Origin of the sequence: Bradyrhizobium campsiandrae (genome assembly GCF_014529705.1) — a bacterium.
Taxonomy (GTDB): domain Bacteria; phylum Pseudomonadota; class Alphaproteobacteria; order Rhizobiales; family Xanthobacteraceae; genus Bradyrhizobium; species Bradyrhizobium campsiandrae.
This window is the reverse complement of the sequence record NZ_JAANIH010000007.1, coordinates 57073-113977: the sequence shown is the minus strand read 5'-3', so window position 1 is coordinate 113977 and position 56905 is coordinate 57073. Positions and strand designations below refer to the sequence as shown.

52 protein-coding genes (2 of these 52 running past the window's edge) are annotated in these 56905 nt (G+C 64.2%); 33 read left to right on the top strand and 19 right to left on the bottom strand.

Annotation, left to right across the window (positions count from 1 at the left end; genetic code table 11):
- From rocD to G8O24_RS07285, 3 genes are all read right to left on the bottom strand, one after another.
- Positions 1-950 carry the 5' portion of an ornithine--oxo-acid transaminase gene (gene rocD / locus G8O24_RS07295; protein ID WP_188097889.1) on the bottom strand. It extends 265 nt beyond the left edge of the window, so the window shows 950 of its 1215 coding nt (coding positions 1-950); its start codon is at positions 948-950; its stop codon lies beyond the left edge, outside the window.
- Between the two features lie 214 nt (positions 951-1164).
- Complete coding sequence (locus G8O24_RS07290; RefSeq protein WP_188097888.1) at positions 1165-1842, bottom strand: potassium channel family protein; 678 nt, start codon at positions 1840-1842, stop codon at positions 1165-1167.
- Positions 1843-1848: 6 nt separating this feature from the next.
- Positions 1849-3069, bottom strand: a complete 1221-nt coding sequence (locus G8O24_RS07285; protein ID WP_188097886.1) for a cytochrome P450 — start codon at positions 3067-3069, stop codon at positions 1849-1851.
- A gap of 105 nt (positions 3070-3174) precedes the next feature.
- Between G8O24_RS07285 and G8O24_RS07280 the strand changes: the two genes are divergently transcribed.
- The 10 genes from G8O24_RS07280 (at position 3175) to cnbZ (ending at position 15633) form a co-directional block, all read left to right on the top strand.
- On the top strand, positions 3175-3717 hold the full coding sequence (locus G8O24_RS07280; RefSeq protein ID WP_188097884.1) for a phosphonopyruvate decarboxylase: 543 nt from the start codon (positions 3175-3177) through the stop codon (positions 3715-3717).
- Positions 3714-4301 (top strand): thiamine pyrophosphate-dependent enzyme, encoded by a 588-nt coding sequence (locus G8O24_RS07275; RefSeq protein WP_188097882.1) that lies wholly within the window; start codon positions 3714-3716, stop codon positions 4299-4301. Before G8O24_RS07280 ends, G8O24_RS07275 begins: the two co-directional genes overlap by 4 nt.
- 142 nt (positions 4302-4443) lie before the next feature.
- Complete coding sequence (locus G8O24_RS07270) at positions 4444-5145, top strand: TetR/AcrR family transcriptional regulator (protein ID WP_188098023.1); 702 nt, start codon at positions 4444-4446, stop codon at positions 5143-5145.
- A 2-nt stretch (positions 5146-5147) separates the two neighbouring features.
- Positions 5148-6341 carry an efflux RND transporter periplasmic adaptor subunit gene (locus G8O24_RS07265; RefSeq protein ID WP_188097880.1) on the top strand — a complete coding sequence of 398 codons (1194 nt, stop codon included), beginning with the start codon at positions 5148-5150 and terminating at the stop codon, positions 6339-6341.
- A gap of 70 nt (positions 6342-6411) precedes the next feature.
- Positions 6412-9507, top strand: coding sequence for a MexW/MexI family multidrug efflux RND transporter permease subunit (locus tag G8O24_RS07260; RefSeq protein WP_188097878.1), 3096 nt, complete (start codon positions 6412-6414; stop codon positions 9505-9507).
- A 114-nt stretch (positions 9508-9621) separates the two neighbouring features.
- Positions 9622-10602, top strand: coding sequence for an ABC transporter substrate-binding protein (locus G8O24_RS07255; protein WP_188097876.1), 981 nt, complete (start codon positions 9622-9624; stop codon positions 10600-10602).
- A 54-nt stretch (positions 10603-10656) separates the two neighbouring features.
- Entirely contained in the window at positions 10657-13251 is a 2595-nt protein-coding gene (locus G8O24_RS07250) for a sensor histidine kinase (RefSeq protein WP_188097874.1), read from the top strand.
- A complete protein-coding gene (locus G8O24_RS07245) occupies positions 13248-13637 on the top strand; it encodes a response regulator (RefSeq protein ID WP_188097872.1) in 390 nt (129 codons plus the stop codon). The genes G8O24_RS07250 and G8O24_RS07245 overlap by 4 nt, the downstream gene beginning before the upstream one ends.
- Positions 13634-14881: an adenylate/guanylate cyclase domain-containing protein gene (locus G8O24_RS07240; RefSeq protein WP_188097870.1), complete on the top strand. Its 1248-nt coding sequence runs from the start codon at positions 13634-13636 to the stop codon at positions 14879-14881. The genes G8O24_RS07245 and G8O24_RS07240 overlap by 4 nt, the downstream gene beginning before the upstream one ends.
- Before the next feature lie 8 nt (positions 14882-14889).
- Positions 14890-15633 (top strand): 2-amino-5-chloromuconate deaminase CnbZ, encoded by a 744-nt coding sequence (gene cnbZ / locus G8O24_RS07235; protein ID WP_188097867.1) that lies wholly within the window; start codon positions 14890-14892, stop codon positions 15631-15633.
- Here cnbZ and G8O24_RS07230 read toward each other — a convergent pair.
- The 12 genes from G8O24_RS07230 to G8O24_RS07175 all read right to left on the bottom strand — a co-directional run bounded on the left by G8O24_RS07230 (position 15630) and on the right by G8O24_RS07175 (position 29388).
- Positions 15630-16520: an ABC transporter permease gene (locus G8O24_RS07230; RefSeq protein WP_188097866.1), complete on the bottom strand. Its 891-nt coding sequence runs from the start codon at positions 16518-16520 to the stop codon at positions 15630-15632. The two genes, cnbZ and G8O24_RS07230, sit on opposite strands and share 4 nt — an antisense overlap.
- Positions 16521-16524: 4 nt before the next feature.
- Positions 16525-17466 (bottom strand): ABC transporter permease, encoded by a 942-nt coding sequence (locus G8O24_RS07225; RefSeq protein ID WP_188097863.1) that lies wholly within the window; start codon positions 17464-17466, stop codon positions 16525-16527.
- Between the two features lie 31 nt (positions 17467-17497).
- Positions 17498-19021, bottom strand: a complete 1524-nt coding sequence (locus G8O24_RS07220) for an ABC transporter substrate-binding protein (RefSeq protein WP_188097861.1) — start codon at positions 19019-19021, stop codon at positions 17498-17500.
- A 24-nt stretch (positions 19022-19045) separates the two neighbouring features.
- Positions 19046-20146, bottom strand: coding sequence for an ABC transporter ATP-binding protein (locus G8O24_RS07215; RefSeq protein WP_188097860.1), 1101 nt, complete (start codon positions 20144-20146; stop codon positions 19046-19048).
- The gene (locus G8O24_RS07210; protein ID WP_188097858.1) at positions 20146-21135 is read right to left on the bottom strand and encodes an ABC transporter ATP-binding protein; all 990 of its coding nucleotides are present in this window, start codon (positions 21133-21135) and stop codon (positions 20146-20148) included. The genes G8O24_RS07215 and G8O24_RS07210 overlap by 1 nt, the downstream gene beginning before the upstream one ends.
- On the bottom strand, positions 21132-21842 hold the full coding sequence (locus tag G8O24_RS07205; RefSeq protein WP_188097856.1) for a DUF1028 domain-containing protein: 711 nt from the start codon (positions 21840-21842) through the stop codon (positions 21132-21134). The genes G8O24_RS07210 and G8O24_RS07205 overlap by 4 nt, the downstream gene beginning before the upstream one ends.
- A gap of 9 nt (positions 21843-21851) precedes the next feature.
- Entirely contained in the window at positions 21852-23657 is a 1806-nt protein-coding gene (locus G8O24_RS07200) for a gamma-glutamyltransferase family protein (RefSeq protein ID WP_188097854.1), read from the bottom strand.
- A gap of 82 nt (positions 23658-23739) precedes the next feature.
- Entirely contained in the window at positions 23740-24729 is a 990-nt protein-coding gene (locus G8O24_RS07195) for an ABC transporter ATP-binding protein (protein WP_188097851.1), read from the bottom strand.
- A complete protein-coding gene (locus G8O24_RS07190; RefSeq protein ID WP_188097849.1) occupies positions 24726-25712 on the bottom strand; it encodes an ABC transporter ATP-binding protein in 987 nt (328 codons plus the stop codon). Before G8O24_RS07190 ends, G8O24_RS07195 begins: the two co-directional genes overlap by 4 nt.
- 13 nt (positions 25713-25725) lie before the next feature.
- On the bottom strand, positions 25726-26691 hold the full coding sequence (locus G8O24_RS07185; RefSeq protein WP_188097847.1) for an ABC transporter permease: 966 nt from the start codon (positions 26689-26691) through the stop codon (positions 25726-25728).
- Positions 26692-26693: 2 nt separating this feature from the next.
- Entirely contained in the window at positions 26694-27674 is a 981-nt protein-coding gene (locus G8O24_RS07180; protein ID WP_188097846.1) for an ABC transporter permease, read from the bottom strand.
- Between the two features lie 115 nt (positions 27675-27789).
- Complete coding sequence (locus tag G8O24_RS07175; RefSeq protein WP_188097844.1) at positions 27790-29388, bottom strand: ABC transporter substrate-binding protein; 1599 nt, start codon at positions 29386-29388, stop codon at positions 27790-27792.
- 385 nt (positions 29389-29773) lie between these two features.
- Between G8O24_RS07175 and G8O24_RS07170 the strand changes: the two genes are divergently transcribed.
- From G8O24_RS07170 to G8O24_RS07145, 6 genes are all read left to right on the top strand, one after another.
- Positions 29774-30031 (top strand): DUF6489 family protein, encoded by a 258-nt coding sequence (locus G8O24_RS07170; protein WP_188097842.1) that lies wholly within the window; start codon positions 29774-29776, stop codon positions 30029-30031.
- A complete protein-coding gene (locus G8O24_RS07165) occupies positions 30031-30831 on the top strand; it encodes an esterase/lipase family protein (RefSeq protein ID WP_188097840.1) in 801 nt (266 codons plus the stop codon). The genes G8O24_RS07170 and G8O24_RS07165 overlap by 1 nt, the downstream gene beginning before the upstream one ends.
- A 49-nt stretch (positions 30832-30880) precedes the next feature.
- Positions 30881-32431, top strand: coding sequence for a wax ester/triacylglycerol synthase family O-acyltransferase (locus G8O24_RS07160; RefSeq protein WP_188097838.1), 1551 nt, complete (start codon positions 30881-30883; stop codon positions 32429-32431).
- Between the two features lie 21 nt (positions 32432-32452).
- Entirely contained in the window at positions 32453-33448 is a 996-nt protein-coding gene (locus G8O24_RS07155; RefSeq protein WP_188097836.1) for an alpha/beta fold hydrolase, read from the top strand.
- A gap of 118 nt (positions 33449-33566) precedes the next feature.
- Positions 33567-36803, top strand: coding sequence for a bifunctional cytochrome P450/NADPH--P450 reductase (locus tag G8O24_RS07150; RefSeq protein ID WP_188097834.1), 3237 nt, complete (start codon positions 33567-33569; stop codon positions 36801-36803).
- A 30-nt stretch (positions 36804-36833) separates the two neighbouring features.
- Positions 36834-37508, top strand: coding sequence for a spermidine synthase family protein (locus G8O24_RS07145; protein WP_188097832.1), 675 nt, complete (start codon positions 36834-36836; stop codon positions 37506-37508).
- Here G8O24_RS07145 and G8O24_RS07140 read toward each other — a convergent pair.
- Positions 37505-37969 (bottom strand): nuclear transport factor 2 family protein, encoded by a 465-nt coding sequence (locus G8O24_RS07140; protein WP_188097830.1) that lies wholly within the window; start codon positions 37967-37969, stop codon positions 37505-37507. The two genes, G8O24_RS07145 and G8O24_RS07140, sit on opposite strands and share 4 nt — an antisense overlap.
- Positions 37970-38091: 122 nt before the next feature.
- Complete coding sequence (locus tag G8O24_RS07135) at positions 38092-39006, bottom strand: alpha/beta fold hydrolase (RefSeq protein WP_188097828.1); 915 nt, start codon at positions 39004-39006, stop codon at positions 38092-38094.
- 152 nt (positions 39007-39158) lie between these two features.
- Between G8O24_RS07135 and G8O24_RS07130 the strand changes: the two genes are divergently transcribed.
- From G8O24_RS07130 to G8O24_RS07055, 16 genes are all read left to right on the top strand, one after another.
- Positions 39159-39539 (top strand): hypothetical protein, encoded by a 381-nt coding sequence (locus tag G8O24_RS07130; RefSeq protein ID WP_188097827.1) that lies wholly within the window; start codon positions 39159-39161, stop codon positions 39537-39539.
- Positions 39536-40618, top strand: coding sequence for a PHA/PHB synthase family protein (locus G8O24_RS07125; RefSeq protein WP_188097825.1), 1083 nt, complete (start codon positions 39536-39538; stop codon positions 40616-40618). Before G8O24_RS07130 ends, G8O24_RS07125 begins: the two co-directional genes overlap by 4 nt.
- Positions 40615-41208: a GNAT family N-acetyltransferase gene (locus G8O24_RS07120; protein WP_188097823.1), complete on the top strand. Its 594-nt coding sequence runs from the start codon at positions 40615-40617 to the stop codon at positions 41206-41208. Before G8O24_RS07125 ends, G8O24_RS07120 begins: the two co-directional genes overlap by 4 nt.
- Positions 41209-41433: 225 nt before the next feature.
- Positions 41434-41889 carry a phasin gene (locus G8O24_RS07115; protein ID WP_188097821.1) on the top strand — a complete coding sequence of 152 codons (456 nt, stop codon included), beginning with the start codon at positions 41434-41436 and terminating at the stop codon, positions 41887-41889.
- 181 nt (positions 41890-42070) lie between these two features.
- A complete protein-coding gene (locus tag G8O24_RS07110) occupies positions 42071-43357 on the top strand; it encodes a DUF445 domain-containing protein (protein WP_188097820.1) in 1287 nt (428 codons plus the stop codon).
- Positions 43358-43558: 201 nt separating this feature from the next.
- On the top strand, positions 43559-44329 hold the full coding sequence (locus G8O24_RS07105) for an esterase/lipase family protein (protein ID WP_188097818.1): 771 nt from the start codon (positions 43559-43561) through the stop codon (positions 44327-44329).
- Between the two features lie 200 nt (positions 44330-44529).
- Positions 44530-45396: a phenylacetic acid degradation operon negative regulatory protein PaaX gene (paaX, locus tag G8O24_RS07100; protein WP_188097816.1), complete on the top strand. Its 867-nt coding sequence runs from the start codon at positions 44530-44532 to the stop codon at positions 45394-45396.
- Between the two features lie 77 nt (positions 45397-45473).
- The gene (paaA, locus tag G8O24_RS07095) at positions 45474-46466 is read left to right on the top strand and encodes a 1,2-phenylacetyl-CoA epoxidase subunit PaaA (RefSeq protein ID WP_188097814.1); all 993 of its coding nucleotides are present in this window, start codon (positions 45474-45476) and stop codon (positions 46464-46466) included.
- Between the two features lie 10 nt (positions 46467-46476).
- A complete protein-coding gene (gene paaB, locus G8O24_RS07090) occupies positions 46477-46764 on the top strand; it encodes a 1,2-phenylacetyl-CoA epoxidase subunit PaaB (RefSeq protein WP_188097812.1) in 288 nt (95 codons plus the stop codon).
- Complete coding sequence (paaC, locus tag G8O24_RS07085; RefSeq protein WP_188097810.1) at positions 46764-47540, top strand: 1,2-phenylacetyl-CoA epoxidase subunit PaaC; 777 nt, start codon at positions 46764-46766, stop codon at positions 47538-47540. Before paaB ends, paaC begins: the two co-directional genes overlap by 1 nt.
- Positions 47534-48037, top strand: a complete 504-nt coding sequence (paaD, locus tag G8O24_RS07080) for a 1,2-phenylacetyl-CoA epoxidase subunit PaaD (protein ID WP_188097808.1) — start codon at positions 47534-47536, stop codon at positions 48035-48037. The genes paaC and paaD overlap by 7 nt, the downstream gene beginning before the upstream one ends.
- Before the next feature lie 136 nt (positions 48038-48173).
- Positions 48174-49259, top strand: a complete 1086-nt coding sequence (gene paaE / locus G8O24_RS07075) for a 1,2-phenylacetyl-CoA epoxidase subunit PaaE (RefSeq protein ID WP_188097806.1) — start codon at positions 48174-48176, stop codon at positions 49257-49259.
- Positions 49260-49359: 100 nt separating this feature from the next.
- Positions 49360-49809: a hydroxyphenylacetyl-CoA thioesterase PaaI gene (gene paaI / locus G8O24_RS07070; RefSeq protein ID WP_188097804.1), complete on the top strand. Its 450-nt coding sequence runs from the start codon at positions 49360-49362 to the stop codon at positions 49807-49809.
- A gap of 43 nt (positions 49810-49852) precedes the next feature.
- Complete coding sequence (paaK, locus tag G8O24_RS07065) at positions 49853-51184, top strand: phenylacetate--CoA ligase PaaK (protein ID WP_188097803.1); 1332 nt, start codon at positions 49853-49855, stop codon at positions 51182-51184.
- A gap of 186 nt (positions 51185-51370) precedes the next feature.
- Positions 51371-52375, top strand: coding sequence for a quinone oxidoreductase family protein (locus tag G8O24_RS07060; RefSeq protein ID WP_188097801.1), 1005 nt, complete (start codon positions 51371-51373; stop codon positions 52373-52375).
- 2 nt (positions 52376-52377) lie between these two features.
- Positions 52378-53433 (top strand): YeeE/YedE family protein, encoded by a 1056-nt coding sequence (locus tag G8O24_RS07055; RefSeq protein WP_188097799.1) that lies wholly within the window; start codon positions 52378-52380, stop codon positions 53431-53433.
- On the opposite strand, the gene G8O24_RS07050 is transcribed toward G8O24_RS07055, so the two are convergent.
- Complete coding sequence (locus tag G8O24_RS07050; protein ID WP_188097797.1) at positions 53412-54329, bottom strand: DMT family transporter; 918 nt, start codon at positions 54327-54329, stop codon at positions 53412-53414. The genes G8O24_RS07055 and G8O24_RS07050 overlap by 22 nt on opposite strands.
- 100 nt (positions 54330-54429) lie before the next feature.
- Between G8O24_RS07050 and pdxR the strand changes: the two genes are divergently transcribed.
- Positions 54430-55854 carry a MocR-like pyridoxine biosynthesis transcription factor PdxR gene (pdxR, locus tag G8O24_RS07045; RefSeq protein WP_188098021.1) on the top strand — a complete coding sequence of 475 codons (1425 nt, stop codon included), beginning with the start codon at positions 54430-54432 and terminating at the stop codon, positions 55852-55854.
- 4 nt (positions 55855-55858) lie between these two features.
- On the opposite strand, the gene G8O24_RS07040 is transcribed toward pdxR, so the two are convergent.
- Positions 55859-56905, bottom strand: the 3' portion of a protein-coding gene (locus G8O24_RS07040) for a bifunctional alpha/beta hydrolase/OsmC family protein (RefSeq protein ID WP_188097795.1). Its footprint extends 177 nt past the window's final position; 1047 of the gene's 1224 nt are visible here — the last part of the coding sequence; the start codon falls outside the window, past its right edge — the gene reads right to left on this strand; it ends in the stop codon at positions 55859-55861.

The following is a 56905-nucleotide window of genomic DNA, read 5'->3' as shown; positions in this document are numbered from 1 at the left end:
CCCTGCTTGGCCGCGTTCTCGATCATGCCTTCCTCGACCAGCACGCGCATGGCGGCGCGCGCCACCGCGCAGGCCAGCGGGTTGCCGCCGAAGGTCGAGCCGTGCTGCCCGGGCCTGAAGGTGCCGAGCACTTCATTGTTCGAGAGCACGGCCGACACCGGATAGAAGCCGCCGGACAAGGCCTTGCCGAGCAGCGTCACGTCTGCCTCGATGCCCTCATGCTGCTCGGCCAGCAGCTTGCCGGTGCGGCCGAGCCCGGTCTGGATCTCGTCGAGCACCAGCATCACGTTGTTGGCGGTGCAGAGCTGGCGCACCTCAGTGAAATAGCCTGAAGGGGGAATGATGACGCCGGCCTCGCCCTGGATCGGCTCGACCAGGAAGGCGACGGTGTTTGGCGTGATCGCGGCTGCGAGGGCAGCCGCGTCGCCGAACGGGATGATCTTGAAGCCCGGCGCGAACGGTCCGAAGTGCTTGCGGGTCTCGGGGTCGGTCGAAAAGCCGACGATGCCCAATGTGCGTCCGTGGAAATTGTCGGCGCAGACGATGATCTCGGCCTGGCCATCAGGGACGCCCTTCACCTCATAGCCCCATTTGCGCACCGACTTGATCGCGCTTTCGACCGCCTCGGCGCCGCTGTTCATCGGCAGCACCTTGTGGGAGCCGGTCAGTGCCGCGATCTCTTCGTAGAATGGAGCGAGCTGATCGTTGTGGAAGGCGCGCGAGGTGAGGGTCAGCCGGTGGGCCTGCTCCAGCATCGCCGCCAGGATCTTGGGGTGGCAGTGGCCCTGGCTGACCGCGGAATAGGCGGAGAGGCAATCGAGATAGCGGTTGCCTTCGGTATCCCAGACCCAGACACCTTCGCCGCGCGACAGGACGACCCCGATCGGTTCGTAATTGTGGGTGCCAAGGCGCCGTTCCGTCGCGAGGAAATCAATGACCGAAGAGCCCATCTTCGTCACTCCATGGCTGCGCGCCGGCGTGGACCGACTGCGCCGGCCGCGCTCAACTTGATGTGGATATCAGCCTGTCTGCCCGGAAGTCTTCGGACGGGCGATATTCGTCGACTTGCCAAACGGTTCTGCGGAGCCACAGGGGGGTATCCCCGCCGAGCACCGGCTACTGTGCATGGGGTTGTTTTCGCCTTTTTGGCTCGCAGGGGCGATGTCAGGAGTCCTGCCTGCGATGCTCGATCTCGAGCGTGACCAATCGCGCCAGCAATGTCGCCGGATAGAGCTGGCCGAAGATCGCTTCCATGTTGCACAGGCTGCGCGCGACGGGGTGAAGCGGGGCGACGTCACCATAGCCGGTCGTGGTCATGGTCGCGAAGCTGAAATAGATGACGTCGCTCGCGAGCCTCGGACTGTCCGTCACCTTCATGCTGACGAAGGCGACCGGATCCAGCGAGCCGATGAAGACGTAAAGCGCGGAGAAGATCACCGCGACCGCCAGATACAGCAGCACGGCGCCGATCACGCGGTGATAGGTCACGCGTCCCGGCGCAAAGGTCTGGCGCGCCACCGCCCAGGCCATCGTCGTTCCCACGATGAACCATGAACCGGCAAACAGGTTGAGGTCGAGAATGGATGGCGACTTGATCCGCAGGACCGCGCCGGTCACGATCATGCCGAGCGCGATCAGCATGGCGATCACGGCGACCGGACTGCCCGAGATCACGAAGATGCCGCAGACCAGCAGCAGCGCCAGCACGAGCTCGGTGACCTGGAATGCAAAGAGCCCGAGCGCCTGCAAGGGCGCGACCACGAACATCATGATGAGCAGCAGCCCTGTCAGCACCGTCAGGGCCGGATCGGCCCAGCGTTCGCGCAGTTGATCGATCTTCATGACGCCTCAGCCGATCGAGCAGGGGACGCTCAGGAAGCCGCGGAACCGGACCCGGCCGCCGCGCACCGGCCGGTCGCTCACGGCGTAGTTGGGGAAGCGTGCCAGGAACCGCGAGATTGCGATCGCGCCTTCGAGCCGCGCCAGCGCCATGCCGGCGCATTGATGCGCGCCGGTGGCAAAGGCGAGATGCCGGTTCGGCGTGCGTGCGACGTCGAAACGTTCGGGGTCGGGAAACTGCGCTGGGTCGCGGTTGGCTGCTCCAATGCACAGCGTCACCGACGTGCCCGCTTCCAGCGTGATCCCGCCGAGCTCGACCGGTTCGGTCGTCATGCGGTTGCCGAGCTGGTTAGAGCTTTCGTAACGCAGCATCTCCTCGACGGCGGACTTGATCATGTCAGGATTGTCGATCAGCCGCTGCTTCTGGTCCGGGTTTCGATCCAGCGCGACGAGGCCATTGCCGATCAGATTGGTGGTGGTCTCGTGGCCGGCGTTGAGCAGGAAGATGCAATTGTGCAGCAGCTCCTTCTCCGTCAGCCGCTCGCCGCTTTCTTCGCCTAGGATCAGGCGTGTCAGCACGTCACGATCAGGATTTCCGGGCCTTTGCCGCCGGCGCGCGACCAGCGTCTCGAGATAGCCGAGGAAGTCCGTCACCGCCTTGTTGCCCCGCGCGGCGGCCTCCGGCGAGACGACCGGCTCGAGCGCCCCGAGAATTGCCAGCGACCAGTCACGCAGTGGCGCGCGCTCGGCATGGGGGACGTCGAGCAGATTGCCGATCACCTCGATCGGGATGGAGGCGGCAAAATCCTCGATCAGCTCGCAATGTCCCTTGGCGGCGATGGCGTCGAGCAGGGCGTCGACCAGCCTGACGAGGTCACCCTCCATGCCGGCGATCGCGCGCGGCGACAGCGCGCCCATGATCAGGCGCCGCACGCGGGTGTGGGCCGGCGGATCGTTGAAGACGAGGCTGGTGGTGTGGTGCTCGTAGAGTGGCGTGTCGCCGTATTTCGGCGCGAACTCGCGCTTCTTGTCCGAGCTGAACGATTTGGTGTTCTTGTAGGTGGTGACGAGGTCGTCGTAGCGCGTCAGGAACACGGTGCCGCTCGCAAGCCGCTTGACCGGTTCGTTCTCCCGCAGTGCACGATAGGTCGGATAGGGGTTTTCGTAGAACTCAGGCGTCAGCCTCTCGAGGTCAAAGCTCGCCGCCAGTTCCTTCGCATCTGCGTTCATCCCGTTATACTCGCCGGTTAAAGCCGTTATGCCGTTTTTGTTGTTCTGGTCGACGCGCATACGCGTCTACACTCTTCGAACCTTGCTAGCCGACCGGACAGGAAAATGCACGCCCGCACTGATGCTGCCGACACGGCGCCGACCTGGCCCGACGATATTTTCGCGACCTTGCAACGCTTCGACGTCCGGCAGGTGCCTTACGTGCCCGATGCCGGCCATTCGAAGCTGATCCAGCGCGTGCTGGCCTCACCCTCGATGCGCGGCATTCCGCTGACGACGGAGGAGGAGGGCGTGGCGCTGCTGGCCGGTGCCTGGACCGGTGGCCAGCGCGGCGTGCTGCTGATGCAGTCGAGCGGTGTCGGCAATTGCATCAACATGCTGTCGCTGATCCCGATCCTTCGCTTTCCGTTTCTCACCCTCGTAACGATGCGCGGCGAATGGGGCGAGTTCAACCCGTGGCAGGTGCCGATGGGGTCGACGACCCAGAGCGTGCTCGAACTCTCGGGCGTCAAGGTGCTGCGCGCCTCGCATGCAGCCGAGGTGCCGGCGGTGCTGGAGGCGGCCGCGGCGCAAGCCTACAATGCACTCACGCCCACCGCCGTCCTGCTGTCGCAGCGCCTGATCGGCGCCAAGGTTTTCACCAAATGAGCAAGGCCAATCTCCTCGACCGCCGTCAGGTGGTGTCCACGCTGCTTGCGAACCGGAAGGATGTGGTTGCGATCGGCGGCCTCGGTGCCTCCACCAACGACATCACCGCCGCCGGCGACCACGCTCGCAACTTCTATCTCTGGGGCGGCATGGGCGGCGCCGCGATGATCGGGCTGGGCCTGGCGCTGGCGCAGCCAAAGCTGCCCGTGCTGGTCATTACCGGCGATGGCGAAATGCTGATGGGCATGGGCAGCCTTGCCACCATCGGCCTGCAGAAGCCGTCCAACCTCTCGATCGCAGTGCTCGACAACGAGGCCTATGGCGAGACCGGCGGCCAGACCAGCCACACCTCCGCCGCGACCGACCTCGTCGGCGTGGCGAAGGCCTGCGGCATCGCCGACAGCCGGGCTGTCACGACCATGGCCGAGGTCGAGGTCTTCGCCAAAGCCGTTCACGAGCTCTCGGGGCCGCGGTTTGCCAATGTGAAGATCGACAGCGCCAGCGTCGAGCGGATTTTGCCAAGCCGGGACGGCGCTTACATCGTCAACCGGATCCGCGACGACCTCGGCTTCCAGCCGATCTGATGCCAGCCCTGATCTGGTTCCCGTCGGCGGCATTCGCCCCGCGGCGGTAACGTGTGACCAATTTCCAACAGGTTAGCACTCATTTAAGTTGCGCCGCAGCAATCGGCTTGACTTTGGCGTGGGTGAGTGGTTACTCACTAGCATGAGCTCATTGCGTATGACTAGCGACCTGAGGCGTCAGTTGATCCTCGGAGCCGCAAAGCGCTGCTTTGCCCGACACGGCTATAACGGCACCACGACCAAGAGCGTGGCGGCCGCTGCTGCCATTTCCGAGGCGCTGCTGTTCAAGCATTTCCCGTCCAAGGCGGCGCTCTACGCCGAAATCCTGAGTGACGAATGCGAGGCGGACCCGGCCCTCACCGAGCTCCTCGAGCGGGAGCCGTCGACGGCCACCCTGGTCGAGCTGATCCGTGGCATGGTCGACCACTTCCTCGAGATCGCCGACGGCCCGGACCAGGAAGAGGCCCAGCGCCTGCGACTGATGGCCACCAGTCATCTGGATGACGGCGAGTTCGCCCGTCTGTTATATGCCAAGATCGAGACGCTGATCGGAGCGGTTTTCGTCGCCTCACTCGAACGCGCGGTCGCCGCCGGCGACGCGCGGGCTTGTGGCAGCGAACCGCTCAATCTGTTCTGGTTTGCGCATCATACCGTGATGACCACTGCGCTGACCAGGCTGCCCTCCGTGCCCTGCCTTGCTTACGGCGGGGCGAGCGATCTGGGGCGGCAGCTCTGTGAGTTTCTCCTGAGAGGTATCGGACTTAACGACGCCGCAATTGCTTCGCATCTGGGCCCCGATCGGACCGCAGGTGCCGGCAAGACGGCGATTGCAGAAAGCGTATGACAATGAACATCGTAGCCGAACACAAGATTTCGGGCGAACCGATCGACAGCAAGGCTCCCAAGCGTCCGGTCCGGCCGGTGCTCTGGTTCATCATCGTCGGCACGCTATTGGGCGTGCTCGTCGGTGGTCTTGTCTGGTTCAACTATTTCCGTGGCCAGATGATCAAGCAGTTCTTCGCCAGCAACAAGCCGCCGCCGACCCTCGTCAGCGCGGCCGAGGCGAAGTCCGAGGTGGTGCCGAATCTGCTCACCGCGGTCGGTGGCCTTGCCGCCGTTCATCAGGTTGACGTCACTGCTGACGTCAACGGCCGCGTCACCGAAATCAAGTTCGAACCGGGCATGCACGTCGAGGCGGGCATGCCGCTGGTGCAGCTGTTCGACGCGCCGGAGCAGGGCGATCTCGCCAACTACAAGGCGCAGGCGACGGTCGCGCAGCTGTCGCTCGATCGCGCCAAGCAATTGGCCTCGCGCCAGTTTGGTCCGCAGGCGACCGTCGATTCCGCGCAGGCCGCTTACGACCAGGCGCTGGCCGGCATCGCCAAGACCGAAGCGCTGATCTCGCAGAAGCTCGTCCGGGCGCCGTTCTCTGGCGATCTTGGCGTCCGCAAGGTCGAGGTCGGACAGTACCTCACCGCCGGCACCGCCATCGTCTCGCTGACGGATCTGTCGGAGCTGTGGGCGAACTTTACGGTCACCGAAAAGGACTCGGCCAACCTCAAGGTCGGCCAGCCGGTCCGGCTCAAGGTGGACGCCTATCCGGGCCGCACCTTCGACGGCAAGATCACCACCATCGAGCCGCAAATTGCCGCCGACACCCGCAACATCCGCGTGCAGGCGACTGTTGCCAATCCGGAGAAGATCCTGAAGCCCGGCATGTTCGTGACCACCACGGTGGTGCTGCCGGACAAGCCAGCCGTGATCACCGTTCCGGAGACGGCCGTCGACTACACGCTGTACGGCGACTCGGTGTTCGTGATCGCCGAGAAGAAGGAAGAGGACGGCAAGACCAACTTGAGCGCGGTGCGCACGTTCGTGCAGACCGGCAATCGCGTCAATGGTCGTGTCGAGATCGTCAAAGGCGTGAAGGCCGGTGACAAGGTCGTTGCGGTCGGTCAGCTCAAGCTGCAGTCGGGCGCTCCTGTTGCGATCTCGACCGACCCGGCGCCGCAGATCCCGGCGCAGCCGCCGCGCTACTGACAAGACACTCACGTGATCCGGCCAGGGCCGGATCACGCCTCTTGAGACAAAAGAAATCGAGATCGCCGCGATGGCCTTTACTGATATTTTCATCAAGCGCCCGGTTCTGTCGGTCGTTGTCAGCCTGCTGATCCTGCTGATCGGGCTGCGCGCGGCGATGGTGCTGCCGATCCGGCAGTATCCCAAGCTGTCCAACACGGTCATCAACATCACGACCGTCTATCCCGGCGCGTCCGCTGACCTGATTCAGGGGTTCATCACCACGCCGATCGAGCAGGCGGTCGCCTCCGCCGAAGGCGTCGACTACATGACGTCATCCTCGGTGCTCGGCACCTCGACGATTCAGGTCTACATCAAGTTGAACTTTGATCCGAACCAGGCGCTCACCGAGGTGCTGGCGAAGACGAATTCGGTCAAGTACCTGATCCCGAAGGAATCGAACGACCCGATCGTCACCAAGACCACAGGCCAGACCACGGCCGTGATGTATCTCGGCTTCTCCTCGGAAGAACTGTCGGGCTCGGCGATCTCTGACTATCTGACGCGCGTGGTGCAGCCGGTGCTGTCGACCGTCGACGGTGTGGCTTCGGCCGACATCCTCGGTGGCCAGACCTTTGCGATGCGGCTCTGGCTCGATCCCGTGAAGATGGCCGGCCGCAGCGTGTCGCCGTCCGATGTTGCGGCTGCGATCACGGCCAACAACTTCCAGTCCGCGGCGGGGCAGACCAAAGGCTATCTCATCGTTTCCAACATCTCGACCAACACCAGCCTGACCGACGTCAACCAGTTCAGGAAGATGATCGTCAAGGCCAAGGACGGTGGCTTCGTCCGGATGGAGGACATCGCCACGGTCGAACTCGCGGCGCAAAGCACCGACGCGAGCGTCGCCTTCAACGGCGAGCATGCGATCTTCATCGGCGTGAACGCGACGCCGCAAGGCAATCCGCTGACACTGGTCAAGGGCGTGCGCGCGCTGTTCCCCGAGCTCGAGCGCAACCTGCCGCCGTCGATGAAGATGAAGGTCGCCTACGACTCGACCAAGTTCATCCAATCCTCGATCGACGAGGTGGAGAAGACGCTGGGCGAGGCCGTGATCATCGTGATCGTGGTGATCTTCCTGTTCCTGGCTTCGCTCCGCTCGGTCATCATCCCGGTCGTCACCATCCCGCTATCCATGATCGGCGTCTGCACCCTGATGCTGGCGATGGGCTTCAGCTTCAACCTGCTGACGCTGCTGGCGATGGTGCTCGCGATCGGCCTCGTCGTCGACGACGCCATCGTCGTGGTGGAGAACATCCACCGCCATCTGGAGGAAGGCAAGACGCCGGTCCAGGCGTCGCTGCAAGGCGCGCGTGAGATCGTCGGCCCGGTTGTGTCGATGACCATCACGCTCGCGGCAGTGTATGCCCCGATCGGCTTCCTCGGCGGCCTCACCGGCTCGTTGTTCCGCGAATTCGCCTTCACGCTCGCCGGCTCGGTGATCGTGTCGGGCGTGATCGCGCTGACGCTGTCGCCAATGATGTGCTCGGTGCTGCTCAAGAACACCGAAGAAGGCCGCTTCGCCAAGCTCGTCAACAGGGTGTTCGGCGCGCTGACCCGCTGGTACGGTCGCAGGCTCGATCGCTCGCTCGATTACAAGGCCATCACCGGCCTGTTCGCGGTGACGATTCTCGGGCTCGTCGGTTTCCTTTACATGCACACGTCGAAGGAGCTGGCGCCTGAGGAGGACCAGGGCATCGTGTTCGCGGTGACCAAGGCGCCGAAATACGCCAACATCGACTACGTCGATTTCTACGGTGAAAAGCTTGACAAGGAATTCCAGAAATTCCCCGAGACTGATCTGCGCTTCGTGCTGAATGGCATCAACGGTCCGCAGGGCGGCATCGCCGGCATGCTGCTCAAGCCGTGGGAGGAGCGCAAGCGCTCGTCGATCGCGCTGAAGCCGCTGGTTCAGGCGGAGCTTTCCAAGATCGAGGGCGTGCAGGCTTTCGCCTTCAACCTGCCGCCGCTGCCGGGTGGACCGGGCGGTCTGCCGGTGCAGATGGTCATCAACTCCACCGCGGGTTTCCAGACCGTTTATGAGCAGATGGAGAAGCTGAAGGACGCCGCGCGCAAGAGCGGCATGTTCATCGTCTCCGACAGCGACCTCGCCTATAATCAGCCGAACGTCGAGGTCACCATCGACCGCACCAAGGCGCAGGACCTCGGCATCAACATGCAGAACCTCGGCTCCTCGCTCGCGGTTCTGCTCGGCGGCAACTACATCAACCGTTTCAATCTCGAGGGCCGTTCGTACCAGGTGATTCCGCAGGTACCACGCAGCGAGCGGCTTTCGCCGGAATCGCTCGGCGGTTACTACGTGACGACCAATACCGGGCAGCAGCTCCCGCTGTCGACCGTCGTCTCGATCAGGACCAAGACCGACCCGAATGCGCTGACGCACTACAATCAGCTCAACTCGGCAACGTTCTCGGCGGTGCCGATGCCCGGCGTCACCGTCGGTGCCGCGGTCGACTTCCTCGAGGGCGAGGCCAAGAAGCTGCCCCAGGGCTTCAGCCACGACTATCTCGCGGACTCCAGGCAGTACGTGCAGGAGGGCAATCAGCTCGCGATCACCTTTGGTTTCGCCTTGATCATCATCTTCCTGGTGCTGGCGGCGCAGTTCGAGAGCTTGCGCGATCCGTTCGTGATCATGATCTCGGTGCCGATGGCAATCGTCGGCGCACTGATCCCGCTGTTCTTCGGTGCAGCCACCATGAACATCTATACGCAGGTCGGCCTGCTCACCCTGGTCGGGCTGATCACCAAGCACGGCATCCTGATGGTGGAGTTCGCCAACGAGCTTCAGGTGAACGAACGGCTCGACCGCCGTTCGGCCATCGAGATGTCGGCCCGCATCCGCCTTCGGCCGATCCTGATGACGACGGCTGCGATGGTCACCGGCCTGATCCCGCTACTGACCGCCTCCGGCGCCGGCGCGGCCAGCCGCTTCTCGATCGGCCTCGTGGTCGTCGCCGGCATGTCGATCGGCACGCTGTTCACCCTGTTCGTGCTGCCGGCGGTCTATGTCGTCCTGGCGACGGACCATCGCGCGGCGGCCGATTCAGAGCGAAACAAAGAAGTGGCTGAGCTCGACGTCGGCGCCAAGGCGCTGCGGCCGACCTGAGGTCCGCCGGATCGAGGATTGGAAAGCGGCAATGGCCATCGCCATTGCCGCTTTTTTCTGGTCCCGTGCTAGACTTGCGCAGCGCGCTGTTGCGCCTGGGGCAGGGAAAACATCATGAGGCGGCGCGAATTCCTGGCAGGACTCGGCTATGTCTCGCTGTCGGGGCCGTGTTGCGCCGAGGCTCAGAGCGGCAGGATCTTCCGGCTGGGCACGCTGACACCGATCGCGCCGATCACGGAGACCAGTCCGGGCGGCAAGATCCTGATCAAGGTGCTCGACGAGCGCGGTTTCAGGCTGGGCCAGAACCTGACCATCGACGCGCGCAGCGCTCTGGGCGACGTCGCCAAGCTTCCCGCGCTGATCGCAGAACTGAAGGCTGCGAAAGTCGATGCCGTCGTCATCATGGGCTACCCGACGGCTATGGCGGCCAAGGCGGCCGATATTCCGACCGTGGCGGCCAGTGGCATTGGTGATCCCGTCGAGACCAGGCTGATCGAGACTTTGGCGCACCCCGGCGGCAAAATCACCGGGATTTCCGATGTTGCCGCGACGCTTAGCGCCAAGCGGCTGTCGCTGCTCAAGGACATGTCACCGAAATTGACCAAGGTCGCAATGCTCTGGAACAAGGACGACCTCGGCATGACAATGCGCTATCAGGCCTCCGCGAAGGCGGCCCAGGCGCTCGGGCTGACCGTGCAGGCGTTGGGTGTCCGCGAACCCGACGATTTCGAGGAGGCCTTCTCCGTGATGAACGGCGATCTGCCGGACGGCATCCTGATGGTGGCCGACGCGCTGACCATTCTCAACCGCAAGCGGGTGTTCGAGTTCGCGGCCCGCCGGAAACTACCGGCGATCTACGAAAATGCCGACCTCGCGCGTGACGGAGGGCTGATGTCCTACGGACCGGACTTGCCGGAATCCTTCGAGCGGGCGGCAGCGCTGGTCGCCCGCATCTTCAATGGGGCGAACCCCGGCGATCTGCCCTTCGAGCAGCCGACCCGCTATCCCCTGGTGCTCAACCTCAAGACAGCAAAGGCGACCGGACTTGAAATTCCGCCGACCATGCTGGCACTTGCCGACGAGGTCATCGAGTAACCCTGCGCGCTGCGGCGAGAGACAAGGTCCGGCCTTCTTGCTAGGCTTGAGGGAATGAGCATTTCCGTCCATCCCGACACCCCGCAAACCAGCCCGCTGCCGCGCGCGGCCGGGGGTGGCGTGTTGTCCGGCGAGGCGGGACGGGGGATCAGGACCCGGCTGTTCACCAAATATGTCGCGCTGTTCGTGGCCGTCGTTGCGGTCGCGCTGCTCGCCAATGGGCTGTTCGAGGTCTTTTTCTATTATCGAGAACACAAGGCCTCCCTGATCCGGGTTCAGCACGAGCAGGCTGAGGCGGCCGCAGCCAAGATCAGCCAGTTCGTCAAGGAGATCGAGAGCCAACTGGGCTGGACCACGCAACTGCCGTGGTCGGCGGGCCCGATCGAGCCGCGCTCGATCGAGCCGCGGAAGTTCGATGCGCTGCGGCTCTTGCGGCAGGTGCCTGCGATCACCGAGCTCGCCGAGCTGGATTCGACCGGCAAGGAACGCCTGCGCGTCTCGCGGCTGGCGATGGATGCAATCGACAGCGGCGTCGACCTGTCGAGCGATCCTAAATTCACCGAAGCCGTTGCGCACAAGGTCTATTACGGGCCGGTCTATTTCCGCCGCGAATCCGAGCCCTACATGACGCTGGCGCTGGCCGGTGCGAGGAAGGATGCTGGCGTCAGCATCGCGGAAGTGAATTTGAAGTTGATCTGGGACGTGGTCTCGCAGATCAAGGTCGGCGCGCACGGGCACGCTTATGTCGTCGGTCCCGAGGGACGGCTGATCGCGCATCCCGACATCAGCCTGGTGCTACGCAACACCGACATGTCGGGCCTGGCGCAGGTCCGCGCCGCTCAGGCCGGCGGCGGCGTCATGCCCGATGCCCTCGAGGAGGCGGTCAACATTCAGGGTCAAAAGGTTCTGACTGCCTCGGCCCCGATCGAGCCGCTGCACTGGACCATGTTCGTCGAGCTGCCGGTCGAGGAGGCCTATGCTTCGCTCTACGCCTCGTTGCAGCGGCTTGCGATCGTGCTGCTCGCGGCATCGATCTTCGCGGTGCTCGCCGGAATTTTCCTCGCCCGACGCATGGTCGGCCCGATCCAGGCCTTGCGTACCGGCGCGATGCGGATCGGTGGAGGCGATTTCTCCCAGCGTATCTCGATCAAGACCGGCGACGAGCTCGAGGAACTCGCCAACCAGTTCAACGACATGGGCGAGCGCTTGCGAGAATCATACGCCGACCTGGAGCAGAAAGTCGAGCTACGGACCGCCGAACTGCGGGAAGCGCTACAGCAGCAGACCGCAACCGCCGATGTGCTGAAGGTGATCAGCCGTTCGACGTTCGACCTGCAGACCGTGCTCGACACGCTGGTCGGATCGGCCGCCCGCTTGTGCGACGCGGACGAAGGAACGATTTTCCGCCCCCGCGATGGCGCCTTTTATCTGGCGGCAAGTTGCGGTCTTGATGCAGAGCAGGAGAGCAAGCTTCGGACGTTTGCTTCCGTGCCGGAGCGGGCAAGCGTCGTTGGACGCACCTTGCTCGATTGCAAGACGGTTCATGTTCCGGATGTGCAGGCCGATCCGGAGTATGCTCCTTCGTCCGCGCGAAGGCGCTCCAACGTGCGTACAATGCTGGGTGTGCCTCTCCTTCGAGAAGGAGCACCCATCGGGGTGTTCGTCTTGACGCGGCATGTCGTGCGCCCCTTCAGCGAGAAGCAGATCGAGCTCGCCACGACCTTTGCAGATCAAGCGCTCATTGCGATCGAGAATGTTCGCTTGTTCGAGGAAGTTCAGGAGCGCACCAGAGAGCTGTCGCAATCCCTCGATGATCTGCGCGCCGCCCAGGATCGCCTGGTTCAGACCGAGAAGCTGGCCTCACTCGGTCAACTCACGGCCGGCATCGCTCATGAGATCAAGAACCCGCTCAACTTCGTCAATAACTTCTCCTCGGTGTCGACCGAATTGATCGACGAGCTCAACGAGGTTTTGCAGGCCGCCTCTCTCGATGACAAGACGAAGAACGAGGTGGACGAGCTGACCGGCATGCTGCGGGGAAACCTGGAGAAGGTCGTGCAGCACGGCAGGCGCGCAGATTCCATCGTCAGGAACATGCTGCTGCACTCGCGCGAGGGCTCCGGCGAGCACCGCGCCGCGGACATTAACGCGGTCGTAGAGGAGAGCCTCAACCTGGCCTATCACGGCGCGCGCGCCGAAAGGCCGTCATTCAACGTCACGCTTGCGCGCGACCTGGATCCGAGCGCGGGGATGGTCGATGTCTATCCACAGGAAATCACCCGCGTTTTCCTCAACCTGATTTCCAACGGCTTCTATGCCGCGGCCAAGCGCAAAGAGAGCGGCCCTGACGGATTCGAGCCGACCCTGAGCGCCACGACGAAAAATCTCGGCGGCAAGGTCGAGATCCGAATCCGCGACAACGGCACGGGCATTCCGCCCGAGGTGAAGGAGAAGATGTTCAATCCCTTCTTCACCACCAAGCCGGCAGGCGAGGGCACCGGGCTTGGCCTGTCCATGAGCCACGACATCGTCGTGAAACAGCACGGCGGCACCATCGACGTGAATACCGAGCCTGATGTATTCACCGAATTCATCATTACCCTGCCGCGCGTGATGGCGGCGGGCGGCACTTCCGGAGGCAAGACGTGAACGTTTATATCCTGGTCGTCGATGACGAGCCCGACGTCGAGGCGCTGTTCCGGCAGCAGTTCCGGCGCGACTTGCGCGCTGGTCGATTCCATATGGAATTTGTGCTTTCGGCACCCGATGCGATCAAGCGCGCGGCGGAGGTCCGGGATCCCTCGCTGATCCTGATCCTGTCCGATATCAACATGCCGGGCATGAGCGGGCTCGACATGCTGCCCAAGGTGCGCGCCGACCATCCGCATGTTCCGGTCATCATGATCACGGCCTATGGCGACGTCGAGACGCGCCGGAAGGCGATCGAGGGTGGCGCCACGGGGCTCCTCACCAAGCCGATCGACTTTGCGCAGCTGCGCCAGGAGATCGATATCAGGCTCGAGCAGGCGGCATGATTCCGACCATCCTCTTCGTCGACGACGAGCCGGATCTGGAAGCCCTGATCCTGCAAAAGTTCCGCAAGCAGATCCGTGACGGGCTGGTCAACTTCATCTTCGCGCGCGACGGCGTCGAGGCGCTGGAGTCGATCGAGCAGAATCCGCTCGTCGACCTCGTCGTCTCCGACATCAACATGCCGCGGATGGACGGGCTGTCGCTGCTGGCGAAGCTCCAGGAGGCCGAGGACAAGAAGTCGACCATCATCGTCTCCGCCTATGGCGACATGAGCAACATCCGCACCGCCATGAACCGCGGTGCGTTCGACTTTCTGACCAAGCCGATCGACTTCCTCGATCTGGAAGCCACGATCCAGAAGACCGTCCGTCATATCGAGATGCTGCGCGAGGTGCGGCGGCGCCAGATGGAAGCCGAGCGCGCGCATGCTGCACTGTCCCGCCATTTCTCGCCCGAACTCGCCAAGCGCCTGGCGGGCGGCGACGGCGAGGGGATCGCGGTCCAGTGGCGCGATGTTGCGACCATCTTCACCGACATCACCGGCTTCACATCGCTGGTCGAGAGCGCGGCACCCGAGACGCTGGGGCAACTCCTCAACGAATATGTCGGCGGCATGACTGAAGTCGTGTTCGCGCATGAGGGGACGGTCGCCAAGATCATCGGCGATGCGATCCAGGTGCTGTTCAATGCCCCAGGCGATCAGCCGGATTATGCGACGCGTGCCGTTGCATGCGCCCATGATCTCGATCGTTGGGCGCAGGCGTTTTGCGTGCGTCAGAAGGCCAGGGGCGTGAATTTCGGTACCACCCGGATCGGCATTCACGCCGGGCCGGCACTGGTCGGAAATTTCGGGGGCAACCGCTTCTTCGATTACACCGCCTATGGCGACACCATCAACACCGCGGCGCGGCTGGAGGCCGCCAACAAGCATCTCGGCACCCGCATCTGCGTCAGCGCCAATGTCGCGGAGCGAGCGGGGAATTTTCAGGGCCGTCCGGTCGGCGAGCTGGTGCTGCGCGGACGCAGCGAGCCGCTACGCGCGTTCGAGCCGCTGCCGCAGGAAAAATTCGAGACGCCCGCGACGGCACGATATACCGAGGCCTTTGCCAAGATGGAGGCGGGCGATGCCGCGGCCATGCCGGCCTTCGCCGCGCTGGTCGGCATGCACGCCGACGATCCTCTCGCCGGCTTTCACCTGAAGCGCCTGCTCAACGGCGGCAAGGGCATCCGGATGCAACTGGACTAGGAGTTCCCATGACGCGCGAATTCTCTGCCGGCAACTACCGTTTCATTCCATCCGTATTCCAGTATTCGGCTGGCGCTGCCGCAGATGATGGCTTTGAGATCGAGCGTGTCAGGTTCGATCGCCTCGTGCCGCTCGCGGCAGGGTTCGCGCTGGCTGCGAAGTTCATCCAGGAGGCGGGACGGCCGCTCACGGCCTTCTGCGCCTGCGAGCTGCGCTCGCCGGCGGCCTTCAGCGAAGAGGGGTTTCGCGCGTTCAATCTACATTACGTCAAGACGCTGTCGGAGTGGGGCATCTTCGACGGCACCACCAATCCGGTGGCGCGCAGCAATGTCTGTCCCGAGATCGATCCGCCGTCTGAGCCGTCATTCTACGCGTTCTCCTTCACGCGTCCGACGCGTTCAAAATCGCCAAGCTTCGTGATTGCTGGCGGGGCCGAGGCGCGCGAAGGCAGCGGCAGCTATGTCGAGCGCACGGTGCGCTATCGTGACCTTAGCCCGGAAGGGCTGCGCGAGAAGGTGCGCTTCACGACGTCGCAGATGGAAAACCGGATGATCGCGTTCGGCTTCGGCTGGAAGGACGCCACCGGCGTACAGGCCTATTCCGTGCACGACTTTCACCACGCGCTCGTCGACGAGCTCGTTCGCCGCGGCGCGTTTCGCTCGGGCCTGACCTGGCACTTCGCCCGGCCGCCGGTGGTCGATCTCGAATACGAGATGGATTGCCGACGCGTGATGCGGGAGACGGTGCTCTAGCGCTGCCGCGGGTCGAGCGCGTCGCGCAAGCCGTCGCCGAGCAGGTTCAGCGAGAGCACGACGAGGAAGATCGCCAGGCCCGGCCAGATCGCCATCCACGGCGCCTGGGTCAGGAAGCGTTGCGCCGCGTAGAGCATGCTGCCCCAGGATGGCGCCGGGGGCTGCTGACCGAGGCCGAGGAAGGACAGCGCGGCCTCGGCAATGATGGCGGCCGCGATCGACAAGGTCGCCTGCACCAGCAGCGCGGGCAGAATGTTGGGCAGGATATGCGAAAATGCGATGCGCCAGCCGGGGTTGCCGAGTGCGCGTGCCGCCTCGACATGGTCTTCGGCCTTGACGCTGAGCGCCTGACCGCGGGTGAGACGAATGAAGATCGGGGTGGCCGAGATGCCAATCGCGATCATGGCATTGCCGAGGCTCGGACCGAGGAACGCTGCCAGCGCAATCGCCAGGATCAGGAACGGGCAGGCCAGCATCGCATCGGTGATCCGACTGATCAGCGCGTCGACGAATCCGCCGCGATAGCCGGCGAGGAGGCCAAGCGGCACGCCGATGCCGAGCGCGATCGCGACCGAGATCAGGCCCGCGAGCAGCGAAGCCCGCGCGCTGTAGATGACGCGGCTGAGGATGTCGCGGCCGAGCTCGTCGGTGCCGAACCAGTGCGCCGCTGTGGGCGGCTTGCGGACCAGGCTCCAGCTCGTCGCAACCGGGTCATAGGGCACGATGAGCGGGGCGAGCAGCGCCAGGGTGATGAAGATGGTGAGCGCGGCGAGGCCGAATACGGCGGCCTTGCGCTTGAACAGCCGTCGCCGGGCTCGGCGCGCCGGACTGTCGAGCTCGTGGGCTTGTGCGGTCGAGCGGGCGGAGGGCAGTGCGGCGTCGCTCATGGCGCTAGCCCCGCAGCCGCGGATTGACGAGGATGTAGGCGACGTCGGCAACCAGGTTCAGCGTGATGTAGACCGTGGCCGTCACCAGCACCACGCCCTGGACCACTGCGTAGTCGCGGTTGAAGACGGCGTCGACGATCAGCTTGCCGAAGCCCGGAATGGAGAAGATCTGCTCGGTCAGGACCGCACCGGACAGCAGCGTGCCGAGTTCGAGTGCGCCGAGCGTGATGATCGGCGTCAGCGCGTTGCGCATGGCGTGCTTGAGGATCACCGAGCGCTCCGAGAGGCCTTTGGCACGCGCGGTGCGGACGTAATCGCTCTCCAGCACCTGAAGCATGGCGCTGCGGGTATGTCGCATCAGGATCGCGGAAATCGCATTGCCGAGCACGAAGGCCGGCATGATGGTGGCAGCCAGGCTCATGCGCCAGTTCTCGGTGAGCGGCACGTAGCCCGAGGCGGGCAGCCAGCCGAGCTCGATCGAGAACAGGAAGATGAGCAGGATCCCGAGCCAGAAGTTTGGTGTGGAGATGCCCCAGAGCGCAAACAGGTTCGCTCCATAGTCCCATGCGGTGCCCTTCTTCACCGCGGAGACGATGCCGGCGGGAATGCCGATGAAGAACGCGATCAGGATTGCCATCGTGCCGAGCTGGAGCGTCACCGGCAGCTTCTGTGCGATCAATTCACGCACCGGCATCTTGTTGCGCAGCGACTCGCCGAAATTGCCTGATAGCACGCCCTTGAGCCAGTAGACGTACTGCACGGGGATCGGCTGATCGAGCTTGTACTGCTGGCGGATCTGCTCGATCACCGCGGGATCACGCTCCTCGCCTGCCATGACGAGCGCGGGATCACCCGGTAGCAATTGCTGCAGCGAGAAGATCAGCACCGACACGAAGAACAGTGTCGGCACGATCTGCGCGATGCGGCGGGCGAGGAAGTTCAGCATGGCGCGGCTCGCGTCCGGGGCAAGGTCGCGTTCACTTGAACTTCAACCCGACCACGCGCACCAGCCCGTCGGGCATCTGCCGGTATCCCTCCAGTTTCTTCGTATGCGCGATCAGAAGCGTGCGATGATAGATGTAGATGATGGGCAGGTCGTCGAGCAGGACCTTGGTCAGCTTCTGATAGATCGCCTTACGCTCGTCGACGTTGGAGGTCGCCCGGCCGTCTTCCATGAGCTTGTCGGCTTCAGGATTGGAATAGCCGCCATCGTTCTGCGGCGCCTTGCTGCGCATGAAGATGTAGGAGTTGCCGTCGGGATCGATGCGGCCGCTCCAGTTGATCTGGAAGACCTGGAATTCGCCTGCTTGCGCCTGCTTGAAAGTCGTCGCGAACTCGACCGCGCGGATCTTGATGTCGAAGCCTGCCTCCGCCGCCATGGACTGGATGACCTGGGCGACGGCCTCGTACTCGGTGCCCTTGGGGACCATGTAGTCGACGCTCACGGGCAGGCTGACGCCGGCTTCCTTGAGCAGCGCCTTGGCTTTGGCAATATCGCGGCCGTGGATGGGGAACGATTTCTGATAATAGGGATGGGTCGGGCTGACCCATTGATTGCCGGGAGTGAACTCGCCGTTGAATACCACCTGGTTGATGGCTTCGCGGTCGATGGAAAGGTCGAGCGCCTGGCGCACCTTCGCGGACTGGCTCAGCGGCCCCTTCGCCTTGTCGTTGCCGATGTTGATGGTGAGGCCTTGATAACCCAGCTCCGGCGCGGTCGACAGCACGAGCTTGGGATCTGAGCGGACGTCCTTGATGTCGGTGGCGAGCACGCGCTCGATCAGATCGAGTGCGCCCGATTTCAGGTTCGCAAGCCGCACGGTCGAATCGATGATCGGTAGGAACACCACGCGATCGATATGGACGTTGTCCTTGTTCCAGTAGTCGGTGAATTTCTCGAACACCATGCGGTCCTGTTGGACGCGCTCGACGAACTTGTAAGGTCCCGCGCACACCGGATGCAGGCCGAACTTGTCGCCGGCCTCCTTCGCCGCCTTCGGCGACACCATCATGCCGGACCGGTCGGTGAGCTGCGCGATCAGGGGCGAATAGGGCGTCTTCAAGACCAGCTTGATGGTGAGGGGATCGACCACCTCGACATGATCGACGCTGGCGAGCTCCGACTTGCGGAACGAGGTCGGCAGCGTCATGTGACGCTCGATCGAGAATTTGGCGGCTTCCGCATCGAGCGGCTCGCCGTCGTGAAATTTGACGTTGGGCCGAAGCTTGATCGTCATCGCCAGGCCATCGGGCGAGGTCTCGTAGGACAGCGCGAGCTGCGGCACGATGTTGAGCTTCTCGTCGATGTCGAACAGCTTGTCGCAGAAGGCGGAGAAGACGATGCGGCCGACATAGGTGCGGCCGATGCTGGGATCCAGGATGTCGGGGTCCTCGGCGATGCCGATGCGAAGGGTGGTCTGGGCCTGGACCTGGCTTTGGGCTGCGCCCACGAGCGAGGCCAGCAGGGCCGACGCCAGGATTGTCAAACGCACGAAGCTCATCGTTTTCAACCTCTGTTTCGCGGGTTAGGTCAGGTCGGTTCTCAATGAACTAACCCCGCCGCCGCGGGCTGCTTCCGGGCCGCTGCCGAAGGCCGCGACCAATTTTTCAAGGACCGGCGAGAATCCGCCGTCGGATGGAACGAGCGCCTCCGAAGACGGCAATTCCGGCGTTCGGTGGCAGGCCGCTGCATGTCCGATGCCATCTGTCACAAGCTGTGGCATTTCGCTGCGGCAGCGATCGACGACATAGGGACAACGGGTGTGGAAACGGCATCCCGGCGGCGGGTTCAGCGCGCTGGGAATCTCCCCTTGCAGCACAATCCGGCTGCTTTTTGCCCGCGGTTTGGGCACTGGTATCGCCGACAGCAAGGCGCGGCTGTAGGGATGGCGGGGCGCTGCGAACAGCGCGTCAGCCTCCGCCGTCTCGACGATCTGGCCGAGATTCATCACCGCGACCTTGTCGGCGATGTGCTTGACGACGGCGAGATCGTGCGAGACGAAGATATAGGCAAGGCCAAGCCGGTCCTGGAGCTCGCGCAGGAGGTTCAGGATCTGCGAGCGGATCGAGACGTCGAGCGCCGAGACCGGCTCATCGCAAATGATCAGCTTCGGTTCGACCGCGAGTGCGCGCGCAATGGCGATGCGCTGGCGCTGGCCGCCGGAAAATTCGTGCGGATAGCGGCGCTCGAGCCGTGGCTCCAGCCCGACCAGCCGCAAGATCTCCGCGACACGCTCACGACGCTGCGCCGGCGGAAGGAGGTCGTGCAGCGCCAGCGGCTCGGTCAGGATCTGGCCGACCGTCATGCGCGGATTGAGCGAGGCGTAAGGGTCCTGGAAGATAATCTGCGCTTCGCGGCGAAATCTGCGCAGCGCGTCTGCATCGAGGGAGAGCAGATCGCGGCCATCGAAGCGCACGCTGCCTGCGTCGGGCTCGATCAGCCGCAGCACCAGACGGCTGACGGTGGATTTGCCACAGCCGGATTCGCCGACCAGCGCCAGCGTCTTGCCGGCTTCCAGGGTAAAGCTGACGCCATCGACGGCTTTGACATGCGCCAGCGCGCGCCCGAACAGCGAGCGCTCGGCGACGAAATGCTTGACCAGTCCATTGACCTCGAGCAGCGCCATCACGACACCAGGCGTTCGAGCGGCGCGCGGATGCAGCGCGAGGCATGGCCAGGGCTGATTTCCACGAGCGGTGGTGGTGCCTTGGTGCAGGCCTCCAGCACAAAGGGGCAGCGGGCAGCGAAGCGGCAGCCGGCGGGCGGCTCTGCCATGTTCGGCACCATGCCTTCGATGGTCGCGAGCTGTTCGGCGCGATGGTCGAGCCGCGGGATCGAGCCAAGCAGGCCGACCGTGTAGGGGTGTTGCGGTGCAGAGAACAATTCGTCTACCGGCGCGCGCTCGACGATCTCGCCGGCATACATCACGGCGACCTCGTCGCAGACTTCGGCGACCACGCCGAGGTCGTGGGTGATCAGGATGATGGCGGCACCGCTCGCGGCCTTCAACTCCCGCATGAGTTCGAGAATCTGCGCCTGCAAGGTGACGTCGAGCGCCGTGGTCGGCTCGTCGGCGATCAGGAGTCTGGGATCGCAGGCCAGCGCCATCGCGATCATCACGCGCTGGCGCATGCCGCCGGAGAGCTTGTGTGGATATTCGTCGATGCGGCGCTCGGGTGAGGGGATGTGGACGCGGCGCAGCAGCTCGACCGTGCGATCCCGTGCACCCTTCCGTGAGCCGCCGCGATGGCGCAGGATCGTCTCGATGATCTGATCGCCGATCGTGAAGCTCGGATTGAGCGAGGTCATCGGCTCCTGGAAGATCATGGCGAGCCGGTTGCCGCGGAGGTCGCGCAAGGTCTGGTCCGGCGTGTTCAGCAGATCGAAGCCGTCGAAGCGGATCGCGCCCGATATCTCCGTGGTTTGCTTTGGCAGCAATCCCATGATGGCCAGCGACGTCACGCTCTTGCCGCAGCCGGATTCGCCGACAAGACCGAGCGTTGCGCCGTTGGCGACACTGAGATCGACGCTGTCGACTGCATGGGTGATGCGGCCGTCGTCTCCGTGGAAGCGGATGCGTAGATCCTTGATCTCGATGAGAGGGCTCGTGCTCATGCTCGCGTTGCCTGCGCCGCCTTGATGCTGGCGTCGATGACGCTGCGATCGGTGTTGCCGGCCGGATTCCGCCGTGTCGGAAGCGAGTCCCGAAAATGCACCCAGAGCTCATGGCTGACGCGCTCGAGCCGTTCGAGCTCGCCGAGCGGGTCGGGATGATCGTCGGCGCGGATGTCCAGCGCCGGCCATTCCTCCTCACCATGGATCAGGAGGGCGGCGGATTGCTTGCCGCGCTTGTCGCCGCCGGCCGCTTCGCCTCCGCGCATCGATGCGAGCAGCCGGCGCGGGAAAGGCAGGCTGTCATTGGCGAGGTAAGTCTTGGCCGTCTCGGCGAGCACCTCGGCGCCCGCGAGCATGTTGCCGGCGATCGAGAAACCGCTGCCAGAAATGTGTCCGCACCAGTCGACGCAGTCGCGCCCCGTATGCGCGGCGATAGCGCCACTGGCATCCATGATGTGGACCTGGCGGCTCTCGCGGCCCTCGTCGGTCGCGAGCAGGGCCGCGAGCACGTCGTGGGCGTTCAGCCCCTGACGCAGCAGCGTGACGCCGTCGATGCCGTAATAGGGATTGACGAAGGCCTGGGTCGCGATGGCGCCGAGGCCGGCGGCGATATAGGGCACGCGCGCGCCGACAGCGAAGAAGCGGGTCGCGACCGCGATGCCGAATTGGCCGGTGGCAGGATCTCGCGCGATGAGCGACCAGGTCATGTGCTGCCTTCAGCGTCCCGCGGCGTAGCCCTGCATGCCGCGCGGGTTGGCGGCGGCGCGCCGACGTACCCCGACGCGCGAGGCCGCGGTGAGACGGCCTTCCGACCAGTCGGGGCCGACCTCGACGATGTGCCCGCGCTCGCGCAGGTTCTCGATCGTCGCTTTTGGCACGCGGTTCTCGACCACCAATACGCCGGGACGCGCGGTACGGGGCCAGAACGAGATCGGAAAATGCTCGGAATGCCAGGCCGGCGCGTCGATGGCTTCCTGGAGATTGAGATTGCAATGGACGTGGCGCAGGAAGAATTGGGTGATCCACTGGTCCTGCTGGTCGCCGCCGGGAGAGCCCCAGGCGAGGTAAGGTTCGCCGTCACGCAGTGCCATGGTCGGCGACAGCGTCGTGCGCGGCCGCTTGCCCGGTGCGAGCGAACTGGGTTGGTTCTCCTCCAGATCGAACATCTGTGCGCGGCTGCCCAGACAGAAACCCAACTCCGGAATGACGGGCGAGGATTGCAGCCAGCCGCCGGATGGCGTCGAAGACACCATGTTACCGGCCTTGTCGATGATGTCGAAATGCACGGTGTCGCCGCGCACCTCGCCGAAGCGGCCAACGGTTGGTTCACCGGCGCCCAGCGCTCCAACGGCCTCGCGTTGACCTTCGGCGCGGCGCAGCTTGACCACGCCGCCAAGACCCTCGACCGTGCCGGGTCGGAAATCGAGCGAAGCTTTCTCGGTGATCAATTTGCGGCGCCCGTCGTTATACGCATCCGACAGCAGCGTTCCGATCGGGATCTCGCTGAATTTGGGATCGCCGTAGAATTTCTCACGATCGGCGAAGGCCAGCTTCGCACATTCGATCTGGAGATGGATGAACTCCGGCCCGGTCGGATCGAGCCCATCGAGCGCAAAACCCTTCAACAGCGCGAGCTGTTGCAGCGTCACCGGGCCCTGGCTCCAGACGCCCGCCTTGCAGACGGTGTAGCGGCCATAGTCGTAGGTGAGCGGCGCTTCGACCGTCGGCTGCCAGCGCGCCATGTCGTCGGCGGACAGAACGCCGCGATGCGGGGAGCCGCTGACATCCATCACTTCCTGCGTCCGGCAGAACTTGTCGATGGCCTCCGCGACGAAGCCTTGCGACCAGGCCTTGCGGGCACGCTCGATCTCGGCGTCGCGACCGCCGCCGCCGCTTTCGGCTTCGCTGAGGATCCGGGCGTAGGTCGCGGCGAGCGTCTTGTTGGTGAACATCGTTCCGGGCTTCGGCACTTCGCCATTCGGCAGGTAGACCGCGGCCGAGGTCGGCCAGTGCTTGCGGAACAATTGCTCGACGGTCTGGATCGTGGCGCAGGCGCGCTCGACCAGAGGGTAGCCGTCGCGGGCATAGGAGATTGCAGGCTCCAGCACGTCGCGCACGCGCATCGTGCCGTAGTCGCGCAGCAGCATCATCCAGGATTCGAAGGTGCCGGGGACGCAGGCCGCGAGCAGGCCGGTGCCGGGCACCATGTCGAGGCCCTCGTTTCTGTAATGTGCAATAGTGGCCCGCGCCGGCGCTGGGCCCTGGCCGCAGATCACCTCGGTGCGGCCGCGCTTCACGTCATGGACGATGATGGGTACGTCCCCGCCGGGTCCATTCAGATGCGGCTCGACGACCTGGAGCGTGAAGGCGGCGGCGACGCCGGCATCGAACGCGTTGCCGCCTTTTTCCAGGATGGCCATGCCGACGGCGGTCGCGATCCAATGCGTGGTCGCGACAACCCCGAACGTGCCCTCGATCTCCGGGCGCGTGGTGAAGGGATCGGGATTGACGTTGCTGGCCATGGGTTACCTCGTTGACGGCGCGCGCAATTGATCACATCAGGCGCTGGGATGCCAAATGCATAGGCTGCATGGCACGCGCGCGTTATGCCGGGACCGGCGCGGTGTTCACAGCGTGGCAGGCGACGCCGTCGATCAGTTCCGGGGTCTTCCTGCGGCAGAGGTCGAACGCCAGCGGGCAACGCGGATTGAAGGCGCAACCCGACGGTGGATTGATCGGGTTCGGGATTTCCCCCTTCACGGGAATGCGCTGGCGGCCACTCATGGCAAGGTCAGGCACGGCGCCCAATAGCATCTTGGTGTAGGGCATGCGCGGGCGGGAAAACAGCTCGCGTCCCTCCGCAATCTCGACGATGCGGCCCAGATACATCACGCCGACCCTGCTCGCCATGTGGCGGACCACCGCGAGGTTATGGCTGATGAACATATAGGTCAGGCCGAACTTGTCCTGGAGGTCGCGCATCAGGTTCAGGATCTGCGCCTGCACTGAGACGTCTAGGGCGGAGGTCGGCTCGTCGCAGACGATGAATTCGGCGTCAGATGCGAGTGCGCGCGCGATCGCGATACGCTGCCGCTGGCCGCCGGAGAATTCGTGCGGAAACTTCAGTCGATCGTCGGGATGCAGGCCGACCAGCGTGAGAAGCTCGCCGATGCGGGCCTGGATGTCGCGCTCGCCCTGGATCAGGTCGAAGGCGCGGATCGGCTCGGAGATGATGGCATCGACCCGGAAGCGCGGATTGAGGCTCGCATAGGGGTCCTGGAAGATCATCTGGATGCGGCGACGCAGCTTGCGCCGCGCCTGGCTTTGCCGCGGATCCGTCATCGAGACGCCGTCGATCAGCACATCGCCGGAACTCGGCGGCAGCAGACCGACCACCATCCGTGCCACCGTGGTCTTGCCCGAGCCGGACTCGCCGACCAGCGCAAAGGTCTCGCCCTTCTTGATGTCGAAAGTGACGCCGTCGACGGCCTTGAGGTATTCGAGCTGTCCGCCTTCGAGCACGCGGTTGAGCCACGGTTTTGAAACGTCGAAGACGCGGCGCAGATTTGTGCCCTGGACGAAGGGAGTGCTCATGCCGCGGTCTCCGCCGACACCGGGTCATAGAGATGGCAGGCGACGGATTGCGCGCCGCGCGACAACGGCTCCGGCCGTTCCACCCGGCAGCGATCGAAGGCGGAGCCGCAGCGCGGGTTGAACGAGCAGCCGCGCGGGATGTTCGAGAGCCGCGGCATCGAGCCGGGGATCTGCACCAGGCGCTTGTCGTCGCCGGCAAGGGTCGGGATCGCGCCCATCAGGCCCTTGGCATAGGGGTGCAGCGGATTGCGCACGACGTCCTGCACCGGCCCGATCTCGGCGACGCGCCCGGCATACATCACCGCGACGCGGTCCGAGGTCTCGGCGATCACGCCCATGTCGTGGGTCACCAGCATCACGGCCGTGCCATGGTCGCGGCCGAGCCGCTTGATCAGCGAGATGATCTGCGCCTGCACGGAGACGTCGAGCGCCGTGGTCGGCTCGTCCGCGATGATCAGCTCCGGTTCGGCGCAGATCGCGAGCGCAATCACCACGCGCTGGCGCATGCCGCCGGAGAATTCGTGGGGATAGCCGTCGATGCGCTTGTCCGGCGCGGGAATGCCGACCTCGGCGAGCAGATCGATGGCGCGGCGGCGGGCCGCCTGTTCGGACAGATTGAGATGGGTGCGGATCGTCTCGACGATCTGGTCGCCGACCTTGTACAGCGGATTGAGCGAGGTGAGGGGATCCTGGAAGATCATGCCGATGCGCTTGCCGCGGATACGTCGCATCTCCTCCGGCGGCAGATTGTCGATGCGCAGGCCAGCGAGGCGAATTTCGCCGCCGGCGATGCGCCCGGGCGGATCGATCAGGCCGATCACCGAGAGACCGGTGACGGACTTGCCGGCGCCGGATTCACCGACCACGCCCAGCACCTCGCCCTTGGCGATGTCGAAGGAGACGCCGTCGATGGCGCGCAGCGTGCCGCGGCGAGAGGCGAACTCGACCTCGAGATTGCGGACGGAGAGAACGGGTTCGGTCATGGACGCTGCACGCTCATCTGAGCTTGGGGTTGAGCGCGTCGCGCAGCCAGTCGCCGAGCAAATTGATCGACAGAATCAGCGCCGCGAGCGCGATTCCGGGGAAGGCGACGATCCACCATTCGCCTGCGAACAGATAGCCGTTGCCGATGCGGATCAGCGTGCCCAGCGACGGCATGGTCTCGGGCATGCCCGAGCCGAGGAACGACAGCGTCGCCTCGGTGATGATGGCGAGCGCGAGGTTGATGGTGGCGATCACGAGGATCGGCCCCGTGGTATTCGGCAGTACATGGCGCAGCATGATCACGGGGGCGGGCAGGCCGATCAATTGCGCGGCTGCGACATAATCCTTGTTCTTCTCGACCAGGACCGAGCCACGCACCGTACGCGCATACTGCACCCAAAAGCTCAGGCCGATTGCGAAGACCAAAACCGCCAGCATGCTCATCTCGTCGAGCTTGTTGCCGAAGACCGATTTGGCGATCCCGTTGATCAGGAGCGCGATCAGGATCGCCGGAAAGGAAAGCTGCACGTCGGCGATGCGCATGATCAGCCCGTCGACCGCGCCGCCGAAATAGCCCGCCGTCAGCCCAAGCAGGATGCCGATCGCGCCGGAGAGGACGACACCGAGGACGCCGACAAGTAGCGAAATGCGCAGGCCATAGAGGATTGCGGACAATACGTCGCGTCCCTGCTCGTCGGTGCCGAGCAGGAACGGGCTCTGGCCGTCGGCGGTCCAGAGCGGCGAGATGCGGGAATTCATCAACTGGAGCTGTGCCGGGTCGAATGGGTTCTGCACCGACAGCACTGAGGCGAAGATCGCGAGCAGGAAGAACAGCAGCGTCACTGCGGCCGCGACCATGGTGATCTTGGAGCGGCGGAACGAGTAGAACAGGTCACTGTCGAGGGTGCGCTTGAACCAACCCGGCGCGGCGTGCGCGCCGCGGCCTTCGACCTTGTGTGAAACGACTGCGTCGCTCATCGCTAATGCGCCCGGCTGACCGTCGAGCGCAGTCGCGGATCGACGATGGTGTAGAGAATATCAACCACGAGATTGATGGTGACGAAGATCAGGGACACCATCATCAGATAGGCCGCCATGATCGGGATATCGACGTTCTGAACGGCCTGCACGAACAGGAGGCCCATGCCCGGCCATTGAAACACGGTCTCCGTGATGATCGCAAAAGCAATTACCGAGCCAAATTGCAAGCCCGCCACGGTGATGACGGGAACCAGCGTGTTGCGAAGTGCGTGGCCGAAATGGATCGCCCGCGTGGTCAGCCCACGCGCGCGGGCAAAACGAATATAGTCGGTGCGCAACACTTCGAGCATCTCGGCGCGGACGAGCCGCATGATCAGCGTCATCTGGAATAGGCCGAGCGTGATCGAAGGCATGATCAGCGCCTTCAGGCCTGACAAGGTCAAGAGACCCGTCGTCCACCAGCCGATATGCACGACGTCGCCGCGCCCGAACGACGGCAGCCAGCCGAGCGTCACCGAGAACAGGTAGATCATGAGAACGCCGATCAGGAAGGTTGGTAGCGAGATGCCGATCAGCGAGACGGCCTGGAAGACATGCGCGAGCCAGCTGTCGCGCCGCAGCGCGGAATAGACGCCCATCAGAATGCCACTGAGCATTGCAAAGATCGTGGCAACGATGGCCAGCTCGAGCGTCGCGGGCATCCGCTCCATCAGCAGATTGGTCACCGGCAGGCGGAACTGGTAGGACACGCCGAACTTGAATTGCGCAGCGTTGCCGACATAGCGGCCGAACTGCACGATCACGGGATCGTCGAGGCCGAGCGACTTGCGGATCGCGGCGCGCTCGGCCCCGGACGTATCCATCCCCACCATCTGGTTCACGGGATCGCCCGCGAAGCGGAACATCGAGAACGCGATGATTCCGACGGCGATCATGACACCGATGGCCTGAATGGCTCGGCGCAGTGTGAAAGCGAGCATCTGTTCCTTTCACATCTCTTCAGTAGCACGCATCATTGCGTTAGCCCGAAATAGCAAGTCCCGGAAGCCAGATCTTGAAAGCGATGGCTTCCGGGACTTCAGAGGATGTCGAGACCTACTCGTCCTGCTTGGTCGCCCAGTAGAGCATGACCATGTTGTCCGCACGCTGGGTCAGTTTGACCTTCTTCGATACGCCCCAGGCGAGCGCCTGCTGGTGCAGCGGGACGTAGGCCCAGTCCTTCATCGAGATCTCGAAGGCCTGCTTGATCAACTGGTCGCGCTTGGTCGCATCGGCTTCCACCAGCACCTTGTCGGCGAGCTCGTCGAACTGCTTGTTGCAATAGCCAGCGAGATTGGCCTCACCGCGGTTGGGATCCTTGGGATCGTCCCGGCAGCCCATGATGTCGTGCAGCACGTTCTGGGAATCGAGCGTATCCGGGGTCCAGCCCAGCATGTACAGCGAGGTCTTGTAGCCGCCGGGCTTGAGCACCTTGGCGAAATACTGCGCCTTGGGTTGCGCCAGCAGGTCCACCTTGATGTTGATACGCGCGAGCATCCCGACGATGGCCTGGCAGATCGCGGCGTCATTGACATAGCGATCGTTCGGGCAGTCCATCGTCACTTCGAAACCGTCGGCATAGCCGGCGTCGGCCAGAAGCTTCTTGGCGGCGTCGGGGTCGAACTTCGGCCGGGTGAGATCCTTCGCGGCAAAGATCTCCGGGGCCACCATCAAAGCGGACGGCGTGGACAGCCCGCGCATGACGCGATTCTTGATCAGGTCGACGTCGATCGCCCGGTAGACGGCTTCGCGGACGCGAACGTCCTTGAACGGGTTCTTGCCCTTGATGTTCGAATAGAGGAGCTCGTCGCGCGCCTGATCCATGCCGACGAAAATGGTGCGGAGCTCGGGTCCGGTCAGCACCGTGGCGTTGGGGCTTGCTTTGACGCGCTCGATGTCCTGGACGGGAACCGGCTCGATCACGTCGACCTCGCCGGATAAAAGCGCCGCGACACGCGTGGCCGGGTTTGCGATCGGCGTGAAGACAATCTCCTTCAGATTGTGCTCCGGCTTGCGCCACCAATTCGGATTGGCCTTGTAGACGGTCTTCACGCCCGGCTGATGGCTCTCGATGGTGAAGGCACCGGTGCCGTTTTCGTGGAGCGAGGCGTAGCTCGGGGTCGTCGCGGCGGCGGGCGTCGGTGCCACCGCATCGTTCGCCTCTGCCCATTTCTTGTCCATGATGTACCAGGTCGCCCACAGCGCCGTCAGGATGGGATTGGGCGAGGTCAGGATGAAATCGACGGTGTAATCGTCGATCTTGACGACCTTGGCGTCTGCGGGAACGCGGCTCTGGAAATTCGAGCCTTTCGCCCGCACGCGCTCGGCCGAGAACACCACATCGTCCGCGGTGAAGGGGTCGCCGTTGTGGAATTTCACGCCCTTGCGCAGGTGAAAGCGCCAGCGTGTCGGTTCCGGGATCTCCCAGCTTTCGGCGAGCGCCGGGATGATCTTCAGGTCCTTGTCGCGGGCAACCAGGCCTTCGTAGACGTGGCCGAGATGCGCACTGGTTGTGGACTCGTTCAGCGTATAGGGGTCGAGCGACTTCAGCTCACCCTGGTTGGCGTAACGCAGCGTCTGGCTCGACGCCGGCGAGACCGCCAACGTAAGCACACCGGCGAGCGTCGCCGCAAACAGACTTCGTCCAACTGACATTCTTGACCCTCTCCATCGCCCGCGCCGTGATTTTTGATTGTTCGGCGGGGCTAACCGATCCATGTTGCCCAGAGTTCTCGACCCGTGCAAGCGCCATTCCAGCAAAGAACGCGCCAAGTTGCACCGCTGTGCAGCAATGCTGACCAACAATTTAGGCGCAGGAGGGATTCGGACGACATTCGACTTTCGACCTGCCGGGCCCGGGAATAAGCGCGGAAATGGCCACGGACCGCCGGGGGGAACGCGATCGCGGTGGCGCGGCTTGGTTGACCATATCCTTCGAATGCGGAGGCTGGTGCCGGGCTTCACGTCTCAGGTCGCTTGCGTCGCACACCATGTCGCGGTGATACTGTCTGACGCTGCTCGAATCTCATCCGGAGGGGACATGAAAGTTAATATCGAAATCGACTGCACCCCCCTCGAGGCCCGCCAGTTCTTTGGATTGCCTGATGTGTCGCCGATGCAGGTGGCAGTGATGGACAAGCTCCAGCAGCAGGTGCTGAGCAACATTGACAAGGTCTCGCCGGAATCGCTGATCCAGAGCTGGTTCACCTTCGATCCCAAGCTGGCGGAACGGTTTCAGGACATGTTCGTCACTATGGCCGGTCTCGGCGCCCCGCGCAGCGGCGACAAGAAGAAATAGTGCCCGATAGCCGCGACGGAGCGCCAGGCTCGGGCCGGCTTCGTCCGCCGGCCCTTGGCCTGCTGCTCGCGGAGGCGCGCGGCCTGTTCGAGCTCAACGCCAGCGTCCTGCTGTCGCCGCTGCTGATGCGCGCGCCTAGGGGCGATGGCCATCCGGTGCTGGCATTGCCGGGCTTTCTCGCCAGCGATCTTTCGATGATGCCGATACGGCGCTATCTCGGCGATCTCGGCTATGAGGCGCATGCCTGGCGGATGGGCCGCAATCTCGGCGGATTGGGGCGGATGCGGGAAGCTCTGCGCGCCCGGCTCGCCGAAATTCACGGCGCGAGTGGGCGAAAGGTCAGCCTGGTGGGATGGAGTCTCGGCGGCGTCTATGCCCGCGATCTGGCGCTCCAGGTGCCCGACATGGTTCGCTACGTCATTACACTCGGCAGCCCCTTTGCCAACGATGTGCGGGCGACCAATGCGACCGCGCTCTACGAGGCGCTGTCCGGCGAGCGGGTCGAGGATTTCGCGGAAGCGCGCGAGGCGATTGCAGGCGATCTTCCGGTGCCCGCCACGTCGATTTATTCGCGGACCGACGGCGTCGTGAATTGGCGGACCTGCCTGCTGCGCCCTTCCGACCGCGCCGAGAACATCGAAGTGCACCTGGCAAGCCATATCGGGCTCGGCGTCAATCCGGCAGCATTGTGGGCCGTGGCGGACCGACTGGCGCAAGCGGAAGGGGAGTTCTGTCCATTTGACCGGGCTGGGCCGTTTGCCATTGCATATGCCCCGCCGGAACGGGCAGTATCGGCCTGACGAGAAGCGCCGTCCAAGGCGCCCGTCACATTTTCTTCGGGAGGGAACCATGGCTGACGGTAAGAAGCTGTCGTCGCTGGACGCGTCGTTTCTCTATCTGGAAACGCCTGAGATGCCGATGCATGTCGGCAGCATGGCGATCTTTCGCCTGCCCGACGACTACAAGGGTGACTTCTTCGAAGACTTCAAGGCGATGATCGTCTCGCGGCTGCACATCGCACCGATCCTGAAGGCGCGCCTTGAAAAGGCACCGCTCGACATCGATCATCCGACTTGGGTCGAGGATGACCAGTTCGACATCGACCGCCACATCTTCCGCGCCAGCCTGCCGGCCCCGCGTGACCGCGCCACGCTCGAGCGCATCGTCGGCTGGATGCATGCCAAGCTGTTGAACCGCGCCCGCCCGCTCTGGGAGTTCTACGTCTTCGAAGGCATGAAGGACAATGAGGTCGGGCTCTATTCCAAGATGCACCATGCCGCGATCGACGGCGGCGCCGGCGCAGCCTTGACCAGCATGATCTACGATGTCTCGCCGATCCCGCGACAGGTCGATCCGCCGACCGCTGGTTCGAAGCCAGGACAGGAGCCACGCGACATCGCCGCGAACCTGCTCGATTCGTATCAGCAGCTCTTCTCTCAGCCGCTGGATGCTTCGCAGGCCGCCAGGAACCTGCAACTGCCGCGCACCGGCAAGAGCGACATCGGCTCGATCCTGTTCGACAACGCGATGTATCAGATCGAGAGCGCGGTGCGTTTTGCCGGCAATATCCCGACCGTGATCAAGAGTGTGTCCGACGTGCTCGGCAAGGTCGCCGATCCCAAATCGCGCGAAAGCCTCGCGAGCATGGTGTCGCCGCCAACCATGCTCAACAAGACGATCTCGTCGGAGCGCAGCTTTGCCGGCGTGTCGATCTCGCTGTCGCGCGCCAAGGCGCTGGCCAAGCAGGCCGGCGGCAAGCTCAACGACGTCGTGCTGGCGCTGGCCTCCGGCGTCGTCCGCCGCTACCTTCTGCAATACAGCACGCTGCCGGCGAAATCTCTGACCGCAGCCGTGCCGATCTCTCTGCGCGAGGAGGGCAACACCGAGGCGAACAACCAGGTGTTCGGCATGATCTGCTCGATCGCGACCAATATCGAGGACCCCAAGGCGCGGCTCGCGGCCATCATCGCGCAGTCGACCAAATCCAAAGAGATGTCGCATCCGCTGCGGGCCTTGATGCCACAGGTCTCCAACATTTCGATGTTGGGCGCACCGATCATGGTGCAAATCCTGGCACTGCTCTACAGCCGCTCAAATCTTTCGGACGTTCTGCCGCCGGCGGCCAATATCACCGTGTCCAACGTGCCGGGACCGCGGCAGACTCTCTACGCGGCGGGCGCCGAGCTGCTGCATATCTTCCCGGTGTCGATCTCAACCCATGGGCAGGCGCTCAACATCACGGTGCAGAGCTATCGCGACCAGCTTGATTTCGGCTTCATCGTCGGCGCCAACATCATTCCGCATGTGCAGGTGATGTGCGACATGCTCCCGGAGGAGTTTGCGGCACTCGAGGCGGCGTATACACCGCCCGCGGCCGACATCAAGGGCGCGGCCGAATAAGGACTTGCCAGGGAAATCACAATGATCGAGATGCCGCCGCTGAGGTTCGCACAGACGAACGGAATCCGCATGGGCTATTACGAGGCGGGCCCCATCACGGACAAGCCTCCGGTGGTGCTGTGTCATGGCTGGCCCGAGCTCGCCTTCTCCTGGCGCCATCAGATCAAGGCGCTGAGCGAGGCCGGCATCCGCGTGATCGCGCCCGACCAGCGCGGCTATGGCGCAACCGATCGGCCGGAGCCGGTTGAAGCCTATGACATGGAGCATTTGACCGGCGATCTCGTCGGGCTGCTTGATCATCTCCACATTGAGAAGGCGATCTTCGTCGGCCATGACTGGGGTGGCTTTGTCGTCTGGCAGATGCCGTTGCGGCATTCTTCACGCGTTGCCGGCGTCGTCGGTGTCAACACGCCGCATTGGGACCGCGCGCCGATGGATCCGATCGCGCTATTCCGCCAGCGCTTCGGCGACGAGATGTACATCGTCCAGTTCCAGGATCCCGCGCGCGAGCCCGACAGGATTTTCGGCAGTCGCGTCGAGCAGACCTTTGACGCCTTCATGCGCAAGCCGCTGCCGCGCCCGGCGGAGAAATCAGCAGAGCCCCCGATCGCCGGCGTTGGCGCCTCGTCAAAGACGAATCTGGCATTTCCGCAGATGATCGCGGCCTATGATGCCAAGGTCGATCCACGCACTCCGATCCTGTCGGCCGACGAGAAGAAGGTGTTCGTCGACACGTTTACGAAGACCGGCTTCACCGGCGGCATCAACTGGTATCGCAATTTCACCCGCAATTGGGAGCGCTCGAAAGGTCTGGACCACCATATCACCGTGCCGTCGCTGATGATCATGGCCGAGAACGATGCCGTGCTGCCGCCCTCGGCGGCCGACGGCATGGAGAGACTGGTGGCGGATCTCGAGAAGTACCTGGTGAAGGACAGCGGCCATTGGACGCAGCAGGAGAAACCGGAAGAAGTCAGCGCCATCTTGATCGAATGGCGTAGAAGGCGGTTTGGCTAATCCGTCATTGCGAGCGAAGCAATCCAGGAATGGATCCGTGGAGACGGTCTGGATTGCTTCGTCGCTACGCTCCTCGCAATGACGACGTCGACGATCGAGGCAGGGGGAAACGCTTTTAATGTCATCGAAGAACCGTCTGGACCCGATTCCGCAGCCGCCGACCAAGCCGGTGGTCGGCAACATGCTCTCGCTGGATTCGGCCGCGCCGGTGCAGCATTTGACGCGGCTGGCCAAGGAGCTCGGTCCCATCTTCTGGCTCGACATGATGGGCTCGCCGATCGTCGTCGTGTCCGGCCATGATCTCGTCGACGAGCTCTCGGATGAAAGACGCTTCGACAAGACGGTCCGCGGTGCGCTCCGGCGCGTGCGCGCGGTCGGCGGCGATGGACTGTTCACGGCGGATACCAAGGAGCCGAACTGGAGCAAGGCGCACAACATCCTGCTTCAGCCTTTCGGCAATCGGGCCATGCAGTCCTACCACCCCAGCATGGTCGATATCGCCGAGCAACTGGTCCACAAATGGGAGCGTCTGAACGCCGACGACGAGATCGACGTCGTCCACGACATGACGGCATTGACACTGGACACGATCGGTCTGTGCGGCTTCGACTATCGCTTCAATTCCTTCTACCGGCGTGACTATCATCCCTTCGTCGAGTCGCTGGTGCGCTCGCTCGAAACCATCATGATGACGCGCGGGCTACCGTTCGAGCAGCTCTGGATGCAGAAACGCCGCAAGACGCTCGGCGAAGACGTCGCCTTCATGAACAAGATGGTCGACGAGATCATCGCCGAGCGCCGCAAGAGCGCGGAAGGCATTGACGACAAGAAGGACATGCTGGCCGCGATGATGACGGGCATCGACCGCTCGACCGGCGAGCAGCTCGACGACGTCAACATTCGCTACCAGATCAACACCTTCCTGATCGCGGGCCACGAGACCACCAGCGGCCTGTTGTCCTACACGCTCTATGCGCTGCTGAAGCATCCGGACATCCTTAAGAAAGCCTATGACGAGGTCGACCGTGTCTTCGGCCCCGATGTCAATGCGAAGCCGACCTACCAGCAGGTCACGCAGCTCACTTACATCACGCAGATCCTGAAGGAGGCGCTGCGGCTGTGGCCGCCGGCGCCGGCCTACGGCATCTCGCCCCTCAACGACGAGACTATCGGCGGCGGCAAGTACAAGCTCAGGAAAGGCACGTTCATCACCATTCTGGTGACGGCGCTGCATCGCGACTCCAGCGTCTGGGGACCGAAGCCCGATGCCTTCGATCCCGAGAACTTCAGCAAGGAAGCCGAGGCCAAACGGCCGATCAATGCCTGGAAGCCATTTGGCAACGGCCAGCGCGCCTGCATCGGTCGCGGCTTCGCCATGCACGAGGCCGCGCTCGCGCTCGGCATGATCCTCCAGCGCTTCAAGCTGATCGACCACCAGCGCTATCAGATGCATCTGAAGGAAACGCTGACGATGAAGCCGGAAGGCTTCAAGATCAAGGTGCGTCCGCGCGCCGATCGCGAGCGCGGCGCCTATGGCGGCCCTGTCGCGGCGGCGGCTTCGACGCCGCGAGCGCCGCGTCAGCCGACCACGAGGCCCGGCCACAACACGCCAATGTTGGTGCTCTATGGCTCCAATCTCGGCACCGCCGAGGAGCTCGCGACGCGCATGGCGGACCTCGCCGAGATCAACGGCTTTGCCGTGCAGCTCGGGCCCCTCGACGACTACGTCGGAAAGCTGCCGCAACAGGGTGGCGTGCTGATCATCTGCGCCTCCTACAACGGCGCACCGCCCGACAATGCATCGCAATTCGTCAAATGGCTCGGCGAGGATCTGACGAAGGACGCCTTTGCCAACGTCCGTTATGCTGTGTTTGGCTGCGGCAACAGCGATTGGGCCGCGACTTACCAATCAGTGCCGCGCTTCATCGATGAGCAGCTCTCGAAGCATGGCGCCCGCGCGGTCTATCCGCGCGGCGAGGGCGATGCGCGCAGCGATCTCGACGGCCAGTTCCAGAAATGGTTTCCGGCCGCGGCGCAGGTTGCGACCAAGGAATTCGGCATCGACTGGAATTTCACCCGCACCGCGGAAGACGATCCGCTCTACGCGATTGAGCCAGTCGCGGTGACCGCCGTCAACACCATCGTTGCCCAGGGCGGTGCGGTGGCTATGAAGGTGCTGGTCAATGACGAACTGCAGAACAGGTCGGGCGCAAATCCGTCGGAGCGATCGACACGCCATATCGAGGTGCAGCTACCGGCCAACATCACCTATCGCGTCGGCGATCATTTGAGCATCGTTCCGCGCAACGATCCGACGCTGGTGGATTCCGTCGCTCGCCGCTTCGGCTTCCTGCCGGCCGATCAGATCAGGCTTCGGGTCGCCGAAGGTCGCCGTGCGCAATTGCCGGTCGGCGATGCCGTTTCGGTCGGCCGCCTGCTCAGCGAATTCGTCGAGCTGCAGCAGGTAGCGACGCGCAAGCAGATCCAGATCATGGCCGAGCACACCCGCTGCCCGGTTACCAAGCCGAAGCTGCTTGCTTTCGTCGGCGAGGAGCCTGAAACGCTGGAGCGCTATCGCAGCGAGATTCTGGCCAAGCGTAAATCGGTGTTCGATTTGCTGCTCGAATATCCGGCCTGCGAGCTGCCGTTTCACGCTTACCTGGAAATGCTCTCGCTGCTGGCGCCGCGCTATTACTCGATCTCGTCTTCGCCGTCGGCGGATGCGGCGCGTTGCAGCATCACTGTGGGCGTGGTCGAGGGGCCCGCCGCCTCCGGGCGCGGCACATACAAAGGCATCTGCTCGAATTATCTGGCCAACAGGCGCGCGGGCGACGTGGTCTACGCCACGGTGCGCGAGACCAAGGCCGGCTTCCGGCTGCCGGATGATCCCTCCGTGCCTGTCATCATGATCGGCCCGGGGACGGGGCTCGCGCCGTTTCGCGGCTTCCTCCAGGAGCGCGCGGCGCGCAAGGCGAAGGGCGCCCGGCTCGGGCCGGCCATGCTGTTCTTCGGCTGCCGCCATCCCGATCAGGATTTTCTCTATGCGGAGGAGCTAAAGGCGCTTGCCGCAGGCGGCATCACCGAGCTCTTCACCGCCTTCTCGCGGGCGGATGGGCCAAAGACCTATGTCCAGCACGTCCTCGCGGCGCAGAAGGACGAGGTCTGGCCGCTGATCGAGCAGGGGGCAATCATTTACGTCTGCGGCGACGGCAGCAGGATGGAGCCCGACGTGAAGGCAGCGCTGGTTGCGATCTACCGAGAGAAGAGCGGCGGCGATGCGGCCGCAGGCGCCCGCTGGATCGAAGACATGGGCACGAAGAACCGCTACGTGCTGGACGTCTGGGCCGGCGGGTGACCGCCAGCCCAATCGTGCTAAACGTCAGGCATGATTCCCTGGGAAAAAATCGACACCGCCAAAATCCCCGGCTCTGACGAGGAACTCCGCCTCATGCGGCGAGGCAAGGAGTTCTCCATCAAGCTCGGCACCAACGAGCTGATGAACAACCGCCTGTCGGGTTCGGAAGCGGCCCTGGCAACGCTCGCCGCCAAGCAGATCGAGACGGTCGAGAAACCGGTCGTCCTCATCGGCGGCCTTGGCATGGGCTTTACGCTGCGTGCGGCGCTTGCCGTGCTCGGAGCCAAGGCGAAGATCGTGGTCTCGGAACTGGTGCCGGCGGTTGTCACCTGGGCGCGGGGACCGATGGCGGAAGTCTTCGGCGACAGTCTCGATGAGGCCAGGGTGAGCATCCGGGAGACCGATGTCGGCGAAATCATCCGGGCGAAGAGCTCGGCCTTCGACGCCATCCTGCTCGATGTCGACAACGGGCCGGAAGGGCTCACGCGAAAAAGCAATGATGCGCTCTACAGTGCGAGCGGATTGGCGGCCGCGAAGGCGGCGCTGCGGCGGGGTGGCGTGCTCGCCGTCTGGTCGTCGGGACCCAACCCCGCCTTCACCAAGCGCCTGGGCCGTGCCGGCTTCGACGTCAACGAGGTCAATGTGCGCGCCACTGGCAGGGGCGGCGGCGCGCGCCACGTGATCTGGATCGCGAAGAAAAGCTAGAACATCGTGTTGTTGTTCGCAGGATTGTCCGGGATCGGCTGAACCACATCCCAATGCTCGACGATCTTGCCGCTCTCGAGCTTGAAGATGTCGACGATGGCGTTGCCCTTGGTGCCGGGTTCGCGAATCGCGTTGACGTGAAGGATGACGTAGTCGCCATCCACGAACGAGCGTTTGATCTCGCTGTGCGAGTTCGGAAACTTCTCGCGCAGGAAGCCGATGAACTTCCGGAAGCCCTCAGGTCCATCGGCCGCATTCGGGTTGTGCTGGGTGTAGCGGTCGCCGACATAGGCGAGCGCGCCATCTGCGTCCTTCTGATTGAGAGCCTTGTCGTAGAAGGCAAGCACGGCCTTGCGGTTCGCTTCTTCCTGGGCGCTACCGGCCATCGCGGCGCCACCTACGAGCGACAGCATGAGAACTGAAGCGGCGACCATTGTCACCGAGCGGATGATGAGAGGCATGTGAGCTCCGAGAGGCCGCAGCCTCGGTGTTGCAAATGAGCAAATCTTCTATAGCTCTCGCGTCGGCCCGCGTTAAGAGAGTAACCGGCAGCTTACGTAGTCACCGATAGGAGACCGTCGGTCTATGCCGCCTTCGCCGCCGCGCCATGCGCGTGCTTGTCGATGGCGCCGATGATCTCGGGCCAGAAGCGCATCGGCAACGCGTGGCCCATCCCTTCGATCATCAACAGCTTCGCGCCAGGAATTGACTCTGCCGTGTCCTTGCCGCCCTCGGGACGCACCAGCGGATCGACCGTGCCGTGAATAACCAGCGTCGGCGTCGTGACGTTATGCAGCCGTGCCTTGCGACTGCCGGAGGCAAGCACCGCGCGGAGCTGCCGGCCGACGCCGGCCGGATTGAGCCCGCGGGCAAAGACGCGTTCGGCACGGCCGGGATCGAGCGCCTCTTCTTCCGGAAACGACCCGGCCCGCAAGATCTTCCAGGTCTGGCCGAAGCGGGTGATGAACTCCTCCTTGGTGCGAGGCGGTGGCGCCATCAGCATCGCGGCGGCTTCCCGCGTCGGCGGCGGCACGCGCGGATTGCCTGTCGTCGACATGATCGAGGTCAGCGAGCGTACCCGCTGTGGGAATGACAGCGTCACCTCCTGCGCAATCATCCCGCCCATGGAGGCGCCGACCAGATGCGCCGACCTGATGCCGAGCGCGTCCATCAGGCCTGTCGTGTCCCTGGCCATGTCGATCAACTTGTAGGGGGCGGCTACCGGAATTCCGAGGAAGCGCAGCTTCATCAGTTCGAGCGGGGACAGGCGCTTGCCACCGGTGAGATGGCTCGACTTGCCGATGTCGCGATTGTCGAAGCGGATCACGCGAAAGCCGCGGGCAGCGAGCTGCTCGCAGAACGCATCGTCCCAATGGATCATCTGCGCTCCGAGCCCCATGATCAGCAGAAGCGGCTCGGCGTTGTCGTTGCCGAAAATCTCGTAGCAGATGTCGATGCCGTTGGCTCGGACGGTCTGGGGCGGCTGATGGGCATTCACGGGCGCGTTCCCTCGTAGTCCCTGGTGTTCGCTGTATCGCACGGTTTTGTTCCGCGAAGAAGCCGCGTGCGACACCGGTTGACCGGCGGGCCACAACGGTGTGGTATGACAGAAAAAGAGGGGCACAAGCCCTCCACATCGGGAGGACGCTGATGACCGACAAGATCAACGATCCGGTCGCCTTGTGGCAGAAGATGGTTGGCGAGATGGAGAAGGGGTTCAACTCCTTCGCCACCAAGGCCATGGAGACGCCCGAATTCTCGCAGGCCATGAACCGCGCCGGCGGGGTTGCTGCAGGTGCGCAGAAGCAGTTCGGCGATCTCATGGAGAAGTATCTGCTCTCCATGAATTTGCCGAGCCGCGAGCAAATGACCGGCATCGCCGAGCGGCTGCAGTCGATCGAGGGACAACTCGGCGAGATCAAGTCGATGCTGAGCCAGATGTCGGCCAATTCCGCGGGATCGCCCGCCGATGCCGCACCGCGGCCGCCGCGCACCAAACGCCCGCCGTCCGAAGGCGGAGAGTCGAAATGAACGCGCCGGCGGGACTTGATCTTGCGGCGATCCCCGAGCGAATCCAGGCCGAGGTGCAGCGGGCGATCCAGCGCAGCATCAAGGGGGTCGAGTATTTCTCGACATCGGGGCCGACTTTGGGATCGACGCCCAAAGACGTGCTGCATTCGCGCGGCACGATGAGTCTCTACCATTACCGGCCGATGTCGGACGAGATCTACCGCGTGCCGGTGCTGATCGTCATGGCGACCACCAATCGGGGCTACATCCTCGACCTCGTGCCCGGGCAGAGCTTCATCGAATTCCTGCTACGGCGCGGCTACGACGTCTACATGCTCGACTGGAGCGCGCCGCGGCCGGAGGAGAAGAGCCTGCGGATGGAGGACTATGTCCTCGACTTCATCCCGGATTGTGTCCGCCGCGTCCAGGCCGATTCCGGCGAGCAGGACGTCTCCGTCATCGGCTATTGCTTCGGCGGGGTGCTGTCGCTGCTCTACGGCTCGATCTTCCCGGACGGGCCGATGAAGAATCTGATCTGCTTCACCACGCCGATCGACTTCCGCGAGATGAAGCTGTTCTCGAATTTCTCCGACCGGCGCTATTTCGACGTCGACCGGCTCGTCGACAGCGTCGGCAACGTGCCGCCGGAGATGATCCTGTCCTCGTTCGAGATGCTGCGACCGGCCTCGCGCGCGGCGAGCCAGATCCAGCTCTGGGAGAACATCTGGAACGACGAGTTCGTGAAGTCCTACCGGATGTTCGACCGCTGGGCGACCGACACGCTGCCGCTGGCCGGCGAATATTTCCGCGGTATCACCAAGGACCTGATGTGGGACAACAAGCTCTATAACGACACCATGTCGGTCGGTGGGCGGTCGGCGAAGCTCGAGAACATCAAGGTGCCGATCCTGCACGCGGTCGCCGAGCACGACCACATCGTGCCCTATGACGCCGCAAAGCACCTGGTCGCCAAGATCGGATCCGACGACAAGGAAGAGGTGATGCTGAAAGGCGGTCACGTCTCGCTCGTCGCCGGCGCCAACGCGGTGAAGCGGCTGTGGCCGAAACTGGATTCCTGGCTGGGGACAAGATCGACATGAGCGAGCAGCGTTCCTATCCGCGTCACGCCAGGACCGAGGCCGGTGACATCGAGATCCGCCTGATGTCGCCTGCGGACGAAGCCGCGGTGCTCGCGTTTGGCCAAGGCCTGCCGACCCATGACCTGTTGTTCCTGCCGCGCAACATCAGCGCGCCGAAGGTGCTGTCCGCCTGGGTCAAGGAGATCGAGCGCGGGGCGATCCAGAGCCTGCTCGCGGTGAAGGGCGGCAAGGTGGTCGGGTGCGGCACGCTGGTGCGCGATCCGCATTCCTGGTCCCCGCATGTCGGCGAGATCCGCATGGTGGTGTCGCAGGACGTCCGCGGGAAGGGGGTTGGGAAGGCGTTGTCGCAGGAGACCTTCGCGCTCGCGCTCGGGACGGGGCTGGAGAAGCTCTCCGTCCAGATGACGGTCGACCAGCAGGCGGCGATCGCGCTGTTCGAGAGCCTCGGCTTCAAGGCCGAGGCGCTGCTGCGGGACCATGTCCGGGATGTCGACGGCAACACCCACGACATCGTCGTGCTCGGCCACAACATCGCGCAGGTCCAGGCCCAGATGGAGGCCTATGGCTTGCCGGGCGCCGTCCAGCACTGAGACGCTGCCCGGCGACCAAAACTTGAAATCAACCCCATGCACAGTAGGCGGAAGGGCTAAGGAGGCATCAGAATGCCTCTGGATAAGGCTGATCACGAATTCGTGATATCGCAATGCAACATGATTATTGCATCGCACAATTAACTATGCCATATAAGTTCTGCCCCGGGCCATCGCGGACGGGGTGAGCCCATAGCTCAACCCAATGAGGATGGAGAGAACCCCATGACCACCGAAACCAATACCCCCTTCGAGGGCTTCAAAGACGCTTTCAAGAACATCCAGAACCTGGAAGTTCCCGAGGCCGCCCGCGAATTCGTCAAGAAGACTGCCAACACCGCCAAGGACCGTGCTGCCGAGGTGTTCGCTGGCTCCGAGCGCGTGACCGCCGCCGTCGAGAACGCGGTGACCGAGTCCGTCACTGAAGCCGGCAAGATCAGCCGCAACATCCAGCAGGCGATCTACGAGGACGCCGAGGCGTTCTTCTCGGGCATCGACAAGCTCGCGTCCGCCAAGTCGGTCAGCGAAGCCGTCGAGATCCAGTCGAGCCTGCTCCGCGCCCGCGGCGAAGCGTTCGTCTCGCGCGCCAAGGCGACCGCCGACTATCTCGGCAAGCTCGCTGCCAACGGTGCCAAGTCCGCTCAGGACAACTTTGCCAAGGTCTACAACAAGACCGCCTGATCTGGCGTTTTGAGACCAACTGAAATTTGAGGCCCGCTTCGGCGGGCCTTTTGTTTTGCGCTGCCGTCATCATCCGCCGTCACGGCGAGGAGCTCTTGCGATGAAGCAATCCAGAGTCTTTCTCCGGAAAGACTCTGGATTGCTTCGCTTCGCTCGCAATGACGAGTACTGTGATGCAGATATGGACTCATCCCCGACCTTCTCCTTCGATTCCCCCAGCGACGCCGAACGGGCGGCCGAGCTGCGCCGCGTCAAGGCGCTGGCGACGTTGGTGCTGGCCTCGGCCCTCGCTTTGTTCGTCGTCGCGAAATGGCTGCTTCCCGTGCATCCCGTGTTCGGCTTCATCGCTGCCTTCGCGGAAGCCGCGACCATCGGCGGCATCGCCGACTGGTACGCCGTGGTCGCACTGTTCAAGCGGCCGCTCGGCCTGCCGATCCCACACACCGCGATCATCCAGAGCAACCAGGCCCGCATCGCCGACAAGCTCGGCGAGTTCATCCAGGTGCACTTCCTCGAGGCCGGCCCGGTTGAAGCCAAGCTGAACGAGATCGATTTCGGCTCCTTCGTTGCCGACTGGCTGCGCGACCGCAAGCGCAGCGATGACCTTGCGCGCTTCGCACTCCGTTTGCTGCCTGAGGCGGTCTCTGCGACCGAAAGCTCCGGCTTGATGACTTTCATCATCCGCCGCATGTCCTCGCAGCTCCAGGCGATCGACCTCGCGCCGCTTGCGGCCGGCACGCTGCGCGGCTTCGTGGCGGAGGGGCGGCACCAGATCCTGTTCGATGACCTCCTGCGGGTGATGCACGAGACGTTGAACCAGAAGGAGACGATGGCGATGATCCGCGAGAAGGTGCGCGCGGAGTTGCCGACCCTGCTCAATCTCTATCGTGCCGACAAGTTTCTGGTGAACAAGATCGTGGCATCCGCCACCGCTTTCTTCAATGAAGTGCGCAGCGATCCCAAGCATCCGTTCCGCGGCGAATTCGATCGCATGGTGCTGAGCTTCGTCGACCGGCTCGGCACCGACCAGGCCTATGTCGACCGCATCGACGGATTGAAACGCGATCTGCTCGCGCGGCCCGAGCTTGCCGATCTCGCCCGCACCGTCTGGGCCAACACGCGCACCTTCATCGAGCGCAGCGCGTCCGGCGAGACGCAGGTGCTGCAACATCATCTCGCCGGCATGTTCGTTTCGGCCGGCGACGCGCTCGCCGGCGATGCCGAGCTCCGCGGTGAGATCAACAAGGGCCTCGTCACGGTGCTGCGCAGCTTCGTCGCCGACCAGAAGAGCGGCGTGTCGACCTTCATCTCCGACCAGGTCAAGGCGTGGAATATGACGCAGCTGATTTCGCTGATCGAAATCAACATCGGCCGCGACCTGCAATACATCCGCTTCAACGGCTCGCTGATCGGCGGCCTCGCGGGATTGGCGCTCTACTCCGTAGAATTCCTGCTTCGATTGCTGTGACTTTTGCGTCACGACCGTTAGCATTAACGTGCGGGCCTATTGTGGCCTTACGTCTCTCCCGCTTGAATGTGCGGAACCGGCCGCCTAGCTGATTCATGTTGCGTTGCGGAACGATCGAGAAGCCGGCGTATTGGAATTCATGCCCATTGCCGCCATCGCGGCCAAGGGCTCTTCAGGAATTCTTCCCAAGGGGATCCATTGATGACCGCCACCGCCCAGACGCTGCGTCCGCCGTCCCGTACCCTGATGTTTCTGGAAGGGCGCGCCATCCACGAGTTCGGCGCATTCCTCGGCGCGCTGCCGCTGCTGAGCCTTGCGCCGCGCGGCGACGGGCATCCGGTGCTGGTGCTGCCGGGTCTCGTCGCGTCCGACGAGTCCACGCGCGCGCTGCGCACCTTCCTGGCTGCCAAGGGCTACGCCGTGAGCGGCTGGCGCCAGGGCCGCAATTACGGCCTGCGCGAGGGCGTGCAGCATGCGATGGTCGATCTGGTCGCGGAGCTCAACGACAAGCATGGTCGCAAGATCAGCCTGGTCGGCTGGAGCCTCGGTGGCCTCTATGCGCGCCAGCTTGCCAAGATGATGCCCGACCGCGTGCGCCAGGTGATCACGCTCGGCAGCCCCTTCGCCGGCCATCCCCGCTCGACCAATGCCTGGCGCGTCTACGAATGGGCGAGCGGGCGGAAGTCTGATGAGGTTGACCCGCAGTTCGGCGGCGAGCTCGCGCTCCCGCCGCCGGTGCCGACCACCGCCATCTTCAGCCGCACCGACGGCGTCTGCGCCTGGCAGGGGTGCATGGAAAAGGCGGGTGCGCAGACCGAGAGCATCGAGGTCGAGAGCAGCCATTGCGGCATGGGCCATCACCCCGCCGTCGTCTATGCGGTTGCCGATCGCCTCGCGCAGAAGGAAGGCCAATGGCGTCCCTTCGACCGCTCAGGCTGGCGGAGCGTGGCGTATCCTGATCCTCACAGGTGATCTTTTTCTTCGCCTCTCCCGCTTGCGGGAGAGGCCGACACGCTCGCAGAGCGTGGCGGGTGAGGGTTCTTTCCTCAAGGGGATTGTCCCGTTGCGGAGACACCCTCTCCCCAACCCTCTCCCGCAAGCGGGAGAGGGAGAACAGAAAGCGTCGCTCCCGTCCATTGTCGCGCCCGCCCCAAACGCGCTAAGCCTGCCGCATGGCGCATCCGCTCTCTCGCATCATCGACCAGCTCAAGCGTGAGCCGTCACGCACGGGCTCCATCGTCATCACCATGTTCGGCGACGCCATCGTGCCGCGCGGCGGTTCGGTGTGGCTCGGCACGCTGCTGGCGTTCTTCGAGGGCCTCGACATCGATGGCAGCGTGGTGCGCACGGCAATGTCGCGGCTTGCTGCCGATGGCTGGCTGACGCGCGAGAAGGTCGGCCGCAACAGTTTTTACCGCCTTGCCGAGAAGGGGCGCGAAACATTCGAGGCCGCGACCCGCCACATCTATGATCCGCCGCCCTCCGACTGGACCGGCCGCTTCGAGCTGTTGCTGATCGGTAATGGCGAGGACCGTGACGCCTCGCGCGAGGCGCTACGCAATGCCGGCTTCGGCAGCCCGCTGCCGGGCGTGTGGGTCGCGCCATCGGGTGTGCCAGTGCCGGAGGAGGCTGCGGGCGCGATACGCCTCGAGGTATCGGCCGAGGATGACAGCGGGCGCCGCCTGCTTAGCGCGAGCTGGCCGCTGGAGCGCACCGCGGACGCCTATCTGAAATTCATGAAGACCTTCGAGCCGCTGCGCGCCGCGCTCGCGCGCGGCACAATCCTGTCCGAGGCCGACGCCTTCACGGCGCGCATCCTGCTGATCCACTATTACCGCCGTGTCGTGCTGCGCGATCCGCTGCTGCCCGAAAGCCTGCTGCCGGCGGATTGGCCGGGCAGGGCGGCGCGAGAGGTTTGCGGCGAGATCTATCGCGCGCTGCTTGCTCCGTCAGAACAATGGCTTGATGGCCATGGAACCAATGAGAAGGGACCGCTGCCGCCGGCTCGCAAGCTCCTGGAAAGGAGATTTGGGGTCTGATCCATATGTTACAGAAATATCTTGCATGACGTGATTTTTGTCATATATTGCCTTCCAATCAATCGGGAGGAATGCGCATGTATACCCAGGCGCTGAACACGGCCGAGACCGATGATCGCGGTCTGGAGGACGCAGGCAAAGCTGCGCAATTCCAGGCCCGCATCGATGCCGAGGAGCGCATCGAGCCGAACGACTGGATGCCGGCGGCCTATCGCAAGACGCTGACGCGCCAGATCTCCCAGCACGCCCATTCCGAAATCGTCGGCATGCTGCCCGAGGGCAACTGGATCACGCGTGCGCCGACCTTGCGCCGCAAGGCCGCGCTGCTCGCCAAGGTGCAGGACGAATGCGGCCATGGGCTCTATCTCTATGCCGCAGCGGAGACGCTCGGCTCATCGCGCGAGGAGCTGGTCGATGCGATGCTTGCCGGCAAGGCCAAGTATTCCTCGATCTTCAATTATCCGACGCTGACCTGGGCCGACATCGGCACGATCGGCTGGCTGGTCGACGGCGCCGCGATCATGAACCAGATTCCGCTGTGCCGCTGCTCCTACGGCCCCTATGCACGCGCCATGATCCGCGTTTGCAAGGAGGAATCGTTCCACCAGCGCCAGGGTTACGAGATCATGGTGACGCTGTGCCGCGGCTCGGATGAGCAGAAGGCGATGGCGCAGGATGCGCTGAACCGCTGGTGGTGGCCGGTGCTGATGATGTTCGGCCCGCCCGATGCGACGAGCCAGCACAGCGACACCTCGACGAAATGGAAGATCAAGCGCTTCTCCAACGACGAGCTGCGCCAGAAATTCGTCGATGCCACCGTGCCGCAGGCGCAATATCTCGGCCTCACCATCCCCGATCCCGGCATGACCCAGGATGCAGCCGGGCATTGGCGCTACAGCGAAATCGACTGGACCGAGTTCAAGCAGGTACTGGCAGGCAACGGCCCGTGCAATCGCGACCGCATGGCCGCGCGCCGCAAGGCGCATGACGAGGGCGCCTGGGTGCGCGAGGCCGCAGCCGCCTATGCGGCGAAGCGCGCGCAGCGCCAGACCGCGCAAGCTGCCGAATAGGGAGATCAATATGGCCACGCCGAATACGCCATTGTGGGAAGTCTTCATTCGCAGCCGCAATGGGCTTGCACACAAGCATGTCGGGTCGCTGCATGCGAGTGATGCCACCATGGCGCTGCAAGCCGCCCGCGACATCTACACCCGCCGTGGCGAAGGCCTGTCGATCTGGATCGTGCCGTCGGCCGCGATCACCGCGAGCGACCCCGCCGAGAAGGGCATGATGTTCGAACCAGCCGAGTCGAAGATCTATCGGCACCCGACCTTCTACGAGGTGCCCGAGGAAGTGGGGCACATGTGATGGCTGCTGCCAACATCCAGGTCTCCGAAACGCCGCTGGTGCTCTATGCCCTGCGCCGCGCCGACGATGCGCTGATCCTCGGCCACCGGCTGTCGGAATGGTGCGGCCATGCGCCGATGCTGGAAGAGGACATGGCGCTGTCCAATATTGCGCTCGACCTCATCGGCCAGGCCCGCGAGCTCTACAGCTATGCCGCCAAGGCCGAAGGCAGGGATAACGACGAGGACAAGCTCGCCTATTTGCGCGATGTCAGGCAGTACCGCAATCTGCTGCTGGTCGAGCAGCCGAATGGCGATTTTGCCCAGACCCTGGTGCGGCAGTTATTCTATTCCGCCTTCGCGGACCTCTATTGGCGCGCGATGATGACTTCGCGCGATGCGACGCTGGCGGCCATCGCCGCGAAGTCGGAGAAGGAAAGCGCCTATCATCTGCGCCATGCCTCGGAATGGATCATCCGGCTCGGCGACGGCACGGACGAGAGCCACGCCCGGGCGCAGGCCGCGATCGATCAGCTCTGGGCCTTTACCGGCGAGATGTTCGTCGTCGACGACGGCGAACGCGCGCTGATCCATGCCGGTATCGCCATCGATCCCGGCACCTTGCGCGGGCGCTGGCTGACGACGCTTTCCGATGTCGTCAAGGAAGCAACGCTTACGCTGCCGCAAAACGATTGGATGCAGCAGGGCGGCCGCGCCGGCCGACATAGCGAGCACCTTGGCCATCTCCTGTCGGAGCTGCAATCGATGCAGCGAACCTTTCCGGGGCAGACATGGTGATGGTATCAGAGCGAGAGAGCGAGTTGCGCCAGCGAGCCTGGGACGCCGCGGCGAGCGTGGTCGATCCCGAGATTCCCGTGCTGAGCATCGCCGATCTCGGCGTGCTGCGCGATGTCACCCTCGATGGCGATCGTGTCGAGGTCGCGATCACCCCGACCTATTCGGGTTGCCCGGCGATGAACATGATCGCGCTCGAAATCGAGATCGCGCTGGAGCGCGCCGGTTTCCGCCGACCGAAGGTTCTCACCGTGCTGTCGCCGGCCTGGACCACTGACTGGATGAGTGAGGCGGGCCGGCAGAAGTTGCGCGCTTACGGCATCGCGCCGCCGCAGGCCGCGAGCTCGCGCCGCGCGCTGTTCGGCGCTCAAGCGATCGCGTGCCCGCAATGCGGCTCGGACAAGACCGAGCTGCTGTCCGAATTCGGCTCGACCTCCTGCAAGGCGCTGTGGCGCTGCAGGGCCTGCCGCGAACCTTTTGATTATTTCAAGTGTCATTGAGGCCCCAAATGCCAACCCCATCGTCATTGCGAGCGCAGCGAAGCAATCCAGACTGTCTCTGCGGAAGCAGTCTGGATTGCTTCGTCACAAGAGTTCCTCGCAATGACGGCCGTGAGACCAAGCCAGGGTATTTCTGATGTCCGCCGCAGCCGCACCGCGCTTTCACCGCCTGGCCGTCAACGACCTCCGCCGTGAGGCGTCGGACGCCGTCTCGATGACCTTCAGCATCCCTCGCGAGCTCACCGGCGACTACGCCTTCACGCCCGGCCAGTACCTGACGCTCCGCACGACGCTCGACGGCGAGGAGGTGCGCCGCTCCTATTCGATCTGCTCCGGCCCTGACGACGGCGAGATCCGCATTGCCGTGAAGAAGGTCGATGGCGGGGCGTTTTCGAGCTGGGCGGCGGACGAGCTGAAGCGCGGCGACGAGCTCGACGTGATGACGCCGACCGGGCGTTTTGGTGTGGTGCCGCCGGCGGAGCGCGCCCGCATCCATGTCGGCTTTGCCGCAGGCTCCGGCATCACGCCGATCCTGTCGATCGTCAAGGGCGTGCTCGCGCGTGAGCCGGACAGCCGCTTCTTCCTGTTCTACGGCAATCGCAGCACCGACAAAATCATGTTCCTGGAAGCGTTGGAGGAGCTGAAGGATCGCTTCATCAACCGCTTTTCGATCTTCCATGTCCTCTCCGGCGAGGAGCAGGACATCCCGATCCTGCATGGCCGGCTGGACGGCGAGAAAGTGAGGGTACTGCTGCGCTCGCTGGTTCCGGCTGCAAGTGTCGATCACGTCTTCATCTGCGGGCCTTCAGGCATGAGTGAGGAGGTCGAGGCGACTTGTCGCGATCTCGGCATCGCGGGCGAGCGCATCCATGTCGAGCGCTTTGTCTCCGAATTCGGCGGCAAGCCGCGGCCGAAGAAGGTCGTAGCGCCCGACGCGCCGCCCAAGGCGATCGCCTCGCTGATCATCGACGGCAAGCGCCGCGACGTGCCGGTCGCGGAGGACGAGGCGATCCTCGATGCTGCGCTGCGCGCCGGCGTCGATCTGCCCTTCGCCTGCAAGGGCGGGATGTGCTCGACCTGCCGCGCCAAGCTGGTCGAGGGCGAAGCGCCGATGGACATCAACTATTCGCTGGAGCCGTGGGAGCTGAAGGCGGGTTTTATCCTGACCTGCCAGGCCAAGCCGTCATCCGAGCGGGTCGTGGTCGACTATGACCATGTCTGATCGGGCGTATTGGAGGCCGTGAATGCAAATGCGTCGCATTATTTGACAGCTTGAGCCAACCAGCAGAACATCCTGCATAAGATCTGGCCGGGAGAAGCGCGTGAACGTCAAAGCCGCCTTGTCGACTGAGGATATTGCCCGCGCCTGCGCCGATGCGATGTGGGCGGAGGACGATGCCTCCAAAGGCCTCGGCATGGAGATCGTCGAGATCGGTCCGGGCTTTGCTACGCTCGCCATGACGGTGCGGCCGGACATGGTCAACGGCCAGCGCATCGCCCATGGCGGATTCATCTTCACGCTCGCCGATTCCGCGTTCGCTTTCGCCTGCAACTCGCACAACGAGCGTGTGGTGGCCGCGCAAGGCCAGATCACCTTCATCAAGCCGGGCAGGCTCGGCGACCGCCTCGTTGCCAAGGCGCGGGAAGTCACGCGAAGCGGTCGCTCCGGCATCTACGACGTGCGCGTGAGCGCAGGCGATACCGTCATCGCGGAATTCCGCGGGCATTCGCGTGTCATTGCCGGCACCTGGCTGCCGGCGCAGGAACAATAAAGATCAACAAAGAAAAAGAACGGATCAATGTGGGGAAACGAGAATGGCTTTAACGAAGCTGAAGGAAGCCGGCAGCGTTTATAGCGCCGAGATGGACGCGCATGAACGCGCGTCGCGTGATGAGATCATGACGCTGCAAAAGCAGCGGCTCGCTTGGTCGCTGAAGCACGCCTATGACAACGTTGCGCATTACCGCAAGGCGTTCGACAGGGCTGGCGTGCATCCGTCCGATTTCCGCGAGCTGTCGGATCTGGCGAAGTTCCCGTTCACCGTGAAGACGGATCTGCGCGATAACTATCCCTTCAGCATGTTCGCCGTGCCCCGCGAAAAGCTGGTGCGCGTGCATGCCTCCTCGGGCACGACGGGCAAGCCGATCGTGGTCGGCTATACGCAGGCCGACATCGACACCTGGTCGGAGGTGATGGCGCGCTCGATCCGCGCCGCCGGCGGCCGCACCGGCATGATCATCCACAATGCTTATGGCTATGGCCTCTTCACCGGGGGGCTTGGCGTCCATTACGGCGCCGAAAAGCTCGGTTGCACGGTGGTGCCGATCTCCGGCGGCATGACCGAGCGGCAGGTGCAGCTCATCAACGATTTTCGCCCCGATATCATCACGGTGACGCCGAGCTACATGCTGGCGATCCTGGATGAGTTCAAGCGCCAGAAGCTCGACCCGCGACAGTGCTCGCTGAAGGTCGGCATCTTCGGCGCCGAGCCCTGGACCAACGCGATGCGGGGCGAGATCGAAGACGCGTTCGACATGGATGCGACCGACATCTACGGCCTGTCCGAAGTGATCGGCCCCGGTGTCGCCCAGGAATGCATCGAGACCAAGGACGGGCTGCACATCTGGGAGGACCATTTCTATCCCGAAGTGATCGACCCCGAGACCGGCGCGGTGCTGCCTGACGGCGAGAAGGGCGAGCTGGTCTTCACCTCGCTCACCAAGGAAGCGTTTCCGGTGATCCGCTATCGCACCCGCGATCTGACGCGGCTGCTGCCGGGCACGGCGCGGCCGGGCATGCGCCGCATGGAGAAGGTGACGGGGCGCTCGGACGACATGATCATCCTGCGCGGCGTCAATCTGTTCCCCACCCAGATCGAGGAGGTGTTGCTCGCGACCGATTGGTGCGGCGGGCACTTCATCCTGGAATTGACCCGCGAAGGCCGCATGGACGAGCTCACCATCGTCGCCGAAGCGCGTTCGGAAAGCTGGGATGGCCGCGGCCTCGTCGACCACGCCGATCGGATCTCGACCCACATCAAGAACACCATCGGCATCAGCGCGAAGGTGCAGATCGTCCCGCCGGACACGCTGGAGCGCTCGCTCGGGAAGGCCAGGCGGCTCTACGACAAGCGGCCCAAGGATTGACTCTCTCTCTCTCCTCATGGTGAGGAGCGCCGAAGGCGCGTCTCGAACCATACAGGCCCGATGGTGCAGCGCGGGCCTTCACCCTTCGAGACGCCTGCTGCGCAGGCTCCTCGGGATGAGGGGAGGCAGGTTGACTTGGGTCTCCTCAAAGGCGACAAGGCCCGCGAGAAATCGCGGGTCTTGTCCATGTCGCCAGTCGAAACCACAACCGTCGAGGCGCGCTGCGTTCGCCTCAATGCCAAGGCCGAAAACGCCGCTTCCATTGCCCCGACCGTCGAACGTCGGACCCTTACGCGCGGTCCCAACGATCTCCTGATCGAGGTGAAGGCGGCCGCCGTCAATCCGTCCGACGTCAAGGCCGCGACGGGGCTGATGCCCTACGCCGTGTTCCCGCGGACGCCCGGCCGCGACTATGCCGGCGTGGTGATCGAAGGGCCCGCCGGCACGATCGGTCGCGAGGTGTTCGGCTCGTCCGGCGATCTCGGCATTCGCCGCGACGGCACCCATGCCAGCCATCTCGTCGTCGAAGCCGACGCGGTCGTTGAAAAGCCGAAGACAGTGTCATGGGAGGAAGCTGCCGGCATTGGCGTGCCCTTCGTCACCGCGATGGAGGGCTTTCGTCGTGCCGGGATTCCGAAGGCGAGCGAAACGGTGCTGGTGTTCGGCGTCAACGGCAAGGTTGGCCAGGCCGCGGTGCAGATCGCGACCTGGCAAGGCGCGCGCGTCGTCGGCGTGGTGCGCAAGGCGGAGGCCTATGAAGGCCATGCCAACGCGCCCATCGAGGTGATCGATGCCTCCACCACCGATGTCGCCACGCGCGTGCGCGAATTGTCCGGCGGCAGGGGCGCCGACATCGTCTTCAACACCGTGGGCGATCCCTACTTCCAGGCGGCGCACAAATCGCTTGCGCTCCGCGGCCGCCAGATCCTGATCGCGGCGATCGACCGCATCGTGCAGTTCAACATCCTCGAGTTCTATCGGGGCCAGCACACCTATGTCGGCATCGACACGCTCGGCCTGTCTTCGGCCGCGACCGCCACGGTGCTGCGCGATCTCGGTCCGGGATTTGCGAGCGGCCATTTGAAGCCGTTCCCGATCAAGGCGAATGCGATCTATCCGCTGGAGCGCGCGAAGGAGGCCTATGTCGCGGTCGCCGGCTCGTCGCGGGACCGCGTGATCCTGCGGCCTTGATCATGGAGCAGACCCGGCTCGTCATCCTGGCCGGCCTCGTCATCGGCCTCGTCTACGGCTCCGTCGGTCTGCTCAGCGGCTTTTGCCTGATGAGCAGCCTGCGAGGCTGGCTGGTGGAGGGCGACGGGCGACTGGTGCGGAGCTATGCGCTGGCGATTGCGGTTGCGATCGCGGCGAGCCAGTTCCTCGCCGGCACGGGCATGGTTGATCTCGGCAAATCGATCTATCTGCAACCGACCATCTCGGCGCCGGTGCTGTTCCTGGGCGGGCTCCTGTTCGGCTACGGCATGGTGCTGTCGAACGGCTGCGGCTCACGCGCGCTGGTGCTGCTCGGGCGCGGCAATCTCCGTTCCTTCGTCGTCGTGATCGTACTGGCCATTGTCGCACAGATGACGCTCAAGGGCCTGATCGCGCCGGCCCGCATCGCGCTGGTTCAGGCATCGCAAGCCACCGTGTCCGCCAATTCGCTGCCGTTGCTGCTGACGAGGTCCGGTGCTGCCGATGCCGTGTCGCGCATGCTGGCTGCCGCCGCGATCGTCCTGGCGCTGATCCTGTTCGCCTTCGCACATCCGGCGTTCCGCCGCTCGCCGGGGCAGATCGCGAGCGGCGCCATCATCGGTCTTCTCGTCGCCGCCGGCTGGTTCGCCACCGGCTATCTCGGCGCTGACGACTTCAATCCCGTGCCGGTCACATCGCTGACCTTCATCGCGCCGATCGCCGATAGTCTGCAATACGCGATGCTCTCGACCGGCTTGACGCTCAATTTCGGCATCGCGACGGTTGGCGGCGTGTTCGCCGGCAGTCTGGTCACGGCACTCATCACGGGGCGCTTCAAGCTCGAAGGCTATTCCTCGCCACGTCATATGCTGCGTTCGGCGGCCGGCGCGGCGCTGATGGGCATCGGCGGTGTGATGGCGTTCGGCTGCTCGATCGGGCAGGGGCTCACCGGCGTGTCGACGCTTGCGCTGGGCTCGTTCATCGCAGTCGCCGGCATTCTGCTCGGCACGACGGCAGGCCTGCGCGGTGCATTACGGGTTCAGCCGCTCGCGGCGACCTGACGGCGCACGAGCCGGTCGCCCAGCGTCGCAAGCCCGATGCCGGCAACGATCAATCCGGCCGCAACGGCAAGGCTGATGTCGATGGGCTCACCGAGCAGGATCGCAGCACTGGCGATCCCGACCAGCGGCGTTCCGGTGGTGCCGAGCGAGGTCGTCAGCGCCGAAATGCTCTTGTTGACCATCGACATCGCCCAATAGGCCAGCGCCGTCCCGATCAGGCCGGAATACAGGAACAGCAGCACGAGCTTCCACGACCATTCCGTGTGTGGCAGGCCATCGGTGATTGTGGCGCTGACCGTCAGGATGATCGTCGCGACGAGCACCTGCCAGATCAGCAATTGGAGCGGGGAGGCTATCCAGCGATGCGCGCGGATATAGATGATGTTCGCGGCCCAGGAGATCGCGGCGAGGATCACCATGCCGGCGCCGAGCAGGACGTTGCTGTTGGCCCAGTCGATGGACGTCGGGTTCAGGATCACGGCAAGGCCGATCAGTCCGAGCAGGGCACCGGCGAGCTTTGGTGCCGTCAGCCTATCCTTGCCGAGCAAGGGCGCGGCGATCGCGACCCACAGCGGCGTGGTGTAGCCGAGCACGATGGCCTTGCCCGCGGGCAGGAAGCGGACGCCGGCTGCGACGAGCACGGAGAATATCGTCATGTGCAGCAGCGCGACGCTCAGGATCACCGGAATGTCGCGCCGCTCGGGGATCACCAGATTGTTGCTGAGGCCAAGGATCACGAACAATCCGGCCAGCGCGATCCAGCTCCGGATCGCGGATGTCCACAGCGGCGGCAGGAATTGAACGAGCTGCTTCGTCACCGACCAGTTCACGCCCCAGGCGAGCACGACGATGAGGAACAGGCCGACGGCAGCGCGGGGGGAGAGGGAAGAGTTCATCGCAAGGTCCTTGAAGCAGTCCGATGCGGTGGATAGCATCCGAGCTGGAACCTGAAAAAGTGCCAGATCGGAGAAGAATAGGGTGCCAGTTTCGAGCGACATGATCTCGGGCCTGATCGACCTGAACCGGGCCGACGATGAGGGGCTGGTGACGCAGCTGACGGGGCAGCTGCGAAGCCTGATCGCGGCCGGTCGCCTGACCCAAGGCCGCGCGCTGCCGTCGAGCCGCCAGCTCGCGAGCGATCTCGGCGTCTCGCGCAACACCGTCACTTATGCGTTCGAGCAGCTTGCCGCCGAGGGATATCTCGAGGCATCGCACGGCCGTCGTCCGGTGGTGACGGGGGGCGAGCCGTTCGAAGCGGCAGGTGCTGCCGCAACCGGCGCCCGCTCCGTCAAGCCGCAGCTCTCGCCTTGGGCCGCGAAGCTCGGGCAGACCGACTGGCCGATGTCCTATCAGGCGCCGCTCAAGCCGTTGCGGCCGGGGCATGGCGATGCAAGGGAGTTTCCGAACGAGATCTGGGCGCGCTGCCTGCGCCGCAGCGCCGTCCGCGCCGCCAGGCGCGAGCTTGGTCCGGTCAACCGGACACGCCTGCGCGAGGCGCTGGCGCATTACCTGGCGACCAGCCGAGGCGTTCGCGCCACGGCCGACCAGATCATGATCCTGCCGAGCGCACAGGCCGCCTTGACGCTGATCGCTTCTGCTCTCATCGCGCCGGGCGACGAGGTCTGGGTCGAGGATCCCGGCTATCCCGGCGCCGCGGCCGCCTTCCGTGCCTCCGGCGCGCGCGTCACCGGCATGAGGCTGGACCAGCAGGGCATGCAGCGGATGCCGGGGATGGCCGCACCCAAGCTCATCTTCATGACGCCCTCGCATCAGCATCCGACCGGACGGCTGATGTCGCTTGCGCGTCGGACCGAATTTCTTCGGCTCAGCCGGCCCGGCGAGACCTGGATCGTCGAGGACGATTACGACGGTGAATTCCACTACGACAGCCGACCCGTGCCGGCCTTGCAGGGATTGGACGGTCACGGTCGCGTGCTCTATGTCGGCACCTTCTCGAAGGCGATGACCTCGGATATCCGGCTCGGCTATCTCGTCGTGCCACCGGCGCTGGTCGGCACATTCGAGATCGCGCAGCGGCACATCGGCCTGATCGCGTCCAGCCACATTCAGGAGGCGCTCGCCGAGTTCATCTCGGGCGGACACTTCCTCGCGCATCTGCGCCGGGTGCGCCGGCTCTATCACGCACGCCGCGATCATCTCGCGGCGGGACTGGCGCGTCATCTCGGCGAGGTGCTGTCGGTCGAGGTGCCCTCGGGCGGGATCCAGCTCGTTGCCCGCCTCAAGCGCGGGCGCGTCGATCAGGCGGCTGTGAAGCGGCTGGCCGAGGCCGGTGTCGAAACGCGAGCCTTGTCGAGCCTGGCGCTGGGCAAGCCGCGGGATCACGGCCTGCTGCTCGGCTTTGCGGCCTGGCGCGACAGCGAGATCAGCGCCGCGCTGCGAACGATGGTGTCGTGCTTCTAGCGCGCTAGTCCACGGCCTTGGTGACGATGCGGATCTCCGAGGTCAGCGTCCGGTGCACCGGGCATTTGTCGGCGATCTCCATCAGCTTCTTGCGCTGCTCGGCATCGAGCGCGCCGTCGATGGCGATGTCGCGCTCGATCTGGTCGAGCATGCCGTCGCGCGTTTCGCATTCCGCGCAGTCCTTGGCGTAGATCTTGGAATGTTTCAGCGTGACGGTGACGCGATCGAGCGGCAGCGATTTTCGATCGGCATAGAGGCGCATGGTCATGGAGGTGCAAGCGCCCAAACCTGCGAGCAGGAAATCGTAGGGGCCGGGACCTGCATCCTCGCCGCCGGCAGCTTTCGGCTCGTCCGCGACCAGGCGATGCGGGCCGACGGTGATGGTTTGGTTGAACTTGCTCTTGCGGGTCTCCTGGACCACGACCTTTCGCGGTTCCTCGGCGAGGTCCATCGCCTTTCCAGGCTTTGCCGTGTCGATGTAGCGGCTGGCCCAGACCGCGATCATGTCGGCGGCGTAGAGGGCATCGGCCGGCTTGCTGAGCAGATGATCGGCGTGGTCGAGCGAGACGAAGCTCTTCGGGTGTTTTGCCGACACGAAGATCCTGGTGGCGTTGTCGATGCCGACGGTGTCGTCGACCGGCGACTGCATGATCAGAAGCGCCTTGTGCAGGCCGGTGACGTCCTTCATCAATTCGTGCTCGGCGATGTCGTCGAGGAATTCGCGCTTGATCCGGAACGGGCGGCCTGCGAGCAGGACCTCGACTTCACCCTGCGTGCGGATGTTGTCGATGTGCTCCTTGAACAAGCCGGTGACGTGGGCAGGGTCGGACGGCGCTGCGATGGTCACGACCGCCGCGGCTTCCGGAATCTTCCCGGCTGCGGCGAGGATCGCCGCGCCGCCGAGGCTGTGGCCGATCAGTAGCGACGGCGGCTTGCGGGTGGCGCGCAGATGATCGGCCGCGTGGACGAGATCGGCGACATTGGAGGAAAATGTCGAGTTGGCAAAATCGCCTTCGCTGGAGCCGAGCCCGGTGAAGTCGAAGCGCAGCAC

Coding starts and splice junctions, on each gene's coding strand:
- G8O24_RS07290 (WP_188097888.1), bottom strand. CDS start 1,842: ATGAAGATCGATCAACTGCGCGAACGCTGGGCCGATCCGGCCCTGACG.
- G8O24_RS07285 (WP_188097886.1), bottom strand. CDS start 3,069: ATGAACGCAGATGCGAAGGAACTGGCGGCGAGCTTTGACCTCGAGAGG.
- G8O24_RS07280 (WP_188097884.1), top strand. CDS start 3,175: ATGCACGCCCGCACTGATGCTGCCGACACGGCGCCGACCTGGCCCGAC.
- G8O24_RS07275 (WP_188097882.1), top strand. CDS start 3,714: ATGAGCAAGGCCAATCTCCTCGACCGCCGTCAGGTGGTGTCCACGCTG.
- G8O24_RS07270 (WP_188098023.1), top strand. CDS start 4,444: ATGAGCTCATTGCGTATGACTAGCGACCTGAGGCGTCAGTTGATCCTC.
- G8O24_RS07265 (WP_188097880.1), top strand. CDS start 5,148: ATGAACATCGTAGCCGAACACAAGATTTCGGGCGAACCGATCGACAGC.
- G8O24_RS07260 (WP_188097878.1), top strand. CDS start 6,412: ATGGCCTTTACTGATATTTTCATCAAGCGCCCGGTTCTGTCGGTCGTT.
- G8O24_RS07255 (WP_188097876.1), top strand. CDS start 9,622: ATGAGGCGGCGCGAATTCCTGGCAGGACTCGGCTATGTCTCGCTGTCG.
- G8O24_RS07250 (WP_188097874.1), top strand. CDS start 10,657: ATGAGCATTTCCGTCCATCCCGACACCCCGCAAACCAGCCCGCTGCCG.
- G8O24_RS07240 (WP_188097870.1), top strand. CDS start 13,634: ATGATTCCGACCATCCTCTTCGTCGACGACGAGCCGGATCTGGAAGCC.
- cnbZ (WP_188097867.1), top strand. CDS start 14,890: ATGACGCGCGAATTCTCTGCCGGCAACTACCGTTTCATTCCATCCGTA.
- G8O24_RS07230 (WP_188097866.1), bottom strand. CDS start 16,520: ATGAGCGACGCCGCACTGCCCTCCGCCCGCTCGACCGCACAAGCCCAC.
- G8O24_RS07225 (WP_188097863.1), bottom strand. CDS start 17,466: ATGCTGAACTTCCTCGCCCGCCGCATCGCGCAGATCGTGCCGACACTG.
- G8O24_RS07220 (WP_188097861.1), bottom strand. CDS start 19,021: ATGAGCTTCGTGCGTTTGACAATCCTGGCGTCGGCCCTGCTGGCCTCG.
- G8O24_RS07215 (WP_188097860.1), bottom strand. CDS start 20,146: ATGGCGCTGCTCGAGGTCAATGGACTGGTCAAGCATTTCGTCGCCGAG.
- G8O24_RS07210 (WP_188097858.1), bottom strand. CDS start 21,135: ATGAGCACGAGCCCTCTCATCGAGATCAAGGATCTACGCATCCGCTTC.
- G8O24_RS07205 (WP_188097856.1), bottom strand. CDS start 21,842: ATGACCTGGTCGCTCATCGCGCGAGATCCTGCCACCGGCCAATTCGGC.
- G8O24_RS07200 (WP_188097854.1), bottom strand. CDS start 23,657: ATGGCCAGCAACGTCAATCCCGATCCCTTCACCACGCGCCCGGAGATC.
- G8O24_RS07195 (WP_188097851.1), bottom strand. CDS start 24,729: ATGAGCACTCCCTTCGTCCAGGGCACAAATCTGCGCCGCGTCTTCGAC.
- G8O24_RS07190 (WP_188097849.1), bottom strand. CDS start 25,712: ATGACCGAACCCGTTCTCTCCGTCCGCAATCTCGAGGTCGAGTTCGCC.
- G8O24_RS07185 (WP_188097847.1), bottom strand. CDS start 26,691: ATGAGCGACGCAGTCGTTTCACACAAGGTCGAAGGCCGCGGCGCGCAC.
- G8O24_RS07180 (WP_188097846.1), bottom strand. CDS start 27,674: ATGCTCGCTTTCACACTGCGCCGAGCCATTCAGGCCATCGGTGTCATG.
- G8O24_RS07175 (WP_188097844.1), bottom strand. CDS start 29,388: ATGTCAGTTGGACGAAGTCTGTTTGCGGCGACGCTCGCCGGTGTGCTT.
- G8O24_RS07170 (WP_188097842.1), top strand. CDS start 29,774: ATGAAAGTTAATATCGAAATCGACTGCACCCCCCTCGAGGCCCGCCAG.
- G8O24_RS07160 (WP_188097838.1), top strand. CDS start 30,881: ATGGCTGACGGTAAGAAGCTGTCGTCGCTGGACGCGTCGTTTCTCTAT.
- G8O24_RS07155 (WP_188097836.1), top strand. CDS start 32,453: ATGATCGAGATGCCGCCGCTGAGGTTCGCACAGACGAACGGAATCCGC.
- G8O24_RS07150 (WP_188097834.1), top strand. CDS start 33,567: ATGTCATCGAAGAACCGTCTGGACCCGATTCCGCAGCCGCCGACCAAG.
- G8O24_RS07145 (WP_188097832.1), top strand. CDS start 36,834: ATGATTCCCTGGGAAAAAATCGACACCGCCAAAATCCCCGGCTCTGAC.
- G8O24_RS07140 (WP_188097830.1), bottom strand. CDS start 37,969: ATGCCTCTCATCATCCGCTCGGTGACAATGGTCGCCGCTTCAGTTCTC.
- G8O24_RS07130 (WP_188097827.1), top strand. CDS start 39,159: ATGACCGACAAGATCAACGATCCGGTCGCCTTGTGGCAGAAGATGGTT.
- G8O24_RS07125 (WP_188097825.1), top strand. CDS start 39,536: ATGAACGCGCCGGCGGGACTTGATCTTGCGGCGATCCCCGAGCGAATC.
- G8O24_RS07120 (WP_188097823.1), top strand. CDS start 40,615: ATGAGCGAGCAGCGTTCCTATCCGCGTCACGCCAGGACCGAGGCCGGT.
- G8O24_RS07115 (WP_188097821.1), top strand. CDS start 41,434: ATGACCACCGAAACCAATACCCCCTTCGAGGGCTTCAAAGACGCTTTC.
- G8O24_RS07110 (WP_188097820.1), top strand. CDS start 42,071: ATGGACTCATCCCCGACCTTCTCCTTCGATTCCCCCAGCGACGCCGAA.
- G8O24_RS07105 (WP_188097818.1), top strand. CDS start 43,559: ATGACCGCCACCGCCCAGACGCTGCGTCCGCCGTCCCGTACCCTGATG.
- paaX (WP_188097816.1), top strand. CDS start 44,530: ATGGCGCATCCGCTCTCTCGCATCATCGACCAGCTCAAGCGTGAGCCG.
- paaA (WP_188097814.1), top strand. CDS start 45,474: ATGTATACCCAGGCGCTGAACACGGCCGAGACCGATGATCGCGGTCTG.
- paaB (WP_188097812.1), top strand. CDS start 46,477: ATGGCCACGCCGAATACGCCATTGTGGGAAGTCTTCATTCGCAGCCGC.
- paaC (WP_188097810.1), top strand. CDS start 46,764: ATGGCTGCTGCCAACATCCAGGTCTCCGAAACGCCGCTGGTGCTCTAT.
- paaD (WP_188097808.1), top strand. CDS start 47,534: ATGGTGATGGTATCAGAGCGAGAGAGCGAGTTGCGCCAGCGAGCCTGG.
- paaE (WP_188097806.1), top strand. CDS start 48,174: ATGTCCGCCGCAGCCGCACCGCGCTTTCACCGCCTGGCCGTCAACGAC.
- paaK (WP_188097803.1), top strand. CDS start 49,853: ATGGCTTTAACGAAGCTGAAGGAAGCCGGCAGCGTTTATAGCGCCGAG.
- G8O24_RS07060 (WP_188097801.1), top strand. CDS start 51,371: ATGTCGCCAGTCGAAACCACAACCGTCGAGGCGCGCTGCGTTCGCCTC.
- G8O24_RS07055 (WP_188097799.1), top strand. CDS start 52,378: ATGGAGCAGACCCGGCTCGTCATCCTGGCCGGCCTCGTCATCGGCCTC.
- G8O24_RS07050 (WP_188097797.1), bottom strand. CDS start 54,329: ATGAACTCTTCCCTCTCCCCCCGCGCTGCCGTCGGCCTGTTCCTCATC.
- pdxR (WP_188098021.1), top strand. CDS start 54,430: ATGATCTCGGGCCTGATCGACCTGAACCGGGCCGACGATGAGGGGCTG.